We start from the raw sequence: 54,607 nt of genomic DNA on the forward strand, positions 1-54,607 counted from the left end.
CCGAGCGAGAAGATCGGCCCGTACGAGATGAGGCCCTCGTCGTCCAGGACGGTCACCAGGAACACCGCGAACAGCACGACGCTCGCCGCGAAGACGCCACTGCCGCGCGCGGTCGGCAGCGGCACGCGGACCAGGCGACGGTCGCGGCCGCGCAGGCGGCGGTGCGGGAACAGCAGGAGCGCGAGGAAGAGCAGCAGGGCGGGGGCGGCGAGCCGCAGGCCGGGGAGGTAGTCGTTCTGCGGCAGGTAGCCCGTGAGATAGCTCTCCAGGCAGCCGACGACCAGCGCCCCGAGGAAGGTGAGCGGGAGGCTGCGCAGTCGGCCGAAGACCGCGGCGGTGTACGCGCTGACGATGAGCAGCGACAGCTGCGCGGCGTCGAGGGCGACGGTCGGGGCGATCAGAATGCCGCCGAGGGCGGCGAGTTGGGTGCTGAGGATCCAGGCGAGGCGGCCGGCCCGCTGCGGGGAGGCGCCGGTGAGAGAAGCGAGCGCGCGGTCGTCGACGCAGGCGCGCATCTCAGTGCCGGCGCGGGTGCGGTTGAGGAGCAGCCACAGACCGACGGCGACCAGTGCGGCCACGGCCAGGGTGAGCAGCTGGTGCCCGGTGATCACGGCGAGGCCCAGCTTGATGGCGGGTTCGTCCGCGAAGAACGGGCGCAGCGGGCGTGCGGTGTTGGGATCCCAGACCCAGCGGGCCAGTGCGATCGCCCCGGTGAGCAGGGCGACCGTCATCACCAGGCGCTCCGCCTCGCCCAGCGCCTGCACCGGTCGCATCAGGACCCGCTCGACGAACAGGCCGAAGGCCGGCGCGAGGACGAGCAGGACGACGGCCAGGGCGAGGGGTACCGGCCAGCCCCAGCCGAACGCGAGCTGCCAGTAGGCGAACGCGGAGAGCATGCCGGACGCGCCGTGCGCGAAGTTGAAGACTCCGGCGGTGGTGTAGGTGAGGACCAGGCCGCTGCCGACGACCGCGTAGATCGCGGCCGTCGTCAGGCCGACCACACCGAAGGTGAGGAACTGTTCCATCACGCGCCCGTCCTGGTCCGGGCACCCGGCGGTGAAGGTGTCGGCGTCACGGGGTCTCCTCCTCGCAGTTCCCAGCGGGCGGGGCGCCTGCTCGGCGGCGCCACGCGGATGACCAGCGGCCAGTACGGGTGTACGAGCCAGGTCAAGTGGCGCCGTCGGCCGGTCACTTCAGGTCGTCCATCGACTTGCCGACGTCGGCGAGCCGCGCCGGCGCGCCGTACCGGCCCTTGTACTTCACGACGGGCGCGTCGCAGCGGTAGGGACCGTTGTCCGGTGTGAAGTCGGCGGGCTTCCATCCCTCGGGCGTGGTCTCGACGATCGTGTAGCACTTGGACGGGACGTCCTGTTTGCTCACGTCGAACGGGGCCTGGATGCCGCCGGCGGTCCACTCGGTCTGCTTCAGCGCGTTGTCGTAGACGCACTTGCGTGTGAGCTCCGCGCAGTCGCGGGCCGCGGTGGCGAAGAGCAGCCAGGCGGAGAAGGCCCGCAGCGCGGGGTAGGTGACGGGTTTGCCCGGCGCGTACTTCTCGAAGAGTGCCTTGACCTGCTTGATGGCCTCGCTGTCGGAGCCCCCCTCCAGCGGGTGCGTGGCGAACAGCTCCGCGTAGTTGTGCTGGGTCCCGAGCGCCGAGCCGGCCAGATCGATGAAGTTCTGGTTGTACGAGTTGCTGTTGGAGTCGATCCAGTCCGGGGCGTAGCCGATGCTGGTCAGCGCCTGCTCCAACTTGGCGAGCTGGTCGAACTGCCCCAGGAAGACCAGGCCCTTGACCTTCTTGTTCTTGATGGCCTGGGCGTACGGGGTCCAGTCGGCGACTCCGGCGGTCGGGTAGAGGTCGGAGTAGGAGACCTTGCCGCCGAGCGTGGCGATGGACTCCTCGAACTGCGCTCCGATCACCTTGGTCACCGGGCTGTCGCCGGAGATGATGCCGACGTCCTGGGCCGAGGAGGGGAACTTCTCCTTCAGTAGCCAGTTGTAGAACCCGCCGTACTGGAAGTACGCCGAGTACGGTCCGGCGGACATCACCTGCAGGTCGGAACCGATGCTGGGGGCGAGGGACGACTGGGCGGGGAAGGCGGGGAGCAGACAGCCGAGGCGGTCCTTGACGGCCATGCCGTCGAGGGCGGCGCTGCCGCCGACCAGGGCGAAGTCCTCCTTGCAGGCCTGCTGCATGCGCTGGCGGACTTCCATGAGCTTCGCGTCGTGGATGACGGGGACGAGCTTGCGGCCGTTGATGCCGCCCAGTTCGTTGCACCAGGAGGTGAACGCCTTGGCCGCGTCCGGCATTTCGGAGTTCTTGTTGAAGCCCATGTCGGTGAAGACGCCGACCTTGATCTCCGTGTCGGTCACGCCCTGGGCGGTGCCGGGCTTGGCATCGCCCTTGCCGCACACGTCTTTCAGGGTGCCGAAGTCGGCGCCTTGGGCCGACGGTGCGTTCTGGGTGGCGTCGCGGGTCTCCTCGGGTTCACTGCCGGTCGAGCCCGAGCGGGTGGAACAGCCGGCGAGCAGCACCGCGAGCACGGTGACCACGCCTATGAGCAGCCTTCTCAAGGGGTCCTCCTCGGGGAATCGGACGCCGGTGTCCGATGGAGCACGGCCGGATGGTACGAGGGGTCAGCCGCGACGGAAACTACATTCTCGAATTGGGCAAGGCAACTACTCGCACACGAGAACCTGACACGAGTTCCGACGGATGCACATCGGCCGCGAGGCGCCCCGGACGCCTGCAGTATTACCGTTCTCCCTCATTGAGAGTAACGTTCTCGTCATGAGTGAACCGAAGAGCACGGCCGCGTACCGCGTGGTGCAGTGGGCGACCGGGAACATCGGGAGCCGCACCCTGCGCGCGGCGGTCGAGCACCCCCGCCTCGACGTCGTCGGGGTCCTGGTGCACAGCGCCGCCAAGTCCGGCCGCGACGCCGGAGAGTTGTGCGGTCTCGCGCCGCTCGGCGTACGCGCCACCACCCATCTGGACGACGTACTCGCGCTGAAGCCGGACTGCGTGCTGTACACACCGCGCGAGCTGGACCCGGACGCCGTGTGCACGCTGCTCGCGGCGGGGATCAACATCGTCGCCACACGCACCGACTTCCACTACCCGGACGCGATGGAGGAGCCGCTGCGGCGCAGTGTCGAGGCGGCCTGCGACGAGGGCGGCGCCAGCATCCACAGCACCGGCAGCAGCCCCGGCTTCGTCACCGAGGCGCTGCCGTTCGTCCTCGCGTCGCTGCAACGGCGCCTCGACGGGCTGCTCATCGAGGAGTTCGCCGACCTGTCGCGGCGCGACTCCCCCGGGCTGCTCTTCGAGGTCATGGGGTTCGGCGGCCACGAGGGGACGTTCGACGAGCAGCGGCTCGCGTCGTTGCGCGCGAGCTTCGGACCGTCGTTGCGTCTGGTGGCCGACACCCTCGGACTTCCTGTCGAACAGGCCGAGGTCCAGGGCGAGTTCGCGTACGCACGGGAGCGCACCTCGATCGCCGCCGGGATTCTGGAGGCGGGCACGGTCGCGGCGCAGCGGATCACGGTCGCCTGGCTGAACCGCGGAAGGCCCGTCCTCCGGTTCCGGGCGACCTGGTACTGCACCACCGACCTCGACCGGTCATGGGACCTGAGGGACACGGGCTGGCGCCTGACGGTCGACGGCGACGCCCCGCTCGACGTGACCATCCGCTTTCCCGTGGCCGCCGAGGACGCGCCCGCGGTCTACCCGTCCTACACCGCCAACCGCGCGGTCAATGCGGTGCCGTGGGTGTGCGAGGCACCGGCGGGCATACGGACCACGGCGGATCTGCCACAGATCGTGCCGCTGCTCAACTGATCTGGCCTGACCTGATCCCAGCAGCGTGCGGTCTGTTCAGCTGCGCTCGGCGGCCAGCTCCGCGAGCAGGCCGCGGGTGCGGTGGGCTGAGGCGCGGCGGCTGTCGTGGTCGGAGCCGACGGGCACGATGTGTGCCCACAGGTCGGTCGCGCCCGCGTCGGCCAGGGCGACCAACTGTCCTCGTACGGAATCCTCGTCGCCGATAACGGCCGCCTCGGCCGGTGACGCCTTGCCGCCGATCTCCAGGATCCGGCGGTAATTCGGCAGGCCGTCGTACGCCGCCGCCGTGGCCGCCGCCGCGGTGCGCGCCTCGCGGGGGTCATCGTGCACGGCCACCGGAAGCCCGGCGACGATGCGCGGGGACGGGCGGCCCGCGGCCGTCGCCGCTTTGTGCAGGCGTGGCGCGACATGGGCGTCGATGGCCTCGGCCGTCGCCATCCACAGCACCACCCCGTCCGCGCACTCTGCCGCCACCCGCAGCAGCCGCGGGCCGAGCGCCGCGAGCAGGACCGGCACGCCCCCGGCGGGCAGCGAGGGCGGCGCCGAGGTGTGCGCGGACCAGTGCTCGCCGGTGACGTCGGCCTGCTCGCCGCGCAGCAGCGCCGTGAGGATGCGCAGATACTCCTCGGTGGCCGCCCCCACCCCGTCGTACGACAGCCCCAGTGCCCCCTCCACGTACGGGCGGTGCGACGGTCCGATGCCGAGCGTGAAGCCCGGCCTGCCCATGGCGTACGGGACGGAGGCCGCGCGGCCCGCCTGCAGGACCGGGTGGCAGGGGTAGGTCTGGAGCACCGCCGTGCCGAGCTCGATGCCGGTGGTGGCGCGGCCGGCGACCGCCATGGCGGCCAGCGGGTCGCCCGCCACAGCGCTGGCGTACCACAGCGCGTGGAAGCCGTCACGTTCCGCTTCCTCGGCCTGGCGCACGATGCCGTCGACGGTGGCGGCGCCTCCGGTCAGACCGATCCGCATGGCCGTGCCCCCTTCACCATCGTGTCACCGGTGTCTGTCCCGGGTCGTCCTCCGCGGTCAGCGGCCTGCGGTAGGACAGGTCGTCGCGGTCGCGGGTGCCTTTGACGAAGCCTTGCTCCCTGAAGAAGGGCGTACGCAGGACGGACGCGTCGGCGGACAGCGCGAGGTCGACCGTGCAGCGGCGTACGGCGATGCGCCAGGTGCCGTCGCGGCGCTCCAGGCGGTCGAGGTAGCGGCCACTCATCAACTGCGCGGTCCTGCCGTCGTGCGAGAGGAGTCCCACCAGCACGTAGCTCTCGCAGTGCGCGGTGTCACCGTCCTCGTCGATCTCGCAGAGGTGCGTGGTGATGTTGTGGGTGTGCAGCTCGGCCGACTTGGCGTGGATCATGTTGGCCCACTGTGCGTACGTGGGCCCGGAGTTGACCGTGGCACCGTGCTCGTCGACACCGTCCTGGTGGTAGGCGGCCGTGAGCAGATCGGCGTCGAACCGGTCGTGTCCGCGCGCGTGGCGGGCGACGCAGTCCAGGATCTCCTGCCGGTCGTTCAGGTTTCGGACCTGGCGCTCGAGCCGTGCCAGGAGCTCCTCGTCGCCGCTCATGCCGTCACCGGCTCCTCGCCCGCGAAGGTGATGCGCCGCAGTAGTCGCAGCGAGGCCGGCTCGTAGGGCAGGGCGCGGTGCAGCATGCCGGTGTTGTCCCAGAGCACGAGGTCGCCGGGGCGCCAGCTGTGGCGCAGGGTGAAGCGCTCCTGCGTCGCGAAGTCGAGAAGGCGGTCGAGGAGTTCACGGCTCTCCTTCTCGGCCATGCCGACGATCCGCTCGGCCGTGGCGCCGATCAGGAGCGACGTGCGGCCGTCGCGGTGCGTCCACACCAGGGGGTGCTCGCGGCTGGGGATCCGGTCCCAGGCGGCTCGCTCCTTCGGCGAGGGATCGGGGTTCACCAGGAGCTGAGCGGCGGTGAAGCTGTGCACCACCCGCAGGTCGGCCAGCTGCTTGCGCTCGTCCTCGGGCAGGGCCCGCCAGGCGGCGTAGGTGGTGGCGAACTCGGTGTCGCCGCCCTCGTCGGCGACCTGCCGGGCGAGCAGGACGGTGGCCTTCTGCGGGGTCTCGTCGCGGGTGCCGTCGATGTGCCAGAAGAAGGTGCCGCGGCGCACCTCGGCGAGTTGGCTCCTGGCCGGATCGAGGGTGATGGTGTCGATCTCCGGATGGGCCGCGTCACCGCCCATCGGCGGGACGACGGCCTCGCCCAACTGCCGCCCCAGCACGGAGAACTCGGCGTCGCTCAGATCGGCTCCGCGACAGACGACAACGCCGCGTTCGGCCAGGGCGGTACGCAGCGCGGCCACCGCGTCGGGTTCGAGGAGACGGGTGCCGGACAGGCCGGTGGTCTGCGCGCCGATCTCGGGGGCGATGGGGGTGAAGGCGACGGTCACGGTTCCTCCGGGCGGCGGGGCGCGTGCGGGATGGCTGTGGTGGGCAGGTCGTCGTCCAGATCCAGGGCGAAGGACCGCATGAGGTAGGCGATCGTCTCGTACGCGCCGACGGTGAAGATGAGGTCGATCAACTGCTGCGTGCCGAGGGTCGAACCGAGTTCGCCCCAGGTCTTCTCTCCGATCGCACCGTCCACGACGAGTTCGTCGGCCGCGCGCAGCAGGGCGGCGTCCTGCGGATCCCAGCCGGGTTCGTCGGGGCCGAGGCCGATGCGGTGCACCTCCTCCGCGGTCAGGCCCACGTCTCCGGCCTGGACGACGTGCTGGGACCACTCGTAGGCGCAGTCACGCAGTGCCGATACGCGCAGGACAAGCAGCTCGCGCTGGCGCGGGGTGAGCGTGGTGGCGCGCATGATGTGGCCGTTGAACGTGAGGAAGGCGTGGGCGAGTTCGGGGTGGTGCGCGTAAGTGCCGAGCACGTTCAGGGCCTTGGGGCGGCCCTCGGACACGGGTGCGGGGTGGCGCGGGTTCGGCGGGGTCAGGGAGGCGAGGGCGGCGCGCATCTCGGGGGGCCAGGAACGGACGGGCAGGGGTTCGATGCGAGGCACGGACGGGGCTCCTTCGCGGGGTGCGTGACTCAGCGCAGCTTCTGTTTCATTTCCTCGAGCCGAGCGAGAATCGGGTATCCGGTGACGCTCAGTGCGTTTCCGTGCCCGGTCTGGTGGATGTCGAAGACGGACTGGACGGCGGCGTGGAAGCCCTGCACGTCGAGCGTCTGGTTCACGGCCCGCTTGGCCTGCCGCAGCCCGAACGACGGCATCGCGGCGATCCGCTCGGCCAGCTCCCGTGTCTGAGCGTCCAGTTGATCGCGCGGCACGACCTTGTTCACCATGCCGATCCGCTCCGCCTCCTCGGCGGTCAGCGGACGCCCGGTGAACAGGATCTCCTTGGCCTTGCGCGGACCCAGCTCCCACGTGTGGCCGTGGTACTCGACGCCGCCGATGCCCATCGTGACCACCGGGTCCGAGAACAGCGCGTCCTCGGCCGCCACGATCAGGTCGCAGGGCCAGCAGAGCATCAGACCGCCCGCGATGCAGCGGCCCTGCACCGCGGCGATGGAGGGTTTGGGCACATTGCGCCAGCGCAGTGTGTAGTCGAGATAGCGGCGGCTCTCGGCGCTGTAGATCCACTCCAGGGTGATCTCGTCGGGCGAGGGCCAGCGGTCGTTGAGGTCGTGCCCGGCGGAGAAGTGCTTGCCCTCGGCGCGTACGACGATCACCGCCACCTCGTCGTCCTCGGCGGCCCGGGTCCAGGCGGCGTCGAGTTCGTCGAGCAGTTCGGCGTTTTGTGCGTTGGCCACCTCGGGGCGGTTGAGGGTGAGGGTCGCGATGCGGTCCTTCACCTCGTACAGGATGTTCACGTATCGGCTCCTCAGCCTCGGGGCAGGCCGAGCACGCGCTCGGCGACGATGGTGCGCTGGATCTCGGAGGTGCCGCCGGCGATGGTGCCGGCGAAGGTGCGGGCATAGCGCTGGAACCAGCTGCCAGCGAAGTCCTCCCAGTGCATGTACGCGTACGGGGCGGTGGTGGCCGGGTGCGCGAGACCGTCCGGTCCTGCCGCTTCGAGGGCGCGTTCGGCGGCCTTCTGCACCGCCTCCGAGCCGAGCAGCTTCAGTACGGACAGGGCCGGTACGTCCTGTTCGCCGCGGGCGGCGCGCGCCAGGGCCCGCAGGCCGAGCAGCCGCAGGGCCTGGGCGTCCATCGCGAGGGTGGCGTACCAGTCCTTGTCGAGGTCGGTGAGCGGGCGGAAGTCGCGCAGGAGTTCGTCCATGCGGTCGCTGAAGCTGAGCCACAGCAGGGTGCGTTCATGCCCGAGCGAGCCGCCCGCGACGCGCCAGCCCTCGTTCATTGGGCCGACGAGGTTCTGTGCCGGGACGCGGACGTCGTCGAAGTAGACCTCGTTGAAGTCGAGGTCGTCGGGGGCGGTGAGGGAGCCGAAGGGGCGTCGGGTAACGCCGGGGTTGTCGGTGGGGATGACAAGGCAGCTGATGCCTTTGTGCTTGGGCGCGTCGGGGTCGGTGCGGACGAAGGTGAGCAGCACGTCGGCGTCGTGGGCGCCGGATGTCCACACTTTCTGCCCGTTGACGACGAACTGGCCACCGTCTGCGGCGAGTTCGGCGCGGGTGCTCAGGGAGGCGAGATCGCTGCCGGCGCCCGGTTCGCTCATCCCGAGGGCCGCGGTCATCTCCGCGCGCAGGATCGGCACGGCCCAGCGCCGCTTCTGCTCGTCGGTGCCGAAGGTGAGCAGGGAGGCGGCGATGATGCCGAGGCCCTGAGGGTTGAAGCTGTGATAGATGCGGCGCCGGGAGAGCTCCTCCAGGTGGACGTAACTCTGCATCAGTGTCGCGTTCCGGCCGCCGAACTCCGGCGGATTCCCGGGCAGCAGCCAGCCCTCGTCGAAGAGCAGCCGCTGCCAGCGCCGGGCCCATGCGGGGACGTCCGCGGTGGAGTGCGAGCGCTCGGCTGTATCGGCCTCGGCGGGCAGATGCGTGTCGAGGAAGGCCGTGAACTCGGTCCGGAACGCCTCCACTTCGGTGTCGAAGGTCAGCTGCATGATGCGCCTGTGCCTCCCGCGTCGCGATGATTGTAGGTGATCAGTTCGGCGATGCGGGCCCGGTGCGCCGCCGCACCGCCGAGCATGAGCTCCCCCGCCTTGGCCCGCTTGAGCGCGAACTGCAGGTCGTTCTCCCAGGTGAAGCCCATCGCGCCGAACAGCTGGATGCCGTGCCGGAAGACGAGCGCCTGGCACTCCCCCGCCGCCGCCTTCGCCATGGCCGCCGCGAGCGGCCGGTCCGGGTCGTCGGCTGCGATGGTCAGTGCGGCGTGGTAGGCGAGTGCGTGGGCTCTCTCGATCGCCACATGCATGTCGGCGGCTTTGTGCTGTACGGCCTGGAAGGAGCCGATGGGTGTACCGAACTGGCGCCGTGTACGGGCGTGTTCGAGCACCAGGTCGAGCACGCGGCGGCACGCGCCGACCATGGTGACGGCCATGGCAGTGAGGCCCACATCGTGGGCGTGCGGTGGGGGCGCGGCACCGACCCGGGCGTCCTGGGTGACGCGCACCTGCGAGAAACTCACTTCCGCGAGGTGCAGGACCGGATCCAGCGCCGGTGTCCGTACGGCCCGCACCTCGTCGGCGGGCACGAGGAAGACTCCCTCATCGGTGACCACGGCGAACCACTCCGCCCGGTCGCCGTCCAGGACGTGGCGGGCGCGGCCGTCGAGGAACCAGACCCGGCCCTCACGCCGGGCCCCCACGCCCTCGACGACCGCGGCGCCCGGCTCCCGGGGGGCGATCAGGCCTACGGGAACGAGGGGGGCGAACTGGGTGAGCGTGGCGAGATAGGGCGTCGGGTCGGTCGCGCGGCCCAACTCCTCCAGCACGATGGCGAGTTCCACCGTCTGCGCCGGATCCACGAGTTCGGTCCAGCCGAGGTCCGCGTACGTGCGCCACAGCGGCTCCGGGTCACCGTCCGCGTCGACGACAGCGCGCACCAGCGCCGGCGTGCACTCCTTGGCGAGGACCTCGCGGACGGACTTCTGCCACAACCGCTGGTCGTCGTCGAACTCGAAGAGCATCGTCGCCTCCTGGTCCGGATGTCCGTGAACGACCGAGCCAGGCGGGCCGCTCCGACGGGGGTGATAATAACGTTCTCTCCATAGGAAAGTAATAGTCTCATCCCTGCAGAGCGGGGTAGCCTCCCCTCATGAAACCGGAGATCTCCCTCGAAACGGGCCCGGCGGACACCGAACCGACATGGAAGCAGCGCGCGGTCGAGCGCTCCACCCGGGCGACCAAACAGCGCGCCGAGCAGCGGGTGCAGCGTTTCCTGGACGCGGCTCAGGAGCTCATGGCCGACAAGGGCACCACGGACTTCACGGTGCAGGAGGTGGTCGACCGCTCGGGGCAGTCGCTGCGCAGCTTCTACCAGCACTTCGACGGCAAGCACGAACTGCTGCTCGCCCTTTTCGAGGACGCTCTGAGCCGCACCGGCGACGCACTGCGCGCAGCCACTTCGGGGCCCGGAGCCGCCGAAGGGCCCGTGGCGCGCCTGGAGGCGGCCACCCGGCTGCTGTTCGCCATGTGCCGCCCGGGCCCCGGTGACCTGCACCCTCTGTTCAGCGAGTTCGCACCGCGGCTACTGCTCACGCACCCCGACGAGGTACGGCTCGCGCACGCTCCGGTGCTGGGAGTCCTGGCCGACCTGATGGAAGGGGTCGACGCGGCCGGCGGGCTGCGTTCCGGCATGCGACCCCGGCGCGCGGCGGCGATGCTGATGCAGACGACCATGTTCCTGTCGCAGTCGGCCATCGGCGTCAATCCGGACGGCCCCGCGCCACGGCCGCTCACCGCCGACGAAGTGTGGGCGTTCTGCTCCGGCGGCTTCGGAACGAGGACCTGAAGCACCACGTCCACCCAGCGCCGAGAACGCCATTCTCATCTGCGCGTAACTCCCCTACACTCGCCGCATGTCGGACCTGTGGAGCGACCTTCTCGCCTGCCTCGACCTGCGGCCTCTGCCGCACGCCGCCGCACCGGCCTTCGAAGGCACCAACCAGCAGCTCGCGTATCACCGCCTGTTCGGCGGCCAGCTCCTGGCCCAGTTCGTCCGGGCCGCCCAGCGGCTCGGTCCGGACAAGGCCGTGAAGTCCCTGCACGTCCTCTTCCCGCGCGCAGGCCGCAGCGACGAGCCCGTCCACTACGAGGCGACCCGCGTCCAGGAGGGCAACACCTTCGCCACGTGGTCCCTCACCGCGCGCCAGAGCGCGGGCGTCATCGCCACCGCGGCCGTGTCCCTGCACCGGGTCGAGCCCGGCATGGAGCACCAGTTCACGGCGCCCGTGCCGGTGGTCCTCGGGCCGGAGCACCGCGTGGAGTTCGAGCTGTTGCCCTGGGAGACCCGTGCGAGCGCCGACCTCGACTCCCCGGGCGTGGCGCCTGCCGAGCTGGACCTGTGGATGCGCACCCCCCATGTGGAGGCGGATCTCGGCCCGGCGCTGCTCGCGTACGTCACCGACCTGACCCTGATCGGCACCGCACTGCGCGCGGTCGACGGCATCGGCCAGCAGGACGCCGGCAAGGCGTTCACCTCGGCCGTCACCTCGCACACCGTGTGGTTCCACCGCCCCGTCCGCGTCGACGACTGGCTGCTGCTGCGCCAGCACGCGCCGCTCCTCGCCCACGGCCGCTGCCACGGGCGAGGCGACGTCTTCACCGCGGACGGCTCCCTCGTGGCGTCCTACGCACAGGACGCGCTGTTGCGCCTTCCGCACGCACCTTGACCGGCAGGCCCCGCCGAAGTCGTCGCGACCTCGGCGGGGCCTGCTCAACTCCCGCTCAGTGACGGCCGCAACGGGATCGCGCCGCACGCCGGCGACGGCTGGAAGGGCACCCACCCGCGACGCAGAGCACCAGCAGCGTGTGGCCTGGCTCGACCGCGGCGATGTCGAGTGCCTGTGCGGAGGTGAGGCCGCCCAGCGGCAGGGTCGCGGCGGCGACCAGGTCGGTGCCCGCCGGCACGGCGGCGACCGCCTCCACGTCGAGCACCACGTATTCGGCCTGCGCTTTGAGCGACAGAGCCAGCCGGTCGTACAGCCCGATCACCGGGTCGCCCGGCCGGAAGCCGACGACGTCCGGCCCCAGCGCGTCGACCGTGCCGACGACGTCTCAACCCACGCCGGTGATCTCCCGCTCCGGGAGCAGGCCACCGGCGGTGAGCCCGCCGGAGCGGGGCTGGATGGCCACCGGGTGACGGCCGCGGCGGCGACCCGGATCCGGACTGGACCCCGGTTCGGGCGCCGGTACTTCGGAGTGCGCAACCGACCCGGGAGTGCCATGGCCACCCTCACCGCAGCCAGCGCCGCGCCGCGCCGACGAACTCGCCGCATACGACGCCTACCTCGCCACGTGCCCGGCCCGTCAACCGCTTCAAAGCCCGATCCTCGAACCCTTCTCCTCCGCCTCGATGTCGGCCAGCAAGGCATCGACGCGTGTCCGTGCGCGAGCCGCGACACCGGTGCCCGGCGCGGTGTGCACTCGGTCCGCCTGCACCGCGTGCAGTGCCGCCGCCGCGACCTCGCGTGGGCTGAGGATGCCGTCCGGGGCGAGGTCGCGCATCGAGGCGGTTCCGCTGGGCATCGGGATGGCGCCGAGAGCTGCGGAGTTCTGCCCGAGCGGGGTGTCCACAAGACCCGGGCAGACGACCGTCGCGCCCAACGTCGGTGCCACCTGTTTCAGTTCCGCGTCGAGCGTCTCGGTCAGGCCGACGACCGCGTGCATGGTGCCGGCGTACGGGGTGCGCCCGGGCAGCGGTGCGAGGCCGCCGGCGGAGGCGGTGTTGAGGAAGTGACCGGCCCCCTGCTCGATCAGCAAAGGCGCGAAGGCGCGTACTCCGTTGACGACGCCGAGCAGTTTGACGCCGATCATCCGCTGCCACGTGTGGTCGTCCTGCTGCCACATCGGTACGCCCGGACAGACGACCCCGGCGTTGTTGCACACCAGGTCCACCCGCCCGTACGCGGTCATCGACCGGTCGGCGAGCCGTGCGACCGCCGACGCGTCGCTCACGTCGGTCACGACGGCGGTGACCTCCGCCCCGGCCTCGCGCAGCCCTTCGCACGCCGCGGCCAGTCCGTCCTCGCGGATGTCGGCGATCAGCAGCCGCACCCCGCGCGCCGCAAGTTCCTCGGCGAGGCCGTATCCGATGCCGCTGGCCCCGCCGGTGACCACCGCGACCTGCCCCTTCTCGATGCGCACGTCGCCCCCTCAGTCCCGTGCCATCTCGAGCCGCGCCTTGGCCCACAGCCACTCGGCGTACGAGTGCATCGCCTCGCCGGTCGCCCGGTCGCGTTGGCCCTCCACGGCGGCGTACCAGCTGCCCTCGAGGAGAGCGGCGAGCCGGAAACAGGCGAGCACCTCGAACCAGCGGAAGGCTGAGGTGTCGCGGCCGGTGGACTCGGCGTAGTACGCGAGGAGTTCGGCGCGCAACGGCATCCCGTCCCAGGGGGTGAGGTAGGGCTCGGCGCCGGGGGGATCGCCTTCCTCCCGCCAGGCGGTGAGGATCCAGGCGAGGTCGAGCAGCGGGTCGCCGAGGGAGGCCATCTCCCAGTCGACGATCGCCGCCAGTCTCGGGGCGTCGTGCGACAGCATCACGTTGGCGAACTGCAGATCGCCGTGCACGATGCCGGTCCGGCCCTGCTTCGGGGTGTGCCCCGTGAGCCACTCGGCCACCGCGTCGACGTGCGGGGACTCGGTCTCCCGGTAGGCGGCGCTGTGGCGGTAGCTGTGCAGCATCTTCAGGTATCGGGCCGGCTGGCGCTCCACCCACCCGTCGGGGCGGCCGAGTTGGTCCGCGCCCACCGCGTACGGGTCGACCGAGGCGAGCTTCGCCGCCCCGTCGACCAGGGCGAACGCGGCGTGGCGGCGCCAGTCGGCGTCCTCGGCATAACGGCCGGGGAACCGGCCCTGCGGGGTGAAGCCATCGATCTTCTCCAGGATGGAGAAGGGGCCACCCAGCGGCGAGTCCTGGTCGAGGCTGAACGCGTACTGGCGCGGGTGCGGTACGTCCGTGTCCGCGAGCGCCGCGAGCGCGCCGCTCTCGCGGCGGAAGGCGTCGGCGGCGCGGTCCTCGAGGTGGCGGCCCGGCAGGCGGAGGACGAGCTCGGTGCCGTCGGCGCGGCGGACGAGGGAGAGGATGTTCTGCGCTCCGCCGGCGAGCGGCGACAGCTCTGTCACCGGACCGTCGCCGGGCAGGTCTGCGAGGCCGGGCCAGGTGTTGAGGAGTGCGAGGGTGTCGGTCATCGGGCGCTCGCTTCCTCGGGCTGAAGCAGATCCGCGTACTTCTCACGGGCGGCGGCCAGTCGGGCGGGCAGGTGCGCGGAACCGAAGAGCCGGTCCTCGGGCGGTTCCAGGTCCTTGAGCAGCAGGCGGGCCACGACGTCCTTGTGCGCCTCGGTCGGGCCGTCCGCGACACCGAGCACCGGTCCTGCCTGCCACATCCTGGCCAGCGGCAGTTCGTTGGAGACGCCGAGCGCCCCGTGCAGGTGCATGGCCCGGTAGGTGATGTCGACGAGCGTCTTCGGGGTGGCCACCTTGACGGCGGAGATGTGCAGGCGTGCCGTACGGGCGTCCTCGGGCGAGCCGCTGCGGGCGGCCCGGTCCGCTTGCCAGGCGGCGTGCAGGACTTGGAGGCGGAACTGCTCCAGCTGGATCCAGCTGTCCGCGAGCGCGTGCCGCACCGCCTGCTGGTCGGCGAGCGGCCGTCCTCGGGTGCGGCGGCCGGCTATCCGCTCCCCCATCATGTCCAGCGCGCGCCGGCACTGTCCGACGGACCGCATCGCATGGTGCAGGCGTCCGCCGCCGAGGCGGGTCTGGGCGATGGCGAACCCGCTGCCCGGCTCGCCCAGGAGGTTCTCGGCCGGCACGCGGCAGCCGGTGAAGCGCAGGTAGGCGTGCACGCCTTCCCCGAGCGGTTCGCCCGCGAGTCCGGTGCCGCGCACCATCTCCATGCCGCCGGTGCCCGCCGGAACGACGAACATCGAGGAGCCCTGGTGGACCGGCACCTCCGGGTCGGTGATGACCATGGCGATGACGAACGCGGCATGCGGGTAGTTGGAGGCGAACCACTTCTCACCGTCGATCACCCACTCGTCGCCGTCGCGTACCGCCCGGCAGGTGAAGCCGCCTGGGTCGGCGCCGCCGGTCGGCTCGGTCATGGCGAAGGTGGAGACGATCCGTCCGTCGAGGAGCGGTTCGAGGAATTCCTTGCGCTGCTCATCGGTGCCGTAGTGGGCGAGGATCTCGGCGTTGCCGGAGTCGGGGGCCTGGGTGCCGAAGACCATCGGGGCCCAGGAGGAGCGGCCCAGAATCTCGTTCAGCAGGGCCAGTTGGACCTGTCCCATGCCCATCCCGCCGAGTTCGGGCGGCAGGTGGGCGGCCCACAGGCCCTGTTCGCGCACCTGGCGCTGGAGCGGGCGGACGGCGTCGAGGTAGACGCGGCTGGTGCGGTCGTACGGTTCCGCGTTGCCCGGGAAGAGGACGTCGAGCGGCTCGACCTCATCCCGTACGAAGGTGTCGGCCCAGTCGAGGCGGGCCTGGAACGCGGCGTCGGTGCTGAAGTCCCACATATTGGCGGTCCCCTTCAGGGAGACAGAACGTCGTTAGGACACTAGCAGAACGAAATTCTCGTGAACAGGAACAGCGTTCTGGATCTGGCCAAGGGGCAGCACGCCAACTCCCTCGATCAGGAGCGGGCCCCTGCCACCAGGAAGCGCTTCAGCTGCTCGACATCCGCCTCGTCCGGTGTGTGGCCGGACAACAGCCAGTGCTGCAGCGCGGCGACGGCCGCCCCGGCGATGGTCCGCCCTGCGCGGACCGGGTCCACGGCGCCCAACTCCCGTGCCGGGCCCGCGAAGAGCGCACCCAGGCCGTCCACCAGGACCACCATGGCGTGCCCCGCGTGGGGCACCGGGGTGACGGCGGCGGCGAGGACCGCCCGTACGCGCGCCGCGAGTAGCGGGTCGGCGGCCTGCCGTACGACGGCGGCGATCCCGGCGCGCAGCCGGTCCTCGGCGCTGTCTCCCGCGGCGCGTTCCATCCGACGCCTGACTTGTCCGGCGAGTTCGCGTGCCCCGCGTTCGACGATCGCCTCCACCAGGGCGTCCCGCCCGGAGAACGCGCGGTAGAAGGCATCGTTGGAGAGCCCCGCGGCGGCCACGATGTCGGCGACGCGAGGCGCACGTGGCGCACCCTCGGTCATCAGCTTCAGCCCAGCGTCGAGCAGGGCGTCCACCTCGGCGCGGGCGCTCTGTTCGGCACCCGCCATCCGGCGGCTTACGGCCCGTTCGGCGAGGGACGGCGGGTGGGGATCGGTCGGAGTCAACGCTCTACCTCCTGCACAAGAGTTCCATTCTGGAATCCGAGAATGCTAATTTCGCATGCACTTGCCGGACCTGTCATCGGGGGCGCGAAGCACATGGGACACAGGGCATCCAACGCGCGACGCACGGGATACGCAGACGGCCTGTTCGACCTCAGCGGCCGCGTGGTCCTGGTCACCGGCGGCAGCCGCGGGCTGGGACGGGAGATGGCGTTCGGGGCGGCCCGCTGCGGCGCGGACGTCGTGATCGCCTCGCGGACATATGAGGCGTGCCTGACCACGGCAGGTGAGATCGAGAAGGAGACGGGCCGCGCCGCCCTGCCATACGCGGTCCACCTGGGCCGCTGGGACCAGCTGCCGGGGCTCGTGGACGCGGTGCACGAGCGCTTCGGCCGCCTGGACGTGCTGGTCAACAACGCTGGAATGTCGCCGGTGTACGAGGACTTGGGCGAGGTGACGGAGAAGATGTTCGACGCCGTCGTCGCCCTGAACCTCAAGGGTCCGTTCCGCCTCTCCGTGCTCGCCGGGCAGCGGATGGCCGCGGCGGGCGGCGGAGCCATCGTCAACGTCAGCTCCACCGGCTCACTGCGCCCGCGCGCCCCGATCGTGCCGTACGCGGCGGCGAAGGCGGGACTCAACGCGATGACAGAGGGCCTGGCGCACGCGTTCGGGCCGACGGTCCGCGTCAACACCCTGATGTGCGGTCCGTTCGCCACCTGGGCCACCCGCCACTGGCAGGACGACCCCGAGGCGCTCGCGGCCGGCGTACGCGACCACGCGCTACAGCGCATCGGCGACCCCCGCGAGGTCGTCGGCGCCGCCCTGTACCTGATGTCGGACGCCGCCTCGTACACGACGGGGGCGACGTTGCGGGTCGACGGGGGGATGCCCTGAGAGCGCTCGGGGCATCCCCCGGCCCTTTACCGTGGTGCGTGACGCGGCGTAGTGCCTCATCGCGATCCGCGCACCAATTTCCCCAGCCACACCGGCGTTCGCGCATCGGCGTCATGGTCGTCCGTCAGCGCCGAGACGCTCACGCAGCCGTCCGAGACAGCGGCGGCATCGGTCCAGAACCGGCGGAACTCCCGCCCCGGCTCACCGCCCCGCCACCTCGACCACCATCGCCGACGCCATCCCCCCGCCCGCGCACATGGCGGAGACGCCCACTCCCCCACCCCGGCGCCGCAGTTCATGCACCAGCGTCACCAGCATCCGGGCGCCGGTGGCGGCCACCGGGTGGCCCAGGGAGATGCCGCTGCCGTTGACGTTGACCCGGTCGGGGTCGAGGGCGAGGCGGCGTATGACGGCCACGCACATGGACGCGAAGGCCTCGTTGATCTCGAAGAGGTCGACGTCGTCGAGGGAAAGTCCTGCTCTGGCAAGGGCTTTGGGGATGGCCAGGGCGGGCGCCATGCCGGTCTCGGCGGGGTCGACGCCCACGGACGCCCACGCGCGCACCGTGGCGAGTGCGGGGAGGCCGAGGCGGTCGCTCGCGACGACGAGGGCCGCGGCGGCGTCGTTGCCGCCGCAGGCGTTGCCTGCGGTGATGCTGAAGCCTTCGATCTCCGGGTGCAGCGGCTTGAGTGCGGCGAGTTTCTCCAACGAGGTGTCCCGGCGCGGGTGTTCGTCGATCGAGAACAGTCCGTGCGGCGTCCCGATCGGGACGGTCTCGGCATCGAAACGCCCCTCGTCGATGGCGCGAACGGCGTTCCGGTGCGAGCGCAGGGCCCAGGCGTCCATGTCCTCGCGGCTGATCTTCTCGGCGACAGCCGTGTTCCAGCCGATGGTGTACGACATGTCGAAGTTGGGCGCGTCCGGCCGGTCGGGGTGGGTCGGCGGGTACCAGTCGCTCCACTCGCCGTCCACGCGCAGCCGCGAACGGGGCGCCGTCGAGGCCGAGTTGACGCCTCCCGCGATCACCAGTTCGTCCATGCCGGACCGGACGGACGCGGCGGCGTGTTCGACGGCGGCGAGACCCGCCGCGCAGTGCCGGTTGACGGCCGCTCCAGGTAGCGAGGTCAGGCCGGCGGTCAGCGCGGCGTGCCGGGCGATGACCCCGCCGCCGTACAGGCCCTCCCCGAGGACCACGTCGTCGACGCCGGCCGGGTCGAGGCCCTTCGCCGCGGCGGAAACGATGTGGTCCGCGAGGTCGTAGGCGCTGGTGTCCCGCAGGGTGCCCTTGCCCGCGGTGCCGATGGGGGTACGCAGGGCGCGGACGATGACGGCTTCAGGCATGGGTGGCCTCTCGGTCGGGGTGGTCGCCCGGCTGGGCAGGGGCTTCGGCCGGCTCTGCAGGATCGGCGGGAGGGGCGGTCTCCGGCTCGGTGAACTCCGTGACCAGCACGCGGCGCAGCAGTTTTCCGGTGTCGGTGCGCGGCAGTCCGGCGCGGAAGACGATCGTGTCGGGCGTCTTGGAGGTACGCAGCCGCTCGCGCACCCAGCCTCGCAGGACATCGGGCTCGCCTTCGCCGACCACGAAGGCGACGATCCGCTGCCCCCACTCCTCGTCGGGGACACCGATCACGGCCGCCTCGCGGATGCCGGGGTGGGCGAGCAGCACGTCCTCGATCTCCTCGGGTGCGATGTTCTCGCCTCCGCGGATGATGGTGTCGTCGGCACGGCCCTCGATGAACAGGTAGCCGTCGGCGTCGAGCCGCCCGCGGTCCCGCGTCGGGAACCAGCCGTCCTCGTCGAGCGCACTGCGCCCCTGGTACTCGCCGGAGATCTGCTCCCCGCGCACGTGCACGAGCCCGGTCCCGCCGGGGCCGAGCACGTTCCCCGCACTGTCACAGATCTGGATCTCGACACCCGGCAGGGCGCGTCCCACCGACGACAGGCGTTCGCGTACGGACGGTTCGGCGGCGGCGAGGGCCGCGCGGTGGTCGTCGGGGCCGAGCACCGCGACGGACGACGCCGTCTCGGTCAGGCCGTACGCGTTGACGAAACCTGTCTCCGGGAAGAGCGCGAGGGCCCGCTCCACAACGGCGCGCGGGGTGCGCGCGCCCCCGTACGCGAGGTGGCGCAGGGTCGGCGTGCCCGCGTCGGGACCCTCCACGGCCTCGACGACGCGGGCGAGCATGGTCGGCACGAGCATGGCGTGGGTGACACCTTCGCGGCGTACGGTGGCCAGCCACTCCCCCGCGTCGAAGGCGGACAGGTAGACGACCCGGCGGCCGGTGTAGAGGTTCGAGAGCAGATTGGTCAGGCCTGCCACGTGGTACGGCGGGACCGCGACCAGCGCCGCGTCGCCCGGCTCGGCCGACCCGAACTCCTGGGTGCCGAGGATATAGGCGAGCAGGTGCCGGTGGCGTAGCAGCGCGGCCTTGGGTGCGGCGCTCGTGCCGCTGGTGTAGAGGATGACCGCCACCGCGTCCGGGTCCCACTCGGCTTCCCGGGCGATGTCGGAAACGTCGTTCTCGGATGGCGCGGTGAGCGTGTCGAGGTCTTCGGAGCTCAGCAGCAAGGCGCCGGGATGCCGGGTTTCGATCTCCGCCAACTGCTCGTGTCCCAGCCGGTAATTGAGCGGTACGAATGGCACGCCTGCCAGCGCAGCGCCGAACAGCGCCACGGGATAGGCCAGTTGGTTGACACCGCGGTAGAGGACGGCCGGACTGCCCCGGAAACGCCCGGCCGCCCGGCGCGCCTGCTCCAGTAGCTGTCCGGCGGTCAGGGTGTGGCCGTCCGCCGTCACCGCAGGCCGCTCACCGTCGGCCGAAGCCGCCATTTCAAGGATCATGGTGATATTCATGAGAGTGCTATTCTCGCTATTCAAGAGCCGCACTTTCAAGAGTGGGGAGCACGTATGCGCATCAGCGGGAGTTCCGCGGTCGTGGTGGGTGGTGCGGGCGGCCTGGGCGAAGCCACCGTCCGCCGGCTGCACGAAGCGGGCGCCAAAGTCGTCGTGGCCGACCTCTCCGACGAGAAGGGCAAGGCCCTCGAACAGGAGCTGGGGGTGCGATACATCCGCACCGACGCGACCAGCGAGGCGGACGTGCAGACAGCACTGGCCGAGGCCGAGGCCCTGGGAGAACTGCGCATCTCGGTCGACGCGCACGGCGGCCCGGCCTCCGGCGGCCGCCTGGTCGGCAAGGACGGCACCCCGCTCGACCTGGACGGCTTCCGCCGCACCATCGACATCTACCTGACCGGCGTCTTCAACGTGATGCGGCTCGCCGCCGCCGCGATCGCGCGCCAGGAACCGCAGGACGGACAGTCGGGGCGCGGCGTCATCGTCAACACCGCGTCCATCGCCGCGTACGAGGGGCAGATCGGACAACTCCCCTACGCCGCCGCGAAGGGCGGCGTCGTCGCCATGACCTTGGTCGCGGCCCGCGACCTGTCTCCGCTGGGCATCCGTGTCGTCACCGTGGCTCCCGGCACGTTCCTCACACCCGCGTACGGGCAGGCAGGCGACAAGCTGGAGGCGTACTGGGGTCCACAGGTCCCGCATCCGAGACGGATGGGCCGCCCGGCCGAGTACGCGCAGCTGGTCCAGCAGATCACCGAGAACGACTACCTCAACGGCGAGGTGATCCGGCTGGACGGGGCGCTGCGCTTCCCGCCCAAGTAGGCCGGACAGGCCGTACTGCCCGGCTCGGACATGGGAGAAGGGGAGCAACTAAGCGGCCTCGGCGAAGTCCGGTGCGGCGCCGCGCCCCGTAAGGGGCGCGAGGAACTGCGCGACCAGCCCCCACCGGCCCGCAGCTTCAGCACCATGCTTCCAGCGGAGCGCTTAGCTCTGGGTGCCGCCCTCATGGGCGGCGAACCCATCCCCCAGCGCCCCGAGCGCCTCGTCGAGCCAGGCCGTCAGATCACTCTCCGGCTCCCCCAGCCAGCAGTCGTACGCGGCGCGGCAGGCGGCCACGGTGGTACGTCCCACGGCCAGCGGAATGAGCGCGTCGGCCGGTACGCCGAGCCGGCGCGCGGCGTACTCGCTGATCGCCCGGCCCCACGCCTCGTAGTGCGGAGCCGCACTGGCCATCAGCGCCTCGGACGCGGTCAGCAGCGTCATGCGGGTGCGCAGTTCGTCCGGGTCGCCGCCGCGCGTGCGGTTGGCGTCCACGACGGCCTGCCGCACCGCCCGCATCAGCGGGACCTCGTCATCGATCCGGTCCAACGCCCGCTGCAGTCGGGCCACTTCGGTGTCCCAACCGTGCCACAGGACGGCCGCCTTGGACTCGAAGTAGCGGAAGAAGGTGCGCCGGGTCACGCCCGCCTCGGCTGCGATGTCGTCGACCGTGACCCGGTCGAAGCCGCGTTCGCTGAACAGCCGCAGCGCGATCAGGTCGAGGGCGCGTGCACTGGTGCCGCGCGGACGCCCACGGGGCCGCTCCCCGTCGGCGCTAACCGCCGCTTCTCTGCCCCGACTTCGCTCCACCGTATTGATTATGTCACAGAGTGACGTTACGGTTCCGAGTATTCGTCACAGTGTGCCAAAAAGACTGCGCGCATCCTCCTGAGGAGCACAGACATGGCCTACGAACCCGAGACGCCCACCCTCGACGAGCGCCCCGCACAGACCGAACCGGCCGACCCCGCAGCCGCCGAGGACACCGAGGCCCTGGCCGAGGACGTCCTGGTAGAAGAGATCTCGATCGACGGCATGTGCGGTGTCTACTGACCCGGCGGGCGCCGCCAAAAGCCCCGCCTTCGACCTCGACGCCCCCTGGCGCCTGCACCCCCGGGCGGCCATCCGCCCCGAGCGGTTCGGCGCGCTGCTCTACCACTTCGGGACGCGGCGGCTCTCCTTCCTGAAGAACCGCACTCTGCTCGACGTGGTCCGCGCACTCGACCAGGAGATCAGCGCCCGTTCGGCCTGTCTCGCCGCGGGAGTGAGTGAGCGGGACCTGCCGCTGTTCGCCCGCGCCTTGGACGGCCTGGCGGCCTCGAACATGATCTGCCCGCGCACCGAAGGGAGGTCCCCCGCATGAGCCTCGCATCAGCGTCCCTCATCGAGCACTTCGAGGACGGTCTCGCGGCCCCGATCTGTCTGACCTGGGAGCTGACCTACGCCTGCAACCTGGCGTGTGTGCACTGCCTGTCCAGCTCCGGACGCCGCGACCCGCGCGAGCTGACCACCGCCGAGTGCAAGACGGTGATCGACGAGCTGGAGCGGATGCAGGTCTTCTACGTCAACATCGGCGGCGGAGAGCCGACCGTGCGCCCCGACTTCTTCGAGCTGATCGACTACGCGACGCGGCACCACGTCGGCGTCAAGTTCTCCACCAACGGCGTCAGGATCACCCCCGAGGCCGCCCGCCGGCTCGCCGCGAGCGACTACATCGACGTGCAGATCTCGCTCGACGGGGCCACCGCCGAGGTCAACGACGCGGTGCGCGGGTCCGGTTCGTACGACACCGCGCTGCGCGCGATGACCCACCTCCGCGACGCCGGATTCGAGGGCTTCAAGCTGTCGGTGGTGATGACCCGTCACAACATCGGCCAGCTGGACGCGTTCAAGGAGCTGGCCGACCGGTACGGCGCCCAGTTGCGCATCACCCGGCTGCGACCCGCGGGCCGTGGCGCGGACACCTGGGGCGAGCTGCACCCGCTGCCGGAGCAGCAGCGCGAGCTGTACGAGTGGTTGCTGAGCCATGGCGAGTCGGTGCTCACCGGGGACTCGTTCTTCCACCTTTCCGGCTATGGCGAGGGGGCCCTGCCCGGCCTGAACCTGTGCGGGGCGGGCCGCGTGGTGTGCCTGATCGATCCGGTCGGCGATGTGTACGCCTGCCCGTTCGCGATCCACGAGAACTTCCTCGCGGGCAACGTCCGCTCGCCGGGTGGCTTCCCACAGGTCTGGCGGCACTCCGAGCTGTTCGAGGAGCTGCGCGGCGCGCAGTCCGGCGGGGCGTGCACGTCCTGCTCGGCGTACGACTCCTGCCGCGGCGGCTGCATGGCGGCGAAGTTCTTCACGGGGCTGCCCCTTGACGGGCCGGATCCCGAGTGCGTCAAGGGGCACGGGCAGGTGGCGCTGGCGAGCGCGGTGGGCACGGCACCCCGCCCTTCCCAGGACCATTCGCACCGTTCACGTCCGGTCCCGGTGACGATCGGCCGCCGCCCCGAGCGGCTGAGCGCCCCCGACCGCGCCTGCGACGAGAACCCGCTCGCAGGCTTCGTACCGGAGCCGTGAGTCATGTCCGGACGGCAGCTGTCGGACCTGACCTGGCCCGAGGTGCGGCGGCACGTCGACGAGGGCGCCCTCCTTGCCGTGCCGGTCGGATCCACCGAACAGCACGGCCCGCATCTGCCACTGTCCACGGACGCGGACATCGCGCTCGCCCTGTGCGAACGCCTGGCTCGGACGCGTGCTGACGTTCTGGTGGCGCCCTGCGTCGCGTACGGCTCCAGCGGCGAGCACGCGGGGTTCCCGGGGACGCTGTCGATCGGGCAGGAGGCGCTCGAACTGCTCCTGGTCGAACTGGTACGCAGCGCCACCGACACCTTCGAGCACGTGCTGCTCGTCTCGGCGCACGGCGGCAACGCCGAACCGGTGGGCCGGGCCGTGGCCCGATTGCGGGCCGAATCGCGTGATGTCACCGTCTTCCTGCCGTCATGGCGCGGCGGTGACGCACACGCCGGGCGTACGGAGACGTCACTGCAACTCGCCCTGCGCCCGGGCCGCTTACGGATGCGTGAGGCCGCCGCGGGCAACACCCGTCCGTTGGCGAAGCTGATGCCGACGCTGCGGGCGGGAGGCATACGCGCGGTGAGCGAGAACGGGGTTCTGGGGGATCCCGCAGGCGCCACCGCGGCTGAAGGCACAGCGCTGCTGCGGGAGTTGACCGACGAACTCGTCGCTCAGGTCTCGCGCTGGCGCGCCGGGCGGCAGGCGGTGGCGCCGTGAGCCGGACACACAAAACTAGCGATACGGGTACGAAGCCGCGCGTCGCACTCGTCACCGGGGCAGGCCGCGGGATCGGCGCCGCCACGGTGGCGGCCCTCGCCTCCCGCGGCTGGAACGTACTCGCGGTCGATCTGGCCTGCGACGACCCGGATCTGCCGTATCCGATGGCCACCAAGGCGGAACTCGACGCGGTGGTGGCGCGGGCGGGCGCACTCGCACGCGTGCGGCCCCTCGTAGCCGACGTACGCGATCCTGCGGCTCTGGCGGAGGCCGTGTCCGAGGCCGAGAGGTACTGGGGCGGCCTCGACGCGGCGATCGCCTGCGCGGGTGTCATCGCAGGCGGCGTGCCGCTGTGGGAGGTGCCGCCCGCGCAGGAACGCGCGGTGCTCGACATCGACCTGGGCGGCGTCCTGAACCTCGCCCGGGCCGCGCTGCCCGCACTGCTGCGCAGGCCCGAGCCCCGGCAGGGCCGCTTCCTCGCGGTGGCGTCGGCCGCGGCCACGCGAGGCCTGCCGATGCTCGCCGCCTACTGCGCGGCCAAGGCCGGCGTGGCGGGTCTCATCCGAGCCCTCGGCGTGGAGTTGGGCGGCACCGGCGTGACCGCCAACGCCGTCAGCCCGGGCTCCACTGCCACCCCGATCCTCACCGAAAGCGCCCGCCTGTACGACCTGCCGGACCGCGAGGCGTTCGCCGCCCAGCAACCCATGGGCCGGCTCCTCGATCCGGCCGAGGTCGCCGAGGTCCTCGCGTTCCTCGCCGGGCCCGGCAGCAGCGGCATGACCGGGGCGGTCGTCCCGGTCGACGCCGGCCTTGCCCTCTGAGAACCAGTCACCATCCATGCATTCGTAGAAGGGACTCCTCATGGCCCTGCTCGGCAACCCCTGGTTCGAGACGGTCGCCGAGGCGCGGCGACGCGCCCGGCGCAGGCTGCCGCCCGCCGTGTACGGCGCGCTGATCGGAGGTTCCGAAGGCGGCCTCACCCTCAAGGACAACCAGGCAGCGTTCGGTGAACTGGGCTTCGCCCCGCATGTGGCAGGCCTCGCCGCGCAGCGCGACCTGACGACCTCGGTCATGGGACAGGAACTCGCCCTGCCGGTCATCTGCTCGCCCACGGGAGTCCAGGCCGTGCACCCCGACGGGGAACTGGCCGTCGCCCGCGCGGCGGCGGCTCGCGGCACGGCGCTCGGGCTGAGCTCCTTCGCGTCGCAACCCGTCGAGGACGTGGTGGCGGCGAACCCGCGGACGTTCTTCCAGATCTACTGGTCCGGCACCCGCGAGCAGATCCTGCACCGCATGGAGCGCGCCCGCGCCGCCGGTGCGACGGGCCTGATCCTCACTCTGGACTGGTCGTTCTCGCAGGGCCGCGACTGGGGCAGCCCGGCGATCCCCGAGCGGATCGACGTACGCACGATGATCCGGTACGCGCCCCAGGCCCTCACCCACCCGCGCTGGCTGGCCGCCTACGCAAAGGCCCGCCGGCTGCCCGAACTGTCCGTGCCGAACATGACGCAGGACCCGGGCGCCGACGTGCCGGGATTCTTCGGCGCGTACGGCGAGTGGATGCAGACCCCGCCGCCCACCTGGCAGGACGTGGCCTGGCTGGTCAAGCAGTGGGACGCCCCCTTCATGCTCAAGGGCATCACCCGCATCGACGACGCCAAACGTGCCGCCGACGCGGGCGTCACCACCCTGTCCGTCTCCAACCACGGCGGCAACAACCTCGACGGTACCCCTGCCGCGATCCGCGCCCTGCCGGCGGTGGCCGAAGCGGTCGGCGACGAGGTGGAGATCGTGCTCGACGGGGGTGTGCGGCGCGGCGCCGACGTGGTCAAGGCGCTCGCGCTCGGGGCGAGGGCGGTGATGATCGGCCGCGCGTATCTGTGGGGCCTCGCGGCGAACGGCCAGGCCGGCGTGGAGAACGTGCTCGACATCCTGCGCTCCGGCATCGACTCGGCTCTGCTCGGGCTCGGGCGCGCGTCGGTACGGGAACTCGGGCGCGAGGATGTGCTCGTACCGGAGGGGTTTGTGCGCAGGCTCGGCGCAGAGCAGTGACGCGCGGTGCTCCACCGCTCAGGCCTGCGGCTCGTCCCGGTCGAGCAGGCCCGCCGGGACGTGGTTCGCCCAGCCCTGCCCCGGCCAGTTGAACCACCCCGACGACGCGTACGTCCCGCCGTCGGGGTGCAGGGTCGTGCCGGTGACGTACGAGGACAGGCGTGAGGCGAGGAAGACGACGCATCCCGAGACGTCGTCCACTTGGCCCACCCGGCCCATGGGGATCGCGGCCCGCACACCGGCCGGGTCGGCCAACACACCGCCAACCGAAGCGAGTCGGGAGAGCCGTGGGGTGGGCGTGAGATCCGGGGCGACGTTGTTGACGCGTATCCCGTACGGTGCTTCTTCGACGGCGAGCGTGCGCGCGAACTGCTCCACGGCCGCCTTCGCCGCCGCGTAGACGGCGAATCCGGGCGCGGCGCGGTGCGCCTCGACGGTGGTCAGGTTGACGATGCTGCCGCCGCGTCCGCCGTCCCGCATCCGGGGTACGGCGAGGGAGCAGGCGTGCAGGACATGCAGAAGGTTGGCGCGCAGGAGCGCGTCCCAGCCCTTCGGTGACGTGTCCGTGAAGGCGGCACGGAAGGTGCCGCCGACTACGTTGACCAGGGTGTCCAGGCGCCCCCATCGCTCGTCGACCGCCTCGAACAAGTCGGTGAGAGCCGCCGGGTCGCGTGCGTCGCCGTGCCGGACGATCGCTTCGTGGCCGCCCTCGTCGAGCGTCCCGCGCGTGGCTGCGGCCGCTGCCGGGTCGATGTCGAGTACGGCGGTACGTACCCCGCAGGCCGCCAGGTCAAGGGTGATCGCGGCGCCCAGGCCGCCCGCCCCGCCCGTGATCACGGCCACGGTGCCGGCCAGTCCGGCGCGCTCCTCGAACCAGCCCATGGATCCGCCTCTCCGTTCACCTCAGATACGTGGCACCGAACGCGTCGATGAATGCGAAGGTGTCCGCGGCCGAGTGGGTCCCGCTGGAGACGACGACCCACGTGACCCCGGCCTTGGCCAGCTCGGCGAACGCCTCCCGGTGACGGTCGGGCTCGGCGGCCGGGGTGGTCAGGCCTTCGTCCTGACAGGAGTGCACGATGTCGATCGGATCCGTACGCCCCGCGGCGGCCGCCTCTTCGTACAACTCCGTGACGAGCCGGGCCAGTTCGGGCACTCCGCCGAGCCCGGGTGTACGGGCCGTCTGCGCCAGCTGAGCGCCTCCGGACAGTGGCATCCAGCCATGCGCCCGCTCGGCCACTCGTCGCCGGGTCAGCCCCGCGTTGCCGCCCACCCAGATCGGCAGCGGTGACTGGACGGGACGAGGGCGGCAGACGACATCGCGGGCGCTGAAGTGGCGGCCTTCGTAGCTGAAGGGTTCACCGCTCCAGTAGCCCGGAAGCACGTCCAGCGTCTCGTCGAAGAGGGCGTTGCGCTCGTCGAAGTCGACGCCCAGTGCATGGAACTCCCCCTTCAGATAGCCCGCACCGAGCCCGAGGGTGAACCGGCCACCGGAGAGCCGGTCGAGGGTGGCCGCCGCCTTGGCCAGCAGGAACGGATTGCGGTACGGCGCGACCGACAGATAGGTGAGCAGGCGCAGCCGCTCGGTCACGGCGGCGACATGGCCGAGCGCGACGAACGGGTCCAGCGTCTGGTGCCCGCCGGAGGCCAGCCACCGTGAGCCGGGGGCGGGGTGCTCGGTCAGCGAGAACCCGTGGAATCCGGCCCGCTCGGCGGCCTGCGCCACCTCGCCGAGCGGGCCGGCGGCCAGGAGGTCGCCGTCGAGGCCGTGGGGCTCGGGGTACTGGAAGATGAACCGCATCGCGTTCAGGCGTCCTTCGCCAGGAGCCCGGCGAGCGTCTGCCGGAAGTCCTCGGTCTGGAAGGACTGGTACTCGGCGGTGGTCGCGAAGTCGAGGGTGGCCAGGATCGCGCGTTCCAGGTGCAGGTTGAGCAGCCGCTTCGTGGCCTCGACGGCCTGCCGGGGCAGGCCCGCGATGCGCTTGGCGCAGTCGAGGGCGTCGGTGAGCGGGTCCGCGCTGACGTGGTTCGCGAGGCCCATCGTGACGGCCTTGTCGGCGCGGATCCGGGCACCGGTGAGGGCGTACTCCTTGGCGAACATCAGGCTCGTGTGCAGCGGCCAGGTGAGTGGGCCGCCGTCGGCGGCGACCAGTCCGATCTGGACGTGCGGGTCGGCCAGATAGGCGTTCTCGTGGATGTAGGCGATGTCGCTGAGCGCGATCAGGCTGCACCCGAGCCCGACCGCCGGGCCGTTGACGGCGGCGACCACCGGGACGCGGCAGCGCGCCATGCCGAGGACGAGGTCGCGGCCGTGGGCGATGGTGCGCGTGCGCAGTTCGGGGTCGTTGCTCAGCTGGTCCAGGTAGGTGAGGTCGCCGCCGGCGGAGAACGCGCGTCCGCTGCCGGTGAGCACGGCGGCGCGCGCGTCGTGGTCCTCGCTCAACTGCGGCCACAGTCGGGCGAGTCCGGTGTGCAGGGCGTCGTTGACGGCGTTGAGGGCGTCGGGCCGGTTGAGGGTGATCACACGCAGCGGGCCCTCGGCGCGTACGTCGATCTCTGGCGGCAGGTCGTACAGCGGGCCGGTCATGTCAACCTCCAGGTCCAGCAGGTCATGTCACCCTCCAGGCCGCGCCGGTCATGTCAGCCTCCAAGTCGAGCCGGTCATGTCAGCCCCCGAGTCCCAGGATCCGGCGGGCGATGATGTTCTTCTGGATCTGCGAGGTGCCGCCCATGACGCTCTGGGAACGGCTGTAGAGGTACTCGGCGAACAGCTCCGGGTCGCGGGTGCCGCCGATGGCGAGCGCGGCGTGGCCGACATCCTGTTCGACCCAGGTCATCAGGAGTTTGTCGAGGGAGCCCTCGGGGCCGTGGTGGACCCCGTCGAGCCGTTCGGACAGGCGGCGGCGCAGGTGGAGCCGGAGCATCTCGGCCTGGACGGCCGCCCAGCGCAGTTCGTCGGACGGTTCGGCCTCCGGTGCGCGCCGGGCGAGGTCGCGCACGAGCTTGCCGTAGCGGGCGGTGAAGCCGAGTTCGGCGGGTTCGCGTTCATGGCCGACCACGGTCATGGCGAGTGCCCAGCCGTCGCCGGGGGCGCCGACCATGCGGTCCGCGGGGACTCGCGCGCCGTCGATGACGAGCTGTCCGAATTCGCTCGTGACCCCGTTGATCATCTTCAACGGCCGCTGCTGGATGCCTTCTTGGTGCATGTCGACGACGAACGCCGAGATGCCCTTGTGGCGCGGCACGTCCGGATCGGTGCGGGCCAGCATCAGGCACCAGTCGGCGACGTCCGAGTAACTGGTCCAGATCTTGTGGCCGTTGAGGAGGTACGTGTCGCCGTCTCGCTCGGCCGTGGTGGTGAGGGAGGCGAGGTCGGAGCCTGCTCCGGGTTCGCTGAAGCCCTGGCACCAGCGTTCCGTTCCGTCGATCATGCCGGGCAGGAACCGGCGGCGCAGCTCTTCGCTGCCGTGCCGCCCCAGGCCCTGGACAAGATAGCCGAGGCTGGGGCGCGGGCGGGCTCCGGCGCGGGCCAGTTCCTCGTCGAGGATCACGTCGTACACCGGGGGCAGCTCGTGGCCGCCGTACGCGCGCGGCCAGGTGAGGCCGAAGAACCCGGCGGCATACAGGGCCTGGTGCCAGTCGCCCTGCCGTGCCCAGTAGTCCGCGCCGGAGCCCGAGGCGGGGAACCTCGCGGCGTTGTCCGCCAGCCAGGTCCGCAACCGGCCGCGGAACGCGGCCTCTTCGGGTGCGTCACGATAGTCCAAGGTCGATCTCCTCCAGACGTACGGGGAACAGCTCGCTCGACGTGAGCACGCGCCGCAGATACACATGGGCCAGGCACTCCCAGGTATTGCCGATGCCGCCGTGCACCTGGATCGCGGTCTCGCACACGGTGCGCGCGGCGCGTGCGCAGTAGACCTTCGCGATACGGGCGGATCGCAGGGCCTCCTCCGGGCCGGTCGCGTCGACGGCCCAGGCCGCGTACCGCAGCACGCTGGTGGAGCCCTCGATCAGGGCGAGGCCCTCGGCGAGCGGGTGCGACACGGCCTGGTAGGAGCCGACGGCCTGTCCGTACTGTTCGCGGATCTTGGCGTATTCGCAGGCCAGCGCGTGCGCTCCGCGGGCGGCTCCGAGCAGGTCGGCGGAGGTCGCGACGAGTGCGAGGGCGTGGAAGCGGGCGGCCCGCTCTTCGGTGAGCGCGGGCAGCGGCTCCGGTGCGCCGACGAGTTCGCTGCGCGAGCGCGTGAGATCAGCGGTGCGTACGGCGTCCCCCAACGCGCCCGCGAAGGGGATGGTGTCCCGCAGCTCGACCGCGCGTCGCATGCCCCGCGCGTCGACGGCCTCGCCGTTCACCGCGAGCGTCCAGGCGGTGCGGTCCGCGGGTGCGGCCGGGAGCAGTTCGTCGGCGAGCACCGGACCCAGATACGGCACGTCGATCAGGCCGCGCCCGAACTCCTCGGTGACCAGAGCGACTTCGACACCGGAGGCGCCGTCGGAGCGCAGCCGGCGCCAGCCCGCGTCGGCGACGGCCTTCTCCAGGCGGGTGAGACGCGCTTCGTCGTCCAGGTCGAGGACCGAGCCCGGTCCGAGGTCCGCGGCCAGCTTCCCCGCCGCCTCCCTCAGCCACTGCTGCTCACTGGTCAGCCGTGCGTCCATGACGCTCCTTCAGGACTCGGCGCAGGACCTTCCCTGACGGAAGGCGGGGTATCTCGTCCACGAACACGACTTCGTGCGGCCGTTTGTAGGTGGCCAGGCGTTCGCCGACGTAGGCGATCAGGTCGCCCTGCGTCACCGGTGCGCGCGTGGAGACGGCGGCGATCACGGACTCCGAACCCTCCTTGCCGGATACGCCGTAGACGGCGCAGTCGGCCACAGCCTGATGGCCGAGGAGCACGCCCTCGACCTCGGCCGGCGCGACCTGGAATCCCCGGACTTTGATCATCTCCTTGGAGCGGTCCGTGAGGTACAGCCAGCCGTCGGCGTCCACGCGCCCGACGTCACCGGTGCGGTACCAGCCGCTCCGGAAGGCCTCGCTGGTCGCTCCGGCGGGCAGGTAACCAGCCATCAAGGACGGCGACTTGAGCTCGATCTCGCCGGTCTCGCCGACCCCGAGGACGCGCCCCGTCTCCAGGTCGGTGACCCGCACCCGCACCCCCGGCACCGCCCGCCCCACACTGTCGAGCCGCGCGCCCCGAAGGGGATTGCAGGCGATGACGGGCAGTTCGCTCGCCCCGTAGGCAGGCACCCAGCCGACCCCCGTACGGCGGGTGACCTCCTCGGCGACGCCGGCTGTCACGGGTGTCGCGCCCCACATGATGAACCGCAGCGAGGACAGGTCGTACGACTCCAGGTCCGGGTGCCTCGCCATCGCCAGGGCGATCGGCGCGACGGCCATCTCGACGGTGATCCGGTCCTTCTCGATCCGTTCGAGGACCCGGTTCAGATCGAAGCGGCGATGCAGCCGCACCCATGCACCGGCGGCGAGCGCCGTCTCGATGTTGAGCAGGCCGAGGATGTGCGAGGGCGGGGTGGTCACCTGGAGGCGGTCCTGCCTGGTGAGTTGGAGGGCGTCCGTCCAGTGTCTTGTCGCCGCGGCGAACGACGCATGGGTGTGGCGTACGGCCTTCGGCAGTCCGGTCGTGCCCGAGCTGAAGACGAGGACGGCATCGGCTGCCGGATCGGGCGGGGAGAACGTCCCCGCGCCGTCACCGGCAAGCGCCACTTCGTCCAGGTGCAGCATGGGCATCAGGTCGGCGAGCACCTGCTGGTCGCCGAGCGCGTCGGCGGGGCGGGTGACCGCCAGGACATGCTCGACCTCGGTCCTCTTCCACGCCGGGCTGATGAGGACGACCGCGGCTCCCGCCTTCCACACGGCATGGACGGCCACCACGAACTCCGGCCGGTTCGAGGCCATGAGCGCCACCCGCTCCCCCGCGCGCACCCCCCGGCGTACCAGGGTCGCGGCGAGTGAGTCGGCGAGGGCCTCGAGCCGGCCGCGGCTGTACGTCTCCTCCTCGAAGGCCAGGGCCGCCTCATCCTGCGCGCCGGACGTCTGCATGTGAGAGGCTCCCATCTCGACTGCGAGAACGTTATTCTCAGAGAGATAGAACTTTCATACCAGAAGGAGGCCGCCCGTGCCGACCCCCTCGCCCGTGCCTGCTGCGTTCCACCGCGCGACGATCACCCGGATCGTCCGGGAAACCGCCGACACCACCACGTACACGCTCCGTCCGCACAGTGGCGATTTCTCCTACCGCGCAGGGCAGTTCTGCACGTTCCGCGTGCAGGTGGACGGGCGGCACCTGCTGCGCTCGTACTCGATGTCGAGTGCGCCGGAGACGGACGGCGAGCTGATGACCACGGTGAAGCGGGTGCCGGGCGGCAAGGTCTCGAACTGGCTGGGCGACCACGCACGCGAGGGCGACACGCTCGAACTCACCCAGCCCCGGGGGCGGTTCTGCCTGCGCGAGACCGAGGTTCCGCTGCTCGGATTCGCCGGCGGCAGCGGCCTCACGCCCGTGTTCTCGCTGGCCAAGAGCGCACTCGCCGGTACGCGGCGCAAAGTCAGGCTGTTGTGCGCCGACCGTTCGCGGGACGCGGTGATCTTCGCCTCGGCCCTCGACGAGCTGGTGCTGCGGTATCCCGGAAGGCTCACCGTCGTACGTCATCTGGACGCGGATCAGGGCCTGTTGGATCAGGCCGGGGTCAAGGAGTTCGTGGGTGCGGACGGGGACGCGGACGTGTACGTGTGCGGCCCCGAGCCCTTCATGGAACTCGTCGAGTCGGCGCTTCCGGGCGGCGGAAAGCTGTTCAGCGAACGGTTCGGCGCGGCAGTTCCTGCCGCCCCTCCGACCGCGACGGCCGCCCCGCCCGCTCCGACAGCCGCGGCGCCGGGGACCATATCGATCCGCCTGGGCAACCAACGGGTCGCGGTGCCCGCCCACCCCGGCGAGACGCTTCTGCAGACCGCCCGCCGGGCGGGCCTGACCCCACCCTTCTCCTGCGAGGCCGGAAACTGTGCCACGTGCATGGCAAAGGTCACCGAAGGATCGGTGCGCATGCGAGTGAATGACGTTCTGGAGGACGACGAGGTGGCGGAGGGCTATGTGCTCACCTGCCAGGGGGTACCCGAAACGCCGTCGGTGACGGTCGAGTACGATTGAATCCTCCCCTCCCTGAAGGGAAGGGGATTCCTGGCTCAGACTGCCTCCTGGAGCTGCGCTCCAGGAGGTCTTCCGCCATCAGTACCAGCCGGGTTGAGACCAGCCCGGACGAGCATCACGCGGGCGGAGTTCTTGTCCCGTGGGGACACGGCTCCGCAGGCGGTGCAAGTGTAGGTGCGCTCACCCAGCGGCAGGCGATGCTTGGCTCTCGCATCACAATGCGCGCAGTCCATCGTGGTGTGCGCGGGGTGGACCAGGCGGATGTCCCGCCCGTGTTTGCGGCCCATCTCGATCAGAGCGGCCTTGGTGGCGCCGATGGCGGCATCCGCAGCCTTGCGGGCCATCGTCGTCTTGGCCAGGAACTTCGGACGGAAGTCCTCGACAGCGACGGCGTCGTGGTCGCGGACCACCTTCTTGGCCCACTTACGGCCGGTGTCCGCACGCTGCCTGGCGACCTTCTTGCACGCCTTCGCCGGCAGTCTCTTCGCCTCGCGGTAGGCCTTCGATGCCGGTTGTCCCTTCTTCGGCTTGCGGCGGGCCATCATCCGGTCGTACCGCGTCAGCTTGGTCTGAGCCTTCTTGCCGTATTCGGCGTGCGGCAGGTCGTGCGCGTCGGACGTGGTGGTCGCGGTCTCCTTCACGCCCCAGTCGACGCCGACCGTGTGGCCGGTCTGCGGCAGGGGCTGGACCTGGGCGGGTACGACGAACGAGCCGTACCAGTGCCCGAGGCTGTCCTGGTACACGCGCACCGAGGACGGCTCAGCCGGCAGCTCCCGCGACCACACCACCGCCACGACGATGCCGCCCGCCAGTTGCAGCCGGCCGTCCTTCAACCGGAAACCGCGCCGCGTGTAGTTGAGCGTCGGCAGCGCTTCGTGCTTCTTCTTGTACGTGGGCATCCCGGCCCGGCGCGCCACCGGCAGGCGGCGCTCTTGGATGTCCTTGTGCGCCTTGGCGCGGGAACGGCCGAAGTCACGGATGATCTGCTGCTGGGGAACCGACGAGCCCGCACGCAGCCACGGCGTACGGGCACGGGCCTCGGTCAGCATCCGGTCGAGCTGAGCCGGGGCCGCACGTGGCCTTCTGGCCGGTGGCCTTGTTGCGCAGGTGTACGGCTGTGGACTTGGCAGCACATTCGTTCCACACCCAGCGGCATCGGCCCCACTCCCCCGCCAGGGCGGTGCGGGCTGTGGCCGACACGCGCAGCCGGTAGGTATATCGGGCATGCCCGGCCTCCGCAGCCGCCGTCGCCTCCGCCATCTCGCCCCCTCATGGGCCCCGGCCGGAACCCCGTGCCGTCCCGAACCTTCCGAAGGACCATACGTACGACAGCCGCACAAACGCACCCCCATCCCGCAGCCACCACCCCGACCAGCGATCACAGGCACACGCGTTCGCATCACCTCGGTGATGTCGGCAGCGGTACGGGCGCTCCGCGCCCTGAACCGGATGCGGCGACGCTCCGCGTCGCGCCCCCGAATGCAATTCCTCCCCGGCGTGAACGCCGGGGCCTCCTCGCAAGAAGGAGGTGCTGGCTCACCAGCACCCGTTCTCGCACCTCGAACACATCGGTCTGCACGACGATGAAGGATCGCCCGATGTGCAGAGGGCGGGCCACTGCATCAACGGTGCCCGCGCGGACCGGGCGGAAGAAATTGGTCTTGGACTCGACGGTCGAAGTGTCGGCACCCTGCGGCAGATTCAGGTAGGCGCACACGGCGCCGACCGTGTCCGCGAGAGTCATCAGCACACCACCGTGGAGCGCCGCGCCGGCGTGCACAGGTCGGAGGACCAGGACAGGGTGCCGCTCGCGTGCTCGGCGGTCTCCTCGGTGAGGTCGGGACCGACTCCGTGGTCGACTACCCCGGGAGTCATTGACACCGGCGACGGATGCAAGTCCGGGCCTGACCCTCAGTACGACCGCGGCAGCCCCATCACGTGCTGGGACACGTAGTTGAGCACCATCTCCTGGCTCACGGGCGCGAGGCGAAGGAGCCGGGACTCGCGGAAGTAGCGCTCGACGTGGTACTCGCGGGCGTATCCCATGCCGCCCAGCGTCTGCACGGCACGGTCCGCGGCCTGGAAGCCGGCGTCCGCGCACAGGAACTTGGCCATGTTGGCCTCGCGTCCGCAGTCCAGGCCGCGGTCGTAGCGCCAGGCGGCGTTGCGGGCCATGAGCCGGGCCGCGTCGAGGCGGGTCAGGGCCTCGGCCAGTGGGAAGGCGATGCCCTGGTTCTGGCCGATCGGCCGCCCGAAGACGATCCGTTCGCTCGCGTAACGGGTCGCCGCGTCGAGGGCGGCCCGGCCGAGGCCCAGGGCCTCGTGGGCGAGGAGGATCCGTTCGGGGTTGAGGCCGTCGAGGAGATACTTGAATCCCTGCCCTTCCGCGCCGATCCGGGCGCTGACCGGCACCTTCAGGCCGTCGATCACGATCTCGTTCGACGCCACGGCGTTGCGGCCCATCTTCGGGATGGGCCGGATCTCCATGGCGTTGTGGTCGACGTCCGCGAGGAACACCGACAGGCCGTGGGTGGGCTTGGCCACCTCATCGCGCGGGGTCGTACGGGCGAGCAGCACCATCTTCTGCGAGTCGCCGGCCTTGGTGATCCACACCTTGCGGCCGTGGACGATGTAGTGGTCGCCTTCGCGGCGCGCGAAGGTGGAGATGCGGGTGGTGTCGGTGCCCGCGTCGGGTTCCGTGACGCCGAAGCACACATGCAGTTCGCCCGTGGCCGCGTGCGGCAGTACGGCACGGCGGAGTGCCTCGCTGCCGTGCTTGGCCAGGACGTTGAGGCCGAAGATGGTCAGGTGCATGGTGGAGCAGCCGTTCATGCCGGCGCCCGATGCCGCGACCTCCTCCAGGAGCAGTGAAGCCTCCAGGACGCCGAGTCCGCCGCCCCCGTACTCCTCGGGGACGGCGATGCCGAGCCAGCCGGCCTTCGCGAAGGCGTCGTAGAACTCCCAGGGAAATTCGCCGCGTTCGTCGCGATCGGCCCAGTAGTCGGGAGCGAAGGTGCGGGCCAGATCGCGGACGGCCGCCTGGATGTCCCGTTGCTGTTCGCCGAGTTCGAAGTCCATCAGTCCCGCTCGCCGCCCGGATGACACAGCACGAGCACGGACCGGGCCACGAGTTCGCCTCCGCTGCCGAGCCCGTCGACATAGCGCAGGGTCGTGTCGCGTACGGCGCCGGTGTAGGCGGGGTCGACGGCGCGCGGGCCCGGGGGCATGGGCAGTCCCTGGACGAGCTCGCGGCGCCGGGCGAGCAGCGCGATGATCTGGTCGTCGAGTGCGGCGAGGTCGGCGCAGGCATTGCCGCGCCCGGTGGTCCCGACCACGTGTGTCGTCACTGCGGTCCTCCCTTGGCGATGTGCAGTTGGTCCTTCATGACCTTCCCGGTCCCGTTCAACGGCAGCTCGGTCCGGAACTCCACGGATCTGGGCACCTTGTACCCGGCCATCCGCTCCCGGCTCCAGGCGAGCAGGTCCTCCTGCGACACGGGGGAACGCGTGACGACGAACGCCTTGCCCACCTGGCCGAGGCGCTCGTCCGGCACCCCGATGACAGCGGCCTGCGCGACCGCGGGATGCTCGAGGAGGAAGCCTTCGATCTCGGCCGGGTAGGCGTTGAATCCGCCGACGATGAACATGTCCTTCTTGCGGCCGACGATCCGCAGCCGTCCGTCCGCGTCGAGCGTGCCGAGGTCGCCGGTGTGCAGCCAGCCGTCGGCGTCGACGGCCTCGGCGGTGGCCGCCGGGTCGTCGAGGTAGCCCTGCATGACGCTGTAGCCGCGCACCAGGACCTCGCCGTCCTCGGCGATGCGCACTTCGACGCCGTCGCACGGGGTGCCGACGGTGGTGGCGATGGACTCGAAGGAGTCGCCGGGGCGTGAGGCGGTGACGGTACCGGCCTCGGTCAGCCCGTACCCGGTCATGATCGACCGGAAGGGCAGCTGCGTACGCACGCGCCGGATGAGCTCCACGGGAATGTCGGCGGCTCCCGTCACGGCGGCCCGCAGCGAGGACAAGTCGTTGCCTCTGCCGGCCACTTCGAGGAGCGAGTGGTAGAGGGTCGGCGGCCCGGGCAGCATCGTGATCTTCTCCCGCTGGACCAGCTCCACCACCCGGTCCATGTCGAAGACCGGCACGGGGAGGATCGTGGCGCCGCGGATCAGCGAGGCGATGATGCCGGCCTTGTAGCCGAACGTGTGGAAGAACGGGTTGACGGCCAGATACCGGTCGCCCTCGCGCAGATCGGCGAGGTGGCACCACTCCTCGTACAGGCGCAGCGTCTGCCGGTGCGTCATCAGCACGCCCTTGGGGCGGCCCGTGGTGCCCGAGGTGTAGATGACGTCGGCGATGTCATCGGGGCGGGATGCGCGGTCGTACGGCGATCCGCTCGCCAGGAAGTCCGTGCGGAGGTCGATCACCGGGATGCCGTCCGGCGCGGTGAACTCGCGTCCGAGGAAGCCCGGTTGGACGAGTACGAGCTTCGCGCCGCTGCGCCCGATGATGTCGGCGGCCTCCTGGCCCTGCAGCCGGGTGTTGACCGGCACCAGGACGCCGCCCGCGGTGACCGCGCCGAGCGCGGCCACGATCCACTCGGCCGAGTTGGGCGCCCAGACGGCCACGCGGTCGCCCGTGCCGATGCCCGCCGAGGCATACGCCCCGGCGGCCCTGCGGATGCGCTCGGCGAGTTCGGTGAAGGTCAGGCGCGTGGAGCCGTCCACGACGGCCTCGGCGTCACCGAAGCGTTCGGCGGCGCTGAGCGCCATCCGCGGGATGGTGCCCCAACTCGCCCATCCCGCCGCGCTCGCGGTGTTCATACGCCGAGCAGGCGGGCCAGGTTGCCGCCCATGACCTTGGCCTTGTCCTCGTCGCTCAGCTTCGCCAGGTGGTCGACGTAGGTCACCGGGTCCGCGAGACCCTCCGGGTGCGGGTAGTCGGAGCCGAACAGGACCCGCTCGATGCCGATGAGGTCGCCGAGCGCGGCCATGTCCTCCTCCCAGAAGGGGCTGATGTGGATGTGGCGCTTGAAGACGTCTACCGGGTTCTCCTGGAACTCGTGCGGCATCTTCTTGTACACGTCGGCCAGGCGGTCGAGGAGCGGCTCGACCCAGGACGCGCCGTTCTCGATGACGGCGACCTTGAGCGCCGGGAAGCGGCTCAGCGCGCCGTGGCAGATCAGGGACGAGACGGCGTCCTCGATCGGCCGCCACTCGTTGACCTGCCGGAAGGCGTTGGGCTTGAAGGGCAGGAACTCCCGCTGGTTGCCCTCCCAGTCGTTGGCGTAGTCCGAGTAGCCGCTGTCGGAGGAGTGCAGGGTGACGAGCAGGTCGTGGTGGACCACCCGCTCCCAGAACGGGTCGAACTCCGGCAGGGCGAACGAGCGGGTGATGCCGCCGGGGCCGGGCACGGGCGCGGGACGGACCAGGATGGCCCGGGCACCTCGCTCCACCACCCATTCCAGCTCCTCGATCGCCTTGTCGACGAACGGGAGCGTGATGACCGGGACGGTGAAGATGCGGTCCTCGTAGTTGAAGGACCAGGTCTCGTGCAGCCACTGGTTGAGCGCGTGGATGACCGTGTGGATCAGCTCCGGGTCGTCCTTCATCCGCTCCTCGATCAGGCTCGCGAGGGTCGGGAACATCAGGCTGCGCCGGATGCCGAGTTCGTCCATCAGCTCCAGGCGCGGGCCGGGTTCACGGAAGGCCGGGATCGCGCGCATGGGTTCGCCGAATATCTCCCGGCGGGTCTTGCCGGTGGGGTTGCCGACCTTGAAGTACTCCTCCATGGCACCGGGCCGCGCGACGACCTCGAAGGTGGGGTTGGGGATGTACTCGCTGATCCGGCCCCGGACGGCGATCTTCGTCCGGCCGTCGACCTGGACGTACCGGATCGCCCCCGCGTACTGCTCCGGCAGGTATTTGGTGAGGGCCTCCTCGGTCTCGTAGAGGTGGTTGTCCGCGTCGAAGAGCGGATACGGCAGCTCGCGCGAGGGCATGAGATCCTCCTTCACTGATTACGAGAATGCTATTCTCATCAACCTTCCGCCGCAATGTCCTCGCGCGCCTTCACCGAGAGTTCGCCGCGGAGCACGAACTTCTTGACCTTGCCGCTCGCCGTGCGCGGGAAGTCCTCGACGGCGTGCAGCTCCTCGGGCCACTTCTGCCGTGCCAGACCGGCACGTCCGAGGTGAGCGCGCACCTCGTCGAGTGAAGGGAGCGCATGGCCGGGGTGCAGGCGCACGAACGCGGCGGCGTGCTCGCCCAGGCGTGCGTCGGGCGCGGCGACGACGGCCGTTTCGGCGACGGCCGCGAGGCCGAGGAGCACTTCCTCGACCTCCACGGCGCTGATGTTCTCGCCGCCGCGGATGATGACGTCCGCCTTGCGGTCGACGATGGTGAGGTAGCCGTCGTCATCGATGACGCCGATGTCGCCGGTGCGGTACCAGCCCTCCGCGTCGAACACGGCCGCCGTCAACTCCGGGTCGGTGTACCCGAGGCAGAGGTCGGGGCCGCGGGTGAGGATCTCCCCGTCGTCGGCCAGGCACACCTCCACACCCGGCATCGGATCGCCGTCCGTGTGCAGGCGCTTGGCGGCCGGCGCGCTGACCCGGGTGGCGGTGGCCGAGGGGTGTTCGGTGGATCCGTACGAGCGGAACACCGTGATGCCGAGGGCCTCCAGGCGCGTGGTGACGGGCGAGGGGACCGCGGCGCCGCCAAGGCCCGCGTACGGCAGGCGGGCAGCGTCGGCGGCGGTGAAGTCCGGGTAGTCGAGCAGGCTCGACATGTAGTACGCGGCTCCCCCTCCGACCGCGAGCCCTTCCTCGCGGATCAGGCGCAGCGCCTGGCCCGGGTCCCAGACGTCGGTCAGGTTGACCGGCATTCCGTCGAGCACCTGGATGAGCAGCGCGTTGATCATGCCGATGAAGTGCCCGAGGGGTGCGGCGGTCAGCTGGTCGCCGCGGTCGGCCGGATACAGGTCGGCCAGCTGTCGCGTCTCGAAGCCGAGCGTGCGGTGGCTGTGTACCACTCCCTTGGGATCACGGGTGGTTCCCGAGGTGAAGGCGATCAGAGCGGGCGCGTCCGGGTCCACCGCGGCGGTGCCCGTCAGGGGTTCGCCGGCCAGCAGGTCGTCGAAGTCACGCCCCACCACACCCACGACGGGCACGTCCGTGCAGACCTCCGGGTCGAAGCTCAGACGGCCGAACTTCTCGGCGGTCACGAAGACCTTGGGGCGGGTGGCGTCGAGGATGTAGCTCAGTTCCTTGCGCCCGTAGAAGTGGACGACGGGGACCACGACGGCACCCAGGAACGCGGAGGCCCAGAAGACGGCCGCGGCCTCCATCCAGTTCGGCAGCTGCAGCACGATCCGGTCGCCGGGGACGACTCCGCGAGCGCGCAGCCCCGCCGCCAACCTCCGTGCGATGCGCTCGACTTCGGCGAACGTGCCCTCGTACGGCCGGACTTGCGAATGCACGCGGAAGGCGACGTCGGGAGCGAAGGCGAGCCCTCGGCTCAGGAGGTCGCCGATGGTGTCGCGGGTCCACCAGCCCTCCGCCTCGTAGCGGGCGACCAGCTCCGGCGGGATCTCACGGAAGGTGTACGACAGCTCTGACGGCACCGTGGCAGGCATGGCGAGCGCTCCCCTGACGACTTGGCGGCCGGATCTCGGGCCGGGTCACGATGGGCGGGCGGTGCGGGAGTGCGGGCAGGGCGCCGCCCGCGTGGCCCGGGCGGTCCGGATCTTCTCCCTGGACCGACCCGCCCCGGCGCCGGATATGCTATTTCCGCTTCATGAGAATGCCAATATCCTCGACGCCACAGGTACGGAGGTTCCGCATGGTCGAGCTGGACGGCGCGGTCGCGACGGTCGAGCTGGAGCTGTACGGCGCGGTCGCGGTCGTCACCATCAACCGCCCGCACGCCCGCAACGCCATCTCCCTGGACACCATGGGCGAGTTGGAGAAGACCCTGGATGCGGCACAAGGGGCGCGGGCGCTGGTCATCACGGGGGCGGGAGACCGCGCGTTCGTCTCCGGCGGCGACCTCAAGGAGCTCGCGGCCCTGCGCACTCATGAGGAGGCCGCCGAGATGGCCCGGCGGATGCGCGGCGTCTGCGATCGGATCGCGGACTTCCCCGCGCCGGTGATCGCCGCGCTCAACGGGCACGCCCTCGGCGGCGGCGCCGAGATCGCGGTGGCGGCTGACATCCGGGTGGCCGCGGAAGGCATACGGATCGGGTTCAACCAGGTCAGCCTGGAAATCATGCCGGCGTGGGGCGGCGCGGAACGGCTGGCGACGCTCGTCGGGCCGGGACGAGCGTTGCTGCTGGCCGGGGCGGGGCGGATTCTGGACGCGGGCGAGGCCGAGCGGCTGGGGCTCGTCGACCTGGTGCTGCCGCGAGCCGAATTCGCCGACGGCTGGCGTCAGTTGGCGGCGTCGCTGGCCAATCGCCCCGCGGCGAGCATCAAGCGCGTGGTCCGCGGAGTCTCCGCGCAGGAGGCCGTGGACGCGTTCGCCGAGCTGTGGGTGGCGGACGAGCACTGGGAGGCCGCGGAACAGGTGCTGCGCCGCCGCCCCTGAGCGCGGCACACCATCGGCCCTGCCCGGGGACCATGCGCGAGGGCAGGGCGATGCGGCAGGGTCAGCCCTGGCGCGGCGGCATCTCGAACCCCGCGAGCAGCACGCCGTTGCAGTCGGCCGCGGCCAGCCGCAGCACTTTCGCCTCGGCATACGCGGCGGACTCGTACCAGGCCTGGGCAGCTTCCATGGAAGGGAACTCCACGAGAACGGTGCGTCCTTCGTGCCACTGGCCCTCCAGGACCTGCGGGCTCGCGTCGACCGCGAGGACGCGTGCGCCTGCCTCGGCCATGGACGGCGCCGCCGCGCGGCCGTAGGCGTCCATTCCGGCCTGGTCCTTGATGGCCTCGGTGACGATGACATAGCCCTTGGGCATACGGGACCTCTCTTCGCACGGGGGAAGGTAAGGGAATTGCAGGCGGACCGTCAGGTCACCGTGATGGCGCGCTCGGGGCAGGACCCGGCCGCCGTCTTCACGGCCGCCTCCGTCCCGGCCGGCAGCTCGCCCTCACGCGCCTCGGCATAGCCGTCATCGGTGAGAGTGAACACCTCCGGGCAGGCGAGCTCACAGATGCCGTGGCCCCGGCAGCGCTCGTCGTCGACGCTCGCCTTCACGCGGCCTCCTGCGGGGGCACGAGCGTGAACTCCAGGAACAGCCTGGTCAGTCCGCGCAACATGAAGGTCGGTACGTAGTGGAAGCGGCGCGCGCCCTCAGGGCCGTGATGGTCCTCGCAGAGGCGGATGTCGGTGGTGCGGTCGAGGAGCCGTTCGATGGCCACCCGGGCTTCCGCGCGGGCCAGCGGTGCTCCCGGGCAGGTGTGCGGTCCGCGCCCGAAGGCGATGTGGCGGCGGACCCCGGGGCGCGCGGGATCGAACGCAGCGGGGTCGTCGAACTGGCGTGGGTCGCGGTTCGCTGCGCTGTTGAGGAGCATCACCGTGGTGCCCGCGGGCAGATCGACACCGCCCACGGTGACGGGTACGCGGGTGAGCCGGAAGTCGCCCTTCACCGGGCTCTCGGTGCGCAGCACCTCCTCGACGAAGAGCGGCACCCGGTCACGGCGCTCCCTCAACTCAGCCTGCAACTCCGGCTGTTCGGCGATGAGCTTGAGTGCGGAGCCGAGCAGGCGCACCGTGGTCTCCTGACCCGCCGCGAACAGGTTCGCGGCGACCCGCACGACGTCCGCGACCTCGGGCAGCCTGCCGTCGGGAAAGGTGGCGGTGGCCAGGCCCGTGAGGACGTCCTCGCGCGGCGCACGGCGCCGGTCCTCGATGTAGCGCGCGACGCGCTCGTACAGGTGCCCCAGCGGGTTGCGGTCGAGAGTGTCCTCTCCGGTACTGCCGATACCGCCGCCGCCCGCCGGACCGTGCCGCAGCAGGGCGGCGATCTCCGCCCAGTCGCCTTCCGGTACGCCGAGCAGATCCGCGATGACGAGAAAGGTGAAGGGACCGGCGAACCCGTTGACGAACTCACCCGGGACTGCGACGCCCTGGACCTCCAGGAAATCGTCGAGCAGGCCGTCGGCGAGGCGCCACATGGCCTCCTCGTTCTCCTTCAGCCGCTTCGGCGTGATCAGCCGCATCAGGAGCGCCCGGTGGTCGGTGTGCACCGGCGGGTCGAGAGTCGGCAACTGGTCGCTCATCGGCAGCTCGTCGCGGTGCGCCTCGATGAGCCCGCTGACGTCGTCGCCCTCGAGCGGCACCGGGAATCCGGGGAATGGCCCACTCACCGCGTTGCACGCGGAGAACGCCTCGGTGTCGTTGTAGATCCGTACGGCCTCATCGTAGCCGGTCACCATCACCACGTCGTGGTGACTCTCGCGCTGCACCGGACAGCGCGCGCGGAGCGCGTCGAAATAGGGATACGGGTCCGCGACGACGCTCTCGTCACGGAAGAAGTCCACTGCCTCGAAGTCCGTCTCATCGTCCGTCACTGCCGGCACGGCTCCCTTCATCGGCGTTACCCGGTAGGAAGTTACCAACGGCGGACAGCGATGAGAAGGGCGTTTCCACGCATGACAATGACAATCTCAGCCTGGTGCGGCCATGGCGGCCCCTACACGCCACCGGCAGGCGGTACGGAGGTCAGTCGGCAGCGCGCTTGGTCGTGCGCGCGGTCGTCGCCTTCTTGGCAGGTGCCTTCTTCGCGGCGGTCTTCTTGGTCGTGGTCGTCTTCTTCGCCGTGGCCGTCTTGGCCGCGGACGCCCGCTTCGCAGGCGCCGTGCTCCCCGCGGTGGCCTTGGCCGGCGCCTTCACCGCACCGCGGCCCTCGGCCGTGAGCCCGCCGAACAGCAGCTCCCACAGCGCCTCGGCCTCCGCGGCTGTGTCGTCCCCGGCGTGCAGGCCGCCGATGGTCACGGCGAAGGAGCTGAACATGGTCGCCTGCAGCACCGTCCCCGCGACGCGGCGGAGGTCCAGGTCCTGGCGCACGGCACCGGAGGCGGCCGCCGCCTCGAGCAATTCGACGAGGAGGGCGTTGATGGGCCCGAAGGCGCGCGCCGCCTCCTTGGGGTGCTCGGTCATCAACTGCTGGGCGAACTCCGCCATGCCGAGGGTTGCCGCCCTGCGCTCCTTGGGGGCCGTGGCGACGGGCCGGCACAGCCGGTAGTAATCGACGGTGAAGCGGTGCAGACGCTCCAGCGGATCGTCGATCTCCTCGAGCGCGTCGCGCAGCCGGACCGTGGTGGAGGACACCGACTCCTCGAACAGGGCGAGCAACAGCTCGTGCTTACCGGCGAAGTACTGGTAGAAACTCCGCAGGGACTGGCCGGACTTCTTGACCACTTCCTGCACAGTGAAGTCCTTGCCGGACTCGCCGCTCAGCAGCTCGAGGGCCGCGTCGAGAAAGCGCTGCACGCGCTTCTCTGCCCGCACCCGCGCGGGATCGACGGACCGCGCGACGGCCAGCTCACGCCAGCTGGCGGTGGTCTCAGTGGAAAAGGGCTCCGGCGCCGGATCGCTCGTGGTCATGGCCCAAGCCTAGCGCACGGGCGAGATCGCGCCTCTCCCTCACCAGCACGCTCGCCCACAGTGTGCAGAAACTGGGTTCTCCCTTATGTCCGGGCTGTGTTCGCGGGGTCGGTCCCGGGCGGCGCATCAGTCCCGGTACACCTGCCCGCCTTTCATCACGAACCGGACGTCACCGGTCACCGCGATGTCGGAGAGCGGGTCACCCGCGACAGCCACGATGTCGGCGAGCAGCCCGGGTTCGAGCCGTCCGCGGTCCTCGGCGTCGATGAGATCGGCGGCGACGACCGTGGCCGCCCGTAGCGCCTGGAGCGGTGTCATCCCCCGGTCCACCAGGGCGATCAGCTCCTTCGATCCGCGGCCGTGCGGGATGGCGGGAGCGTCGGTGCCCAGGGCGACGCGCACCCCTCGGGCGATGGCGCGCGAGGTGGTGGCGCGGGCGAGCGGAAAGACCTCGGCGGCCTTGGCCTGCAGTTCAGGAGCGGCGTGCGTCAGGTCCATGGCCTCGGTCAGGCAGGTGGTGGCGACGAGGAACGTGCCCCGCGCCGCCATCAGGTCCAAGGTCTCGTCGCTCGCGACGAAGCCGTGCTCGATGCAGTCGATGCCCGCGTCCAGGGCGGCGCGGATGGCCCGGTCACCCATGCAGTGGGCGGCGACCTTGACGCCGGCGCGGTGGGCCTCGTCCACGATGGCGCGCAGTTCCTCGTCGGAGTACTGCTGGGCGCCGGCCGGTCCGGTGTGCGACATCACGCCGTTGGAAGCGCAGACCTTGATGACGCGGGCGCCGTACTTGAGCTGGTAGCGGACGGCCTTGCGGACCTCGTCGACGCCGTTGGCGATCCCCTCCTCGACGGTGAGCGGCATGACGTGCGGGGCCAGGGCCTGGAACATGGTGGGGTCGAGGTGGCCGCCGGTGGGCGTGATCGCGTGCCCGGCAGGCACGATCCGCGGGCCTTCCACCCACCCCAGGTCGATGGCCTTCTTGAGGGCCACGTCGAGGAGGATGCCGCCGGTCTGCACGAACAGTCCGAGGTTGCGGACGGTGGTGAATCCGGAGCGCAGGGTCCGACGGGCGTTGGCCGCGGCGCGCAGGGTCCGTACTGCCGGGTCCTCCTGGACCGGGATGAGCGGGCTGCGGTGGTCGGCCCCGCCCAGGACCAGATCCACCTCCATGTCCATCAGACCGGGCAGCAAGGTGACATCACCGAGGTCGCGTACGACCGTGTCCTCCGGCAGGGAGTCGGGGCCGATCGCGGTGATCCGTTCACCCTCGACGAGGACCGAGCCCTCGGTGACGTACTCCCCCTTCTCGATGTCGAGCAGCCGGGCGGCGCGCAGGAGCACGGGAGGCGGCGGCGTGCGGGGCCGGGCCATGCCTACACCGCCGGTTCGAGGACGGCGTCGATGCTGGAGGCGCCCGAGTCGGGAACCCTCGGCTGGCGCCAGGCCTCCACGGGGAAGGCGACGGTCACCAGCGCGCAGAACGCCCACAGCAGGTGCTTGTCCTGCTCGGAGAGGTTCTCCGGCTCGGTCATGTCGACCTGCTCCAGGTAGGCCGTGCCGTCCCGCAGGAGCGGGAACGCCACGCTGTAGAAGGCGTCGAGCTCCTCCATGGTGGAGGCGATGCGCTTGGCGTAACGGGCGCGCTCGGTCGGGATCGCCCAGTCGGCGAAGGGCTCGAGCGCGGCGAATTCGGGCGGGAAGGTCTGCGCCATGTCGGTGTCTCCCGGGGGTCGTCGGCTGCTGTCAGGACGCGTCGGCCGTGCTCGCCTCGTGATCGTTCACGTACCGCATCGCCGTGTGGTGCAGATGCCGTAGGAGTACTTCCTGGTCGTTGAGCGGGAAGTCGAGGGCCGCCCGGGACTGCAGCATCGTCTGGGTCGCTTCGAGGGTGTTGCCGTCCTGCAGTCCGTACTCCTTGAAGGAGACGACGGCCAGCTCCTGCTGCAGTCGCTCGAAAGCGTTCTTCGGCGGTACGAAGTAGGCGGTGCCCTCGAAGATGTGCGTGTTGTACGAGGTCGGCCAGTAGTGGTACGTGAGAACCCAGTTGGGGCGCCAGATCAGCAGCATGAAGTTGGGGAAGAAGACGAAGGAGTCCATGCCCCAGCGCTTGTCGCGGGTCGGGTTGACCGCGGGCGGCAGGTCCTCGGTGGCCACGCCGATGTCCGGTGCGTCCCAGGGCCCGAACAGACCGCTGCGCAGCGCCGCTTCGATGGGCTTGACCATCTTGCGGTCCAGCGGCGGCGCGATGCCTCCCCAGGAGGAGACCATGCTGTGCGGGCCGTCGATGTCGTACGCGAGGGCCTCGTAGCCGTACTTCTGGATCTTGGCGCGCTCCTCGGCCATGTACTGGCCGCCGTGCAGGATCGGCGCGTGATAGAACTCGGCGAACGCGTCGATGAACAGCTTCCAGTTGGAGCCGATCTCGGCGCGGTACTTGTGCACCTGGGTCAGCCTGTCGAACGGGTAGCCCTCGATGCCGGACCCGAACTTGCCGAGGAAGTCACGCAGTTCGGTGGTGTTCTGCGGGTCGAGGTTGACGAAGACGAAGCCCTCCCACACCTCGCACTGGACGCCGACGAGTCCGTAGTCGCCCTTGTCGAGGTCGAAGAACTCGCCTTCCTGCTGCACGAAGGCCAGCTTGCCGTCGAGGCCGTAGCGCCAGGCGTGGTACTTGCAGGTGAACTGACGGCAGGTGCCGCTGGTCTCCTCGCGCGGGAAGTCGTTCCACACCAGCTTGTTGCCGCGGTGGCGGCAGACGTTGTGGAACGCGCGGATCTTCTCGTCCGTGCCGCGCACGATGATGACCGAGGCGCCGGCGGCGTCCAGCTCCTTGGTGAAGTAGCTGCCCTTCTTCGGCAGCTGCTCGACCCGGCCGACGTTCAGCCAGGTCTTCTTGAAGATCGCCTCACGCTCCTGCTCGTAGAACTCCGGCGAGATCGAGTCCTCGAACGAGAGCGGCTCGGTGCCGATCTTGAAGTGCTCGGTCCAGCTGCCCGCCTCGGGCTTGGGGAAGTGCGGCATGGGGTTCCGTCCTCACGCTCGTCGTTCCGACAGACCGACGATAACAGAGCTATCGATTGAAGAGAATGCCGTTCTCATTTTTCAGGATCACCTCTGGTCCGTCACTCACAGCCCGGCCCGGAGACCACACCCGCCTGCGCCCAGGCAGCCAACTCGTCTTGCGCGTAACCCACTTCGGCCAGGACCTCGCGGGTGTGGGCGCCCACCTGCGCGCCCGCCCACCGGATCCGGCCCGGCGTGCGGGTCAGGCGCGGCACCACGCCGGCCATGGCGACCTCGCGGCCGAGGTCGGTGTCGTGGATGCGCTGGATCATCTGCCGGGCCAGGTACTGGGGGTCGGTGACCATGTCCGGAGCCCGGTAGACCAGCCCGTGCGGCACGGCGGCCGCGGTGAGCAGCTCGTCCAGGTCACCATGGTCGAGGGTGCCGGTCCACGCGCCGATCAGCTCGTCGAGCTCGGCCGTGTGCGCGCCGCGCGCCACGTGCGTGGAGTAGCGCTCGTCGTCAGCAAGTTCAGGCCGTTCCATGGCCTTCGCCAGGCGTACGAAGATGGGGTCGGCGTTGGCCGCCACGATCATCAGGCGGCCGTCCGCCGTGGGGTATGCGTTGGACGGGGCCGAGCCCGGGAGCGTGCCGCCGGATCGGGTACGGACCTGGCCGGTGAGTTCGTAGTCGGCGATCAGGGACTCCGACAGCGCGAACACCGCCTCGTACAAGGCGACATCGACCACCTGCCCTCGGCCGTCGCGTTCGGCCTGTCGCAGCGCGGCAAGGGTGCCGAACGCAGCGAACATTCCGGAGAGCTGGTCGCCCATCGACAGCGCGGCGCGGGCGGGCGGTCGGTCGGGCGATCCGGTCAGTTCGCGCAGCCCGCCCATCGCCTCGCCGATACTTCCGAAGCCGGGGTCACCGGCGCGCGGGCCCGTCTGGCCGAATCCGGAGACCCGGGTCATGACCAGGGCGGGCCGTTCCCGGCTCAACTCCTCGTATCCCAGACCCCATTCCTCCATCCGCCCGGGCGTGAAGTTCTCCAGGATCACGTCGCAGGTGAGAGCTATACGGCGAGCCGCTTCCCGGCCTTCGGGGCGTCTCAGGTCGAGGGCGACCAGGCGCTTGTTGCGCGCGAGCGCCGACCACCAGATGCTGCGGCCCTCCAGCAGGACTCCCCAGCGGCGCATCGGGTCACCGGCGCCGGGGGCCTCGATCTTGATGACCTCGGCCCCGAGGTCCGCGAGGAGCTGCCCCGCGAAGGGTCCTGCGACGAAGCTGCCGAGTTCGAGAACGCGCACTCCGGTGAGCGGGCCGTCTGCTGCGGATGTCGTCATGAGGATTCCTCCGCGCTGTCGTGGAGAGCTTCCTGATGGGCCTGTGCGGTGTACGGATAGATCCGGGTGAAGTCGGCGCCCGGCTCGGCGGTCGCGAAGTCGTCCCACACCTGGCCGGTGACCGGGCCGACCCGCCCGGCACCCCCGCCGCCCTGACCGGCGACGGCCTCCAGGTAGAGCGCCACGTCCTTCGCCATCAGCGTGTTGGCGAACCCGGAGGCATAGCGCCCGGTCAGCACGTGGTGCGGGAATTTGTCGGCGGTGGCCGCCGACCGACCGCTCGAGGTGTTGAGGACGTCGAGGACCGTGGCCATGTCGAGTCCGACCGCGCAGGCGAAGGCGACGGCCTCGCTGGTCGCACACAGGGCGGTCGCGGAGAGGAAGTTGTTCGCGAGCTTCAGCGCCTGCGCCAGTCCCGGGCGGTCCCCCACCCGTCGGCGCCGGTCGCTCAGGCCGACCAGGACCGGCTCGACGCGGGCGCACGCGTCGTCGCCGCCCGCGTACATGACCATGAGGGTGCGGGCGCGGGCCCCCGCCACGCCGCCCGAGACCGGCGCGTCCACATAGCCGACACCGGCCTCGGCGAGCAGGTCGGCGACGCTGCGGGCGGCCGCGACGCCGATGGTGGAGGTGTCGACGACGTGGGTGGCGCGCCGCCCAGCGGCCATCGCGATCTCACGGGCGACCTTCTCACAGGCCGCCCCGTCCGGGAGGCTGAGCACCATCACGTCGCAGCGACGGGCCACCTCCGCGACACCGGACGTCATCGCCGCGCCGGCCGGCAGTCCGCCGGCTCCGGCGGTGTCGTACGCCAGGACGCCGTGGCCGCGTTGCACAAGGTTGGCGGCGAGGGCGCCGCCCATGTTGCCCAGCCCGATGAACCCGACCGTGCTCATGCCCCAGGCCCCTCTCGCCCATCGTGCACGACCCGCGCGTCCCGTACGTCTTTGAGGGCACGCCGTGCCGCCAGTCCTGCCGGCGCCCCGCAATAGCCCGCGATCTGGAAGACCAGTTCGTCCAGCTCCTCGTCCGTGACACCGGTCCGCTCCCGTACGGAGGCGTGCAGACGGAACTCCTCCATGCGCCCCAGCGCGGCCGTCATGGCGAGCACCAGCAGGCTGCGGTCGCGCGGGCTCAGCGCACCGCCTCTGGCCCATGCGCCCCAGGCGACGGTGGTGATGTAGTCCTGGAAATCCGCGGCGACGGTGCCCGCGGGGGCCGCGTTGGCGTCGACGTACGCGTCGCCGAGCATGGCCCGGCGCAACGCTCGGGCGGCCTCCAGAGGCGGGGCCGCCTGTGGCGAAGGAGTGGGCTGGTCGGCCTGTGACATGGAGTCTCCCGGGTCGGTGACGGTTCGGTTCATGAGCTGCCCAGCGCGAGGCTGACCGTCTTGACCTGCGCGTACTCGTGCAGCGCTTCGAGGCCCTTCTCCCGGCCGTAACCGCTCTGCTTATAGCCGCCGAAGGGGGTCTCGATGGTCAACGGGCCGCCGTTTACGGTGACTTGGCCCGCCTGGATCCGCTCGGCGAGGCGCAGTCCGCGGGCGGTGTCGCCGCTCCATATGGAGGCGACCAGCCCGTACGCGGTGTCGTCGGCCAGAGCCAGTGCGTAGGCCTCGTCGGTGAACGGCATGGTGACGAGGACCGGTCCGAAGATCTCTTCGCGGGCGAGCGGCAGATCGCGGGGCACGTGGGCGTAGAGGGTCGGCCGGATGTACAGACCGCCGGCGGGCGGCCCGTCCTCGTACGCTCCGCCGCCTGTCAGCGGACGGCAGCCCGCCTCGCGGGCGCGGTCGAAGTGGTCGAGAATCCTGGCGTACTGGGCCTCGGTGATGATCGGGCCGAAGTCCCTTGCCGGTTCGAGGCGTTCGAGCCGTGCGGCGACCTCGCGTACGAAGGGGTCGTGTACGGAGGACTCGACGAGCAGCCGCGTCGTGGCCGAACACACCTGTCCGGCGTTCGCGGCGACGGCATTCACGGCGGCGGCAGCCGCGCGCTCCAGGTCGGCGTCGGCGAAGACCACCAGCGGTGACTTGCCGCCGAGTTCGAGGGTGAGCGGGATCAGACGGTCGGCGGCCACGGTCGCCAGATGCCGACCGGTGGGCACGGACCCGGTGAACGCGACGCGGCGCACCTCGGGATGGAGCGCCAGCGGGGTGCCCACCTCGCGGCCTGTTCCCGTCACCACGTTGAGCAGCCCGTCGGGCAGGCCCGCCTCGCTCGCGAGCCGCGCCAGGCACACCGTCGAGGCCGACGTCAGCTCCGACGGTTTGACCACCACGGCGTTGCCCGCCGCGAGGGCCGGGGCGAGCGCGCGGCAGGCCTGGTTGAGCGGCAGGTTCCAGGGAGTGATGACCGCGACGACGCCGTACGGTTCGAGCCGGGTGTACGTGAGGGCGCCCGCGCCCTGATCGATGGTCCGGCCGTGGTGGGCGTGCAGCGCCCCCGCGTAGTAGCGGAAGTACGCCGCCGACATCTCGGTCTCCAGGCGCAGTTGCGCATCCGTCTTGCCCGTGCAGGCCCGTTCCAGGGCGGTCAGCTCGCCGGTGTGTGCCGCGATCGCGTCCGCGACGCGGTGCAGGGCCGAGGAGCGGTCGGCTGCGGGCAGGGCGGCCCACGCGCGGTACGCGGCGCGGGCCGCGGCCACGGCGCGGTCCACGTCGTCGGGGCCGCCGGCCGCGACCTCGTCACCCGGCTCGCGGGTGGCCGGGCGGAGCGTCGGCAGGTAGCTGCCGCGGGCGGGTTCGCTCGGTTTCCCGTCGATCCAGTGGTGGTGACGGACCGTCGCCCGCGGGTGCGCGGAGGCTCCCATGTCAGGTGTTCCGCCCGCCGTTGACCCCGATGACCTGGCCGGTGACGTACCCCGCCTCCTCGCTCACCAGATACGCGCAGGCCGCCGCGATGTCCTCGGGCAGGCCCGCACGCCGCACCGGGGTGCGGGCCGCGTGGTTCTCGATGGTGTCGCCGAGCAGCCCCTTCTCCTCGCTGCGCCGCGACATCGGGGTGTCGATGAAGCCGGGCGGGATGGTGTTGACGGTGATGCCCTCGGGGCCGAGTTCGAGTGCGAGGGCCTTGGTGAAGCCGATGACGCCGGCCTTCGACGCCACGTAGTGGGTCATGAGCGGCTGGCCGCCCTGGGCGCTGGATGAGGAGATGTTCACGATCCGGCCCCAGCCGGCTTCGAGCATGTCGGGAACCGCTGCCTGACAGCAGTGGAAGGTGCCGGTGAGGTTGACCGCGAGGATCCGTTCCCACTGCTCGGGGGTGATGTTGAGGAACCGCTTGAAGCCGTCGATCCCGGCCGAGTTGACGAGGATCGCGATCGGGCCGAGCTCTTCGCGGACCTGCGCGTACGCGGCGTCGATGCTTGTCCGGACGGCTACGTCCACCCGTACCGCGAGCGCCGTTCCGCCGTCGGCGCGCACCTTGGCCGCGGCGGCTTCGACCGCTTCGGCGTCGAGGTCGAGCAGGGCCACGGCGGCCCCGTCGCGGGCGAGGCGCTGGGCGACGGCCAGGCCGATCCCCGAGGCGGCGCCCGTAACGACCGCCACCTTGCGTCGAGTTGCTGCGTGCACGCGGTACTCCTTGGTGAGTCGTGGGCGTCGACCCTCGGGCGGTACGAACGCTTCCTTGTTGCGAGAATACGATTCTCTGCTGTCGGCAGCAATGACTCCGATCACCCCGAAACAACCCAACCGCAGAGCCCGGTGAAGAATCCGATGACCGAGGGGTTCCGCGTCCACGAGCGGCGAGATTACGATTCTCGCCACCGGAAGGGAGATTCTTGTGCGCCTGGGATTCATCGGCGCCGGACGCATGGGGCTGCCGATGGTGCAGCGGCTCACGGCGGCCGGGCACGAGGTGAGGGCACTGGGGCGCACGCCCGCGGCCCGAAGCCGCATCGCCCGGGCCGCACCCGGAGTCCGCCCCGAAAGCGGCATCCGAGAGGTCGCCGAGAACTCCGAAGCGGTCCTGGTGTGCGTGTTCAGCGACGATCAGGTCCGCGAGGTGTGCCTCGCGACGCCCCTGCTCGACGCCCTGGCGCCGGACGCGGTCGTCGTCGTGCACACCACGGGCAGCCCCGCCACGGTCGAGGCGATCGCCGCCCAAGGTGCCAGGGTGGTGGACGCCCCCGTGAGCGGCGGCCCGCACGACATCGCGGCAGGACGCCTCACGCTCTTCTCCGGCGGCGCGGACGGCGCCGTACGCCACATACTGCCCGCGCTGCGGGCGTACGCGGACCCGGTGCTGCACGTGGGGCCGCTCGGCTCGGGGCAGCGCGTGAAGCTGCTCAACAACGTTCTGTTCGCCGCCCAGTTGGGTCTGCTCGGCGAGACCGTACGGCTCGCGGCGGCGCTCGGGGTGGACGAGACGGCACTGCTCACCGCCCTGCCGCACGCGAGCGCCGAGAGCCGCGTGGCCAGGGCGGCGGCCGCCAGGGGTTCGGTGGCGGCGTTCACCGACTCGGTGCGCCCCTTCCTCGACAAGGACATCGCGGTCGTACGCGAGGTCGCGACCGAACTCGGCACCGATCTGGGCCTGTTGGACGTGGCCATCCGTACGACTCACAGCAAGCAGTCACGACGACACCAAGGGGACACCGCTCATGGGACGTGTTGAGGGCAAGGTCGCGTTCATCACCGGAGCGGCCCGCGGCCAGGGCCGCAGCCACGCCGTGCGGCTCGCCGAAGAGGGCGCCGACATCATCGCGGTGGACCTGTGCCGCGACTACGAGACCGTCGGCTACAAGATGGCCACGCCCGACGACCTCAAGGAGACCGTGCGCCTGGTCGAGGCGCAGGGCCGCCGTATCGTCGCGCTCCAGTCGGACGTGCGCAGCATGGCCGACATGCGCGACGCCGTGCGGCGCGGGGTGGCCGAGCTGGGCGGACTCGACATCGTGGTCGCCCAGGCCGGTATCGCGCCGCTACGCGGGGAGCCGAAGCTCCAGGCCTGGTGCGACGCCGTCGACGTCGACCTCATCGGCACGATCAACGCCATCCAGGCCGCCCTGCCCCAGCTGCGCGAGGGCGCCTCCGTCATCGCCACCGGCTCGACCGCGGCCCTGATGGACCACGGCATCGTCGCCGAGCCGGGATCGAATCCGGGCGGCGCCGGCTACGCGTTCGCCAAGCGGGCGCTGTCGGAGTACATCCACGAACTCGCCCGCAACCTGGCCCCCTTGAAGCAGCGGGCCAATGTGGTCCACCCGACGAACTGCGACACTCCGATGCTGCAGAGCGAGCCCATGTACCGCTCGTTCCGCCCGGATCTGGAGAACCCCACGCGGGCGGACGCCGAGCCCTCCTTCGCGGTGCAGCAGGCGATGCCCGTCCCGTACGTCGAGCCGCTCGACATCAGCAACGCGGTGCTGTTCCTCGCCTCCGACGAGGCGCGCTACATCACCGGCACGCAGCTGCGCGTGGACGCCGGCGGCTACCTCAAGTGGCACGACTGGCGCCGCTGAACCCGCGGCCCGCCC

General features: G+C 70.9%; 57 protein-coding genes and 1 pseudogene (1 of these 58 running past the window's edge). 15 read left to right on the forward strand and 43 right to left on the reverse strand.

Annotated elements, in window-relative coordinates; all coding sequences use genetic code 11:
• A protein-coding gene (locus ACIBJB_RS06815; protein ID WP_398927250.1) for an ABC transporter permease crosses the window boundary here: on the reverse strand, positions 1-1,025 show its beginning. 1,093 nt of this gene lie to the left of the window's left edge; only the first 1,025 of its 2,118 coding nucleotides appear in the window; the start codon lies at positions 1,023-1,025; its stop codon lies off the left edge, out of view.
• A gap of 163 nt (positions 1,026-1,188) precedes the next feature.
• Entirely contained in the window at positions 1,189-2,574 is a 1,386-nt protein-coding gene (locus ACIBJB_RS06820) for an ABC transporter substrate-binding protein (protein ID WP_398927252.1), read from the reverse strand.
• A 217-nt stretch (positions 2,575-2,791) separates the two neighbouring features.
• On the opposite strand from ACIBJB_RS06820, the gene ACIBJB_RS06825 reads away from it, so the two are divergent.
• Entirely contained in the window at positions 2,792-3,841 is a 1,050-nt protein-coding gene (locus tag ACIBJB_RS06825) for a dihydrodipicolinate reductase (RefSeq protein ID WP_398927254.1), read from the forward strand.
• A 36-nt stretch (positions 3,842-3,877) separates the two neighbouring features.
• Here ACIBJB_RS06825 and ACIBJB_RS06830 read toward each other — a convergent pair whose 3' ends face one another.
• Genes ACIBJB_RS06830 through ACIBJB_RS06860 form a run of 7 tightly spaced genes read right to left on the reverse strand, consistent with a single transcriptional unit; the run spans position 3,878 to position 9,876 of the window.
• Positions 3,878-4,810 (reverse strand): TIGR03564 family F420-dependent LLM class oxidoreductase, encoded by a 933-nt coding sequence (locus tag ACIBJB_RS06830; RefSeq protein ID WP_398927256.1) that lies wholly within the window; start codon positions 4,808-4,810, stop codon positions 3,878-3,880.
• A gap of 13 nt (positions 4,811-4,823) precedes the next feature.
• Entirely contained in the window at positions 4,824-5,408 is a 585-nt protein-coding gene (locus ACIBJB_RS06835) for a nuclear transport factor 2 family protein (RefSeq protein ID WP_398927258.1), read from the reverse strand.
• A complete protein-coding gene (locus tag ACIBJB_RS06840) occupies positions 5,405-6,241 on the reverse strand; it encodes a TauD/TfdA dioxygenase family protein (RefSeq protein ID WP_398927260.1) in 837 nt (278 codons plus the stop codon). Before ACIBJB_RS06840 ends, ACIBJB_RS06835 begins: the two co-directional genes overlap by 4 nt.
• The gene (locus ACIBJB_RS06845; RefSeq protein WP_398927263.1) at positions 6,238-6,846 is read right to left on the reverse strand and encodes a carboxymuconolactone decarboxylase family protein; all 609 of its coding nucleotides are present in this window, start codon (positions 6,844-6,846) and stop codon (positions 6,238-6,240) included. Before ACIBJB_RS06845 ends, ACIBJB_RS06840 begins: the two co-directional genes overlap by 4 nt.
• 29 nt (positions 6,847-6,875) lie before the next feature.
• Positions 6,876-7,658, reverse strand: a complete 783-nt coding sequence (locus tag ACIBJB_RS06850; RefSeq protein ID WP_398927265.1) for an enoyl-CoA hydratase — start codon at positions 7,656-7,658, stop codon at positions 6,876-6,878.
• Positions 7,659-7,669: 11 nt separating this feature from the next.
• Positions 7,670-8,851 (reverse strand): acyl-CoA dehydrogenase family protein, encoded by a 1,182-nt coding sequence (locus ACIBJB_RS06855; protein WP_398927267.1) that lies wholly within the window; start codon positions 8,849-8,851, stop codon positions 7,670-7,672.
• Positions 8,842-9,876, reverse strand: a complete 1,035-nt coding sequence (locus tag ACIBJB_RS06860) for an acyl-CoA dehydrogenase family protein (RefSeq protein WP_398927269.1) — start codon at positions 9,874-9,876, stop codon at positions 8,842-8,844. Before ACIBJB_RS06860 ends, ACIBJB_RS06855 begins: the two co-directional genes overlap by 10 nt.
• Before the next feature lie 128 nt (positions 9,877-10,004).
• Between ACIBJB_RS06860 and ACIBJB_RS06865 the strand changes: the two genes are divergently transcribed.
• Together ACIBJB_RS06865 and ACIBJB_RS06870 are read left to right on the forward strand one after the other, a co-directional pair.
• Positions 10,005-10,700: a TetR/AcrR family transcriptional regulator gene (locus ACIBJB_RS06865; protein WP_398927271.1), complete on the forward strand. Its 696-nt coding sequence runs from the start codon at positions 10,005-10,007 to the stop codon at positions 10,698-10,700.
• Positions 10,701-10,767: 67 nt separating this feature from the next.
• On the forward strand, positions 10,768-11,580 hold the full coding sequence (locus tag ACIBJB_RS06870) for an acyl-CoA thioesterase (protein ID WP_398927273.1): 813 nt from the start codon (positions 10,768-10,770) through the stop codon (positions 11,578-11,580).
• A gap of 55 nt (positions 11,581-11,635) precedes the next feature.
• On the opposite strand, the gene ACIBJB_RS06875 is transcribed toward ACIBJB_RS06870, so the two are convergent.
• From ACIBJB_RS06875 to ACIBJB_RS06895, 5 genes are all read right to left on the reverse strand, one after another.
• Complete coding sequence (locus ACIBJB_RS06875) at positions 11,636-11,902, reverse strand: hypothetical protein (RefSeq protein ID WP_398927275.1); 267 nt, start codon at positions 11,900-11,902, stop codon at positions 11,636-11,638.
• A 324-nt stretch (positions 11,903-12,226) separates the two neighbouring features.
• Complete coding sequence (locus ACIBJB_RS06880; protein ID WP_398927277.1) at positions 12,227-13,054, reverse strand: SDR family NAD(P)-dependent oxidoreductase; 828 nt, start codon at positions 13,052-13,054, stop codon at positions 12,227-12,229.
• Between the two features lie 9 nt (positions 13,055-13,063).
• Positions 13,064-14,098, reverse strand: a complete 1,035-nt coding sequence (locus tag ACIBJB_RS06885; protein WP_398927279.1) for a phosphotransferase family protein — start codon at positions 14,096-14,098, stop codon at positions 13,064-13,066.
• Entirely contained in the window at positions 14,095-15,423 is a 1,329-nt protein-coding gene (locus ACIBJB_RS06890; RefSeq protein WP_398927281.1) for an acyl-CoA dehydrogenase family protein, read from the reverse strand. The genes ACIBJB_RS06885 and ACIBJB_RS06890 overlap by 4 nt, the downstream gene beginning before the upstream one ends.
• A gap of 116 nt (positions 15,424-15,539) precedes the next feature.
• Entirely contained in the window at positions 15,540-16,178 is a 639-nt protein-coding gene (locus ACIBJB_RS06895) for a TetR/AcrR family transcriptional regulator (protein WP_398927283.1), read from the reverse strand.
• 93 nt (positions 16,179-16,271) lie between these two features.
• Here ACIBJB_RS06895 and ACIBJB_RS06900 point away from each other — a divergent pair, with 93 nt between their 5' ends.
• Positions 16,272-17,069, forward strand: a complete 798-nt coding sequence (locus ACIBJB_RS06900; protein WP_398927285.1) for an SDR family NAD(P)-dependent oxidoreductase — start codon at positions 16,272-16,274, stop codon at positions 17,067-17,069.
• Positions 17,070-17,270: 201 nt separating this feature from the next.
• Here ACIBJB_RS06900 and ACIBJB_RS06905 read toward each other — a convergent pair whose 3' ends face one another.
• Together ACIBJB_RS06905 and ACIBJB_RS06910 are read right to left on the reverse strand one after the other, a co-directional pair.
• The gene (locus ACIBJB_RS06905; RefSeq protein ID WP_398927287.1) at positions 17,271-18,410 is read right to left on the reverse strand and encodes a thiolase family protein; all 1,140 of its coding nucleotides are present in this window, start codon (positions 18,408-18,410) and stop codon (positions 17,271-17,273) included.
• Positions 18,403-19,899, reverse strand: a complete 1,497-nt coding sequence (locus ACIBJB_RS06910) for a class I adenylate-forming enzyme family protein (protein ID WP_398927289.1) — start codon at positions 19,897-19,899, stop codon at positions 18,403-18,405. Before ACIBJB_RS06910 ends, ACIBJB_RS06905 begins: the two co-directional genes overlap by 8 nt.
• 78 nt (positions 19,900-19,977) lie before the next feature.
• Between ACIBJB_RS06910 and ACIBJB_RS06915 the strand changes: the two genes are divergently transcribed.
• On the forward strand, positions 19,978-20,745 hold the full coding sequence (locus ACIBJB_RS06915; protein ID WP_398927290.1) for an SDR family NAD(P)-dependent oxidoreductase: 768 nt from the start codon (positions 19,978-19,980) through the stop codon (positions 20,743-20,745).
• Between the two features lie 162 nt (positions 20,746-20,907).
• On the opposite strand, the gene mftR is transcribed toward ACIBJB_RS06915, so the two are convergent.
• Complete coding sequence (gene mftR, locus ACIBJB_RS06920; RefSeq protein WP_398927291.1) at positions 20,908-21,552, reverse strand: mycofactocin system transcriptional regulator; 645 nt, start codon at positions 21,550-21,552, stop codon at positions 20,908-20,910.
• 93 nt (positions 21,553-21,645) lie between these two features.
• On the opposite strand from mftR, the gene mftA reads away from it, so the two are divergent.
• The 6 genes from mftA to mftD are packed head-to-tail and all read left to right on the forward strand — an operon-like array spanning position 21,646 to position 26,070.
• Positions 21,646-21,795: a mycofactocin precursor MftA gene (mftA, locus tag ACIBJB_RS06925; RefSeq protein ID WP_398927292.1), complete on the forward strand. Its 150-nt coding sequence runs from the start codon at positions 21,646-21,648 to the stop codon at positions 21,793-21,795.
• A complete protein-coding gene (gene mftB, locus ACIBJB_RS06930; protein ID WP_398927294.1) occupies positions 21,785-22,105 on the forward strand; it encodes a mycofactocin biosynthesis chaperone MftB in 321 nt (106 codons plus the stop codon). Before mftA ends, mftB begins: the two co-directional genes overlap by 11 nt.
• The gene (gene mftC / locus ACIBJB_RS06935) at positions 22,102-23,304 is read left to right on the forward strand and encodes a mycofactocin radical SAM maturase (protein ID WP_398927297.1); all 1,203 of its coding nucleotides are present in this window, start codon (positions 22,102-22,104) and stop codon (positions 23,302-23,304) included. The genes mftB and mftC overlap by 4 nt, the downstream gene beginning before the upstream one ends.
• A 3-nt stretch (positions 23,305-23,307) precedes the next feature.
• Complete coding sequence (gene mftE, locus ACIBJB_RS06940; protein WP_398927299.1) at positions 23,308-24,018, forward strand: mycofactocin biosynthesis peptidyl-dipeptidase MftE; 711 nt, start codon at positions 23,308-23,310, stop codon at positions 24,016-24,018.
• Complete coding sequence (locus ACIBJB_RS06945; RefSeq protein ID WP_398927301.1) at positions 24,015-24,839, forward strand: mycofactocin-coupled SDR family oxidoreductase; 825 nt, start codon at positions 24,015-24,017, stop codon at positions 24,837-24,839. The genes mftE and ACIBJB_RS06945 overlap by 4 nt, the downstream gene beginning before the upstream one ends.
• 40 nt (positions 24,840-24,879) lie before the next feature.
• On the forward strand, positions 24,880-26,070 hold the full coding sequence (gene mftD, locus ACIBJB_RS06950; protein ID WP_398927303.1) for a pre-mycofactocin synthase MftD: 1,191 nt from the start codon (positions 24,880-24,882) through the stop codon (positions 26,068-26,070).
• Between the two features lie 18 nt (positions 26,071-26,088).
• Here mftD and ACIBJB_RS06955 read toward each other — a convergent pair whose 3' ends face one another.
• The 6 genes from ACIBJB_RS06955 to ACIBJB_RS06980 all read right to left on the reverse strand — a co-directional run bounded on the left by ACIBJB_RS06955 (position 26,089) and on the right by ACIBJB_RS06980 (position 32,127).
• Positions 26,089-26,952: an SDR family NAD(P)-dependent oxidoreductase gene (locus ACIBJB_RS06955; protein ID WP_398927305.1), complete on the reverse strand. Its 864-nt coding sequence runs from the start codon at positions 26,950-26,952 to the stop codon at positions 26,089-26,091.
• Positions 26,953-26,968: 16 nt separating this feature from the next.
• Positions 26,969-27,871, reverse strand: a complete 903-nt coding sequence (locus ACIBJB_RS06960) for an LLM class F420-dependent oxidoreductase (RefSeq protein ID WP_398927307.1) — start codon at positions 27,869-27,871, stop codon at positions 26,969-26,971.
• A gap of 5 nt (positions 27,872-27,876) precedes the next feature.
• Complete coding sequence (locus ACIBJB_RS06965) at positions 27,877-28,656, reverse strand: enoyl-CoA hydratase/isomerase family protein (protein WP_398927309.1); 780 nt, start codon at positions 28,654-28,656, stop codon at positions 27,877-27,879.
• A gap of 79 nt (positions 28,657-28,735) precedes the next feature.
• Positions 28,736-29,833 carry an acyl-CoA dehydrogenase family protein gene (locus tag ACIBJB_RS06970; protein WP_398927312.1) on the reverse strand — a complete coding sequence of 366 codons (1,098 nt, stop codon included), beginning with the start codon at positions 29,831-29,833 and terminating at the stop codon, positions 28,736-28,738.
• On the reverse strand, positions 29,820-30,725 hold the full coding sequence (locus ACIBJB_RS06975; RefSeq protein ID WP_398927314.1) for an acyl-CoA dehydrogenase family protein: 906 nt from the start codon (positions 30,723-30,725) through the stop codon (positions 29,820-29,822). Before ACIBJB_RS06975 ends, ACIBJB_RS06970 begins: the two co-directional genes overlap by 14 nt.
• Complete coding sequence (locus ACIBJB_RS06980) at positions 30,703-32,127, reverse strand: class I adenylate-forming enzyme family protein (RefSeq protein ID WP_398927316.1); 1,425 nt, start codon at positions 32,125-32,127, stop codon at positions 30,703-30,705. Before ACIBJB_RS06980 ends, ACIBJB_RS06975 begins: the two co-directional genes overlap by 23 nt.
• A 76-nt stretch (positions 32,128-32,203) precedes the next feature.
• Between ACIBJB_RS06980 and ACIBJB_RS06985 the strand changes: the two genes are divergently transcribed.
• The gene (locus tag ACIBJB_RS06985; RefSeq protein WP_398927318.1) at positions 32,204-33,232 is read left to right on the forward strand and encodes a 2Fe-2S iron-sulfur cluster-binding protein; all 1,029 of its coding nucleotides are present in this window, start codon (positions 32,204-32,206) and stop codon (positions 33,230-33,232) included.
• Positions 33,233-33,267: 35 nt separating this feature from the next.
• On the opposite strand, the pseudogene ACIBJB_RS06990 reads toward ACIBJB_RS06985, so the two are convergent.
• The 8 genes and pseudogenes from ACIBJB_RS06990 to ACIBJB_RS07025 form a co-directional block, all read right to left on the reverse strand.
• Positions 33,268-34,492, reverse strand: a pseudogene (locus tag ACIBJB_RS06990) (RNA-guided endonuclease InsQ/TnpB family protein).
• Positions 34,493-34,631: 139 nt separating this feature from the next.
• On the reverse strand, positions 34,632-34,976 hold the full coding sequence (locus ACIBJB_RS06995; protein WP_398927319.1) for a PaaI family thioesterase: 345 nt from the start codon (positions 34,974-34,976) through the stop codon (positions 34,632-34,634).
• The gene (locus ACIBJB_RS07000; protein WP_398927321.1) at positions 34,976-35,107 is read right to left on the reverse strand and encodes a hypothetical protein; all 132 of its coding nucleotides are present in this window, start codon (positions 35,105-35,107) and stop codon (positions 34,976-34,978) included. The genes ACIBJB_RS06995 and ACIBJB_RS07000 overlap by 1 nt, the downstream gene beginning before the upstream one ends.
• A gap of 36 nt (positions 35,108-35,143) precedes the next feature.
• Positions 35,144-36,310 carry an acyl-CoA dehydrogenase family protein gene (locus tag ACIBJB_RS07005; protein ID WP_398927323.1) on the reverse strand — a complete coding sequence of 389 codons (1,167 nt, stop codon included), beginning with the start codon at positions 36,308-36,310 and terminating at the stop codon, positions 35,144-35,146.
• Positions 36,310-36,579 carry a chorismate mutase gene (locus ACIBJB_RS07010; protein ID WP_398927325.1) on the reverse strand — a complete coding sequence of 90 codons (270 nt, stop codon included), beginning with the start codon at positions 36,577-36,579 and terminating at the stop codon, positions 36,310-36,312. The genes ACIBJB_RS07005 and ACIBJB_RS07010 overlap by 1 nt, the downstream gene beginning before the upstream one ends.
• Positions 36,576-38,054: a FadD3 family acyl-CoA ligase gene (locus ACIBJB_RS07015; protein ID WP_398927327.1), complete on the reverse strand. Its 1,479-nt coding sequence runs from the start codon at positions 38,052-38,054 to the stop codon at positions 36,576-36,578. The genes ACIBJB_RS07010 and ACIBJB_RS07015 overlap by 4 nt, the downstream gene beginning before the upstream one ends.
• Positions 38,051-39,232: an amidohydrolase family protein gene (locus ACIBJB_RS07020; RefSeq protein WP_398927329.1), complete on the reverse strand. Its 1,182-nt coding sequence runs from the start codon at positions 39,230-39,232 to the stop codon at positions 38,051-38,053. Before ACIBJB_RS07020 ends, ACIBJB_RS07015 begins: the two co-directional genes overlap by 4 nt.
• Positions 39,233-39,270: 38 nt before the next feature.
• Positions 39,271-40,866, reverse strand: coding sequence for an AMP-binding protein (locus ACIBJB_RS07025; protein ID WP_398927331.1), 1,596 nt, complete (start codon positions 40,864-40,866; stop codon positions 39,271-39,273).
• Positions 40,867-41,072: 206 nt separating this feature from the next.
• Here ACIBJB_RS07025 and ACIBJB_RS07030 point away from each other — a divergent pair, with 206 nt between their 5' ends.
• Positions 41,073-41,816: an enoyl-CoA hydratase/isomerase family protein gene (locus ACIBJB_RS07030; RefSeq protein ID WP_398927333.1), complete on the forward strand. Its 744-nt coding sequence runs from the start codon at positions 41,073-41,075 to the stop codon at positions 41,814-41,816.
• Between the two features lie 61 nt (positions 41,817-41,877).
• Here the strand turns inward: ACIBJB_RS07030 and ACIBJB_RS07035 are convergent, their stop codons facing one another.
• From ACIBJB_RS07035 to ACIBJB_RS07090, 12 genes are all read right to left on the reverse strand, one after another.
• The gene (locus tag ACIBJB_RS07035; RefSeq protein ID WP_398927335.1) at positions 41,878-42,189 is read right to left on the reverse strand and encodes a DUF1330 domain-containing protein; all 312 of its coding nucleotides are present in this window, start codon (positions 42,187-42,189) and stop codon (positions 41,878-41,880) included.
• A 50-nt stretch (positions 42,190-42,239) separates the two neighbouring features.
• Entirely contained in the window at positions 42,240-42,428 is a 189-nt protein-coding gene (locus tag ACIBJB_RS07040) for a ferredoxin (protein ID WP_398927337.1), read from the reverse strand.
• Positions 42,425-43,744 (reverse strand): cytochrome P450, encoded by a 1,320-nt coding sequence (locus ACIBJB_RS07045; RefSeq protein WP_398927339.1) that lies wholly within the window; start codon positions 43,742-43,744, stop codon positions 42,425-42,427. Before ACIBJB_RS07045 ends, ACIBJB_RS07040 begins: the two co-directional genes overlap by 4 nt.
• A gap of 151 nt (positions 43,745-43,895) precedes the next feature.
• Positions 43,896-44,780 carry a TetR/AcrR family transcriptional regulator gene (locus ACIBJB_RS07050; protein WP_398927341.1) on the reverse strand — a complete coding sequence of 295 codons (885 nt, stop codon included), beginning with the start codon at positions 44,778-44,780 and terminating at the stop codon, positions 43,896-43,898.
• Positions 44,781-44,906: 126 nt separating this feature from the next.
• Complete coding sequence (locus tag ACIBJB_RS07055; protein WP_398927343.1) at positions 44,907-46,151, reverse strand: amidohydrolase family protein; 1,245 nt, start codon at positions 46,149-46,151, stop codon at positions 44,907-44,909.
• A 2-nt stretch (positions 46,152-46,153) separates the two neighbouring features.
• Positions 46,154-46,492 carry a hypothetical protein gene (locus ACIBJB_RS07060; RefSeq protein ID WP_069765126.1) on the reverse strand — a complete coding sequence of 113 codons (339 nt, stop codon included), beginning with the start codon at positions 46,490-46,492 and terminating at the stop codon, positions 46,154-46,156.
• A 31-nt stretch (positions 46,493-46,523) separates the two neighbouring features.
• Positions 46,524-47,801, reverse strand: coding sequence for an aromatic ring-hydroxylating dioxygenase subunit alpha (locus ACIBJB_RS07065; RefSeq protein WP_398927345.1), 1,278 nt, complete (start codon positions 47,799-47,801; stop codon positions 46,524-46,526).
• A 101-nt stretch (positions 47,802-47,902) separates the two neighbouring features.
• Positions 47,903-49,126 carry a CaiB/BaiF CoA transferase family protein gene (locus ACIBJB_RS07070; RefSeq protein ID WP_398927347.1) on the reverse strand — a complete coding sequence of 408 codons (1,224 nt, stop codon included), beginning with the start codon at positions 49,124-49,126 and terminating at the stop codon, positions 47,903-47,905.
• On the reverse strand, positions 49,123-50,022 hold the full coding sequence (locus ACIBJB_RS07075; protein ID WP_398927349.1) for an NAD(P)-dependent oxidoreductase: 900 nt from the start codon (positions 50,020-50,022) through the stop codon (positions 49,123-49,125). The genes ACIBJB_RS07070 and ACIBJB_RS07075 overlap by 4 nt, the downstream gene beginning before the upstream one ends.
• On the reverse strand, positions 50,019-50,456 hold the full coding sequence (locus tag ACIBJB_RS07080; protein WP_398927351.1) for a carboxymuconolactone decarboxylase family protein: 438 nt from the start codon (positions 50,454-50,456) through the stop codon (positions 50,019-50,021). The genes ACIBJB_RS07075 and ACIBJB_RS07080 overlap by 4 nt, the downstream gene beginning before the upstream one ends.
• A gap of 29 nt (positions 50,457-50,485) precedes the next feature.
• A complete protein-coding gene (locus tag ACIBJB_RS07085; protein ID WP_398927353.1) occupies positions 50,486-51,937 on the reverse strand; it encodes an aldehyde dehydrogenase family protein in 1,452 nt (483 codons plus the stop codon).
• A gap of 1 nt (position 51,938) precedes the next feature.
• Positions 51,939-52,700, reverse strand: coding sequence for an SDR family NAD(P)-dependent oxidoreductase (locus ACIBJB_RS07090; RefSeq protein ID WP_398927355.1), 762 nt, complete (start codon positions 52,698-52,700; stop codon positions 51,939-51,941).
• A gap of 211 nt (positions 52,701-52,911) precedes the next feature.
• Here ACIBJB_RS07090 and ACIBJB_RS07095 point away from each other — a divergent pair, with 211 nt between their 5' ends.
• Positions 52,912-53,745 (forward strand): NAD(P)-dependent oxidoreductase, encoded by an 834-nt coding sequence (locus ACIBJB_RS07095; RefSeq protein WP_398927357.1) that lies wholly within the window; start codon positions 52,912-52,914, stop codon positions 53,743-53,745.
• On the forward strand, positions 53,732-54,592 hold the full coding sequence (locus ACIBJB_RS07100) for a mycofactocin-coupled SDR family oxidoreductase (RefSeq protein ID WP_398927359.1): 861 nt from the start codon (positions 53,732-53,734) through the stop codon (positions 54,590-54,592). Before ACIBJB_RS07095 ends, ACIBJB_RS07100 begins: the two co-directional genes overlap by 14 nt.
• Positions 54,593-54,607: the final 15 nt, after the last annotated feature.

Source organism: Streptomyces sp. NPDC050759 (assembly GCF_044456945.1).
Classification (GTDB): domain Bacteria; phylum Actinomycetota; class Actinomycetes; order Streptomycetales; family Streptomycetaceae; genus Streptomyces.

Excerpts from the sequence above, each read along its gene's own strand:
- ACIBJB_RS06825 (WP_398927254.1), top strand. The coding sequence starts at position 2,792 with ATGAGTGAACCGAAGAGCACGGCCGCGTACCGCGTGGTGCAGTGGGCG.
- ACIBJB_RS06830 (WP_398927256.1), bottom strand. The coding sequence starts at position 4,810 with ATGCGGATCGGTCTGACCGGAGGCGCCGCCACCGTCGACGGCATCGTG.
- ACIBJB_RS06835 (WP_398927258.1), bottom strand. The coding sequence starts at position 5,408 with ATGAGCGGCGACGAGGAGCTCCTGGCACGGCTCGAGCGCCAGGTCCGA.
- ACIBJB_RS06855 (WP_398927267.1), bottom strand. The coding sequence starts at position 8,851 with ATGCAGCTGACCTTCGACACCGAAGTGGAGGCGTTCCGGACCGAGTTC.
- ACIBJB_RS06860 (WP_398927269.1), bottom strand. The coding sequence starts at position 9,876 with ATGCTCTTCGAGTTCGACGACGACCAGCGGTTGTGGCAGAAGTCCGTC.
- ACIBJB_RS06865 (WP_398927271.1), top strand. The coding sequence starts at position 10,005 with ATGAAACCGGAGATCTCCCTCGAAACGGGCCCGGCGGACACCGAACCG.
- ACIBJB_RS06870 (WP_398927273.1), top strand. The coding sequence starts at position 10,768 with ATGTCGGACCTGTGGAGCGACCTTCTCGCCTGCCTCGACCTGCGGCCT.
- ACIBJB_RS06885 (WP_398927279.1), bottom strand. The coding sequence starts at position 14,098 with ATGACCGACACCCTCGCACTCCTCAACACCTGGCCCGGCCTCGCAGAC.
- ACIBJB_RS06890 (WP_398927281.1), bottom strand. The coding sequence starts at position 15,423 with ATGTGGGACTTCAGCACCGACGCCGCGTTCCAGGCCCGCCTCGACTGG.
- ACIBJB_RS06900 (WP_398927285.1), top strand. The coding sequence starts at position 16,272 with ATGGGACACAGGGCATCCAACGCGCGACGCACGGGATACGCAGACGGC.
- ACIBJB_RS06905 (WP_398927287.1), bottom strand. The coding sequence starts at position 18,410 with ATGCCTGAAGCCGTCATCGTCCGCGCCCTGCGTACCCCCATCGGCACC.
- ACIBJB_RS06910 (WP_398927289.1), bottom strand. The coding sequence starts at position 19,899 with ATGGCGGCTTCGGCCGACGGTGAGCGGCCTGCGGTGACGGCGGACGGC.
- ACIBJB_RS06915 (WP_398927290.1), top strand. The coding sequence starts at position 19,978 with ATGCGCATCAGCGGGAGTTCCGCGGTCGTGGTGGGTGGTGCGGGCGGC.
- mftA (WP_398927292.1), top strand. The coding sequence starts at position 21,646 with ATGGCCTACGAACCCGAGACGCCCACCCTCGACGAGCGCCCCGCACAG.
- mftC (WP_398927297.1), top strand. The coding sequence starts at position 22,102 with ATGAGCCTCGCATCAGCGTCCCTCATCGAGCACTTCGAGGACGGTCTC.
- mftE (WP_398927299.1), top strand. The coding sequence starts at position 23,308 with ATGTCCGGACGGCAGCTGTCGGACCTGACCTGGCCCGAGGTGCGGCGG.
- mftD (WP_398927303.1), top strand. The coding sequence starts at position 24,880 with ATGGCCCTGCTCGGCAACCCCTGGTTCGAGACGGTCGCCGAGGCGCGG.
- ACIBJB_RS06955 (WP_398927305.1), bottom strand. The coding sequence starts at position 26,952 with ATGGGCTGGTTCGAGGAGCGCGCCGGACTGGCCGGCACCGTGGCCGTG.
- ACIBJB_RS06960 (WP_398927307.1), bottom strand. The coding sequence starts at position 27,871 with ATGCGGTTCATCTTCCAGTACCCCGAGCCCCACGGCCTCGACGGCGAC.
- ACIBJB_RS06965 (WP_398927309.1), bottom strand. The coding sequence starts at position 28,656 with ATGACCGGCCCGCTGTACGACCTGCCGCCAGAGATCGACGTACGCGCC.
- ACIBJB_RS06975 (WP_398927314.1), bottom strand. The coding sequence starts at position 30,725 with ATGGACGCACGGCTGACCAGTGAGCAGCAGTGGCTGAGGGAGGCGGCG.
- ACIBJB_RS06980 (WP_398927316.1), bottom strand. The coding sequence starts at position 32,127 with ATGCAGACGTCCGGCGCGCAGGATGAGGCGGCCCTGGCCTTCGAGGAG.
- ACIBJB_RS06995 (WP_398927319.1), bottom strand. The coding sequence starts at position 34,976 with ATGACTCTCGCGGACACGGTCGGCGCCGTGTGCGCCTACCTGAATCTG.
- ACIBJB_RS07000 (WP_398927321.1), bottom strand. The coding sequence starts at position 35,107 with ATGACTCCCGGGGTAGTCGACCACGGAGTCGGTCCCGACCTCACCGAG.
- ACIBJB_RS07005 (WP_398927323.1), bottom strand. The coding sequence starts at position 36,310 with ATGGACTTCGAACTCGGCGAACAGCAACGGGACATCCAGGCGGCCGTC.
- ACIBJB_RS07015 (WP_398927327.1), bottom strand. The coding sequence starts at position 38,054 with ATGAACACCGCGAGCGCGGCGGGATGGGCGAGTTGGGGCACCATCCCG.
- ACIBJB_RS07020 (WP_398927329.1), bottom strand. The coding sequence starts at position 39,232 with ATGCCCTCGCGCGAGCTGCCGTATCCGCTCTTCGACGCGGACAACCAC.
- ACIBJB_RS07025 (WP_398927331.1), bottom strand. The coding sequence starts at position 40,866 with ATGCCTGCCACGGTGCCGTCAGAGCTGTCGTACACCTTCCGTGAGATC.
- ACIBJB_RS07030 (WP_398927333.1), top strand. The coding sequence starts at position 41,073 with ATGGTCGAGCTGGACGGCGCGGTCGCGACGGTCGAGCTGGAGCTGTAC.
- ACIBJB_RS07035 (WP_398927335.1), bottom strand. The coding sequence starts at position 42,189 with ATGCCCAAGGGCTATGTCATCGTCACCGAGGCCATCAAGGACCAGGCC.
- ACIBJB_RS07050 (WP_398927341.1), bottom strand. The coding sequence starts at position 44,780 with ATGACCACGAGCGATCCGGCGCCGGAGCCCTTTTCCACTGAGACCACC.
- ACIBJB_RS07055 (WP_398927343.1), bottom strand. The coding sequence starts at position 46,151 with ATGGCCCGGCCCCGCACGCCGCCGCCTCCCGTGCTCCTGCGCGCCGCC.
- ACIBJB_RS07060 (WP_069765126.1), bottom strand. The coding sequence starts at position 46,492 with ATGGCGCAGACCTTCCCGCCCGAATTCGCCGCGCTCGAGCCCTTCGCC.
- ACIBJB_RS07065 (WP_398927345.1), bottom strand. The coding sequence starts at position 47,801 with ATGCCGCACTTCCCCAAGCCCGAGGCGGGCAGCTGGACCGAGCACTTC.
- ACIBJB_RS07070 (WP_398927347.1), bottom strand. The coding sequence starts at position 49,126 with ATGACGACATCCGCAGCAGACGGCCCGCTCACCGGAGTGCGCGTTCTC.
- ACIBJB_RS07075 (WP_398927349.1), bottom strand. The coding sequence starts at position 50,022 with ATGAGCACGGTCGGGTTCATCGGGCTGGGCAACATGGGCGGCGCCCTC.
- ACIBJB_RS07080 (WP_398927351.1), bottom strand. The coding sequence starts at position 50,456 with ATGTCACAGGCCGACCAGCCCACTCCTTCGCCACAGGCGGCCCCGCCT.
- ACIBJB_RS07085 (WP_398927353.1), bottom strand. The coding sequence starts at position 51,937 with ATGGGAGCCTCCGCGCACCCGCGGGCGACGGTCCGTCACCACCACTGG.
- ACIBJB_RS07100 (WP_398927359.1), top strand. The coding sequence starts at position 53,732 with ATGGGACGTGTTGAGGGCAAGGTCGCGTTCATCACCGGAGCGGCCCGC.